The organism is Paenibacillus sp. NPDC056579, assembly GCF_042793215.1.
Lineage (GTDB): Bacteria > Bacillota > Bacilli > Paenibacillales > NBRC-103111 > Paenibacillus_S.
Map to the genome: position 1 here is coordinate 1 of NZ_JBHTVD010000009.1, position 56877 is coordinate 56877.

The 56877-nt window shown below is 52.5% G+C and carries 56 protein-coding genes (1 of these 56 only partly in view); 18 read left to right on the forward strand and 38 right to left on the reverse strand.

Annotated elements, in window-relative coordinates; all coding sequences use genetic code 11:
* Positions 1 to 414: 414 nt before the first annotated feature.
* The 6 genes from ACFQ88_RS28300 to ACFQ88_RS28325 all read right to left on the reverse strand — a co-directional run bounded on the left by ACFQ88_RS28300 (position 415) and on the right by ACFQ88_RS28325 (position 6478).
* Entirely contained in the window at positions 415 to 1287 is an 873-nt protein-coding gene (locus tag ACFQ88_RS28300; protein ID WP_239630111.1) for an inositol monophosphatase family protein, read from the reverse strand.
* 298 nt (positions 1288 to 1585) lie between these two features.
* The gene (gene fabI / locus ACFQ88_RS28305; RefSeq protein WP_239630112.1) at positions 1586 to 2356 is read right to left on the reverse strand and encodes an enoyl-ACP reductase FabI; all 771 of its coding nucleotides are present in this window, start codon (positions 2354 to 2356) and stop codon (positions 1586 to 1588) included.
* A gap of 107 nt (positions 2357 to 2463) precedes the next feature.
* Positions 2464 to 3450, reverse strand: a complete 987-nt coding sequence (uvsE, locus tag ACFQ88_RS28310; RefSeq protein WP_379459457.1) for a UV DNA damage repair endonuclease UvsE — start codon at positions 3448 to 3450, stop codon at positions 2464 to 2466.
* Positions 3451 to 3574: 124 nt separating this feature from the next.
* Positions 3575 to 3895, reverse strand: coding sequence for a hypothetical protein (locus ACFQ88_RS28315; RefSeq protein WP_239630114.1), 321 nt, complete (start codon positions 3893 to 3895; stop codon positions 3575 to 3577).
* 137 nt (positions 3896 to 4032) lie between these two features.
* A complete protein-coding gene (locus tag ACFQ88_RS28320; RefSeq protein ID WP_379459460.1) occupies positions 4033 to 5196 on the reverse strand; it encodes a D-alanine--D-alanine ligase in 1164 nt (387 codons plus the stop codon).
* Between the two features lie 259 nt (positions 5197 to 5455).
* A complete protein-coding gene (locus ACFQ88_RS28325; protein ID WP_379459462.1) occupies positions 5456 to 6478 on the reverse strand; it encodes an amidase domain-containing protein in 1023 nt (340 codons plus the stop codon).
* Positions 6479 to 6749: 271 nt separating this feature from the next.
* Here ACFQ88_RS28325 and acnA point away from each other — a divergent pair, with 271 nt between their 5' ends.
* Complete coding sequence (gene acnA, locus ACFQ88_RS28330) at positions 6750 to 9455, forward strand: aconitate hydratase AcnA (protein WP_239630117.1); 2706 nt, start codon at positions 6750 to 6752, stop codon at positions 9453 to 9455.
* 176 nt (positions 9456 to 9631) lie between these two features.
* On the opposite strand, the gene ACFQ88_RS28335 is transcribed toward acnA, so the two are convergent.
* Complete coding sequence (locus ACFQ88_RS28335) at positions 9632 to 10375, reverse strand: IclR family transcriptional regulator (protein WP_239630118.1); 744 nt, start codon at positions 10373 to 10375, stop codon at positions 9632 to 9634.
* A 311-nt stretch (positions 10376 to 10686) separates the two neighbouring features.
* On the opposite strand from ACFQ88_RS28335, the gene ACFQ88_RS28340 reads away from it, so the two are divergent.
* Positions 10687 to 11718 (forward strand): alpha/beta hydrolase, encoded by a 1032-nt coding sequence (locus tag ACFQ88_RS28340; RefSeq protein ID WP_239630119.1) that lies wholly within the window; start codon positions 10687 to 10689, stop codon positions 11716 to 11718.
* A gap of 56 nt (positions 11719 to 11774) precedes the next feature.
* Here ACFQ88_RS28340 and folE read toward each other — a convergent pair whose 3' ends face one another.
* From folE to ACFQ88_RS28380, 8 genes are all read right to left on the reverse strand, one after another.
* Entirely contained in the window at positions 11775 to 12365 is a 591-nt protein-coding gene (gene folE / locus ACFQ88_RS28345; protein ID WP_239630120.1) for a GTP cyclohydrolase I FolE, read from the reverse strand.
* Positions 12366 to 12530: 165 nt separating this feature from the next.
* Positions 12531 to 12761 (reverse strand): YneF family protein, encoded by a 231-nt coding sequence (locus tag ACFQ88_RS28350; RefSeq protein WP_239630121.1) that lies wholly within the window; start codon positions 12759 to 12761, stop codon positions 12531 to 12533.
* Between the two features lie 99 nt (positions 12762 to 12860).
* Positions 12861 to 13895 (reverse strand): HD-GYP domain-containing protein, encoded by a 1035-nt coding sequence (locus ACFQ88_RS28355; RefSeq protein ID WP_379459466.1) that lies wholly within the window; start codon positions 13893 to 13895, stop codon positions 12861 to 12863.
* A gap of 149 nt (positions 13896 to 14044) precedes the next feature.
* Positions 14045 to 14563: a methylated-DNA--[protein]-cysteine S-methyltransferase gene (locus ACFQ88_RS28360; protein ID WP_379459468.1), complete on the reverse strand. Its 519-nt coding sequence runs from the start codon at positions 14561 to 14563 to the stop codon at positions 14045 to 14047.
* Entirely contained in the window at positions 14535 to 15710 is a 1176-nt protein-coding gene (gene queG, locus ACFQ88_RS28365; RefSeq protein WP_379459470.1) for a tRNA epoxyqueuosine(34) reductase QueG, read from the reverse strand. The genes ACFQ88_RS28360 and queG overlap by 29 nt, the downstream gene beginning before the upstream one ends.
* Positions 15711 to 15761: 51 nt before the next feature.
* The gene (gene lepB, locus ACFQ88_RS28370) at positions 15762 to 16358 is read right to left on the reverse strand and encodes a signal peptidase I (RefSeq protein WP_239630125.1); all 597 of its coding nucleotides are present in this window, start codon (positions 16356 to 16358) and stop codon (positions 15762 to 15764) included.
* A 2-nt stretch (positions 16359 to 16360) separates the two neighbouring features.
* Positions 16361 to 16921 carry a DUF402 domain-containing protein gene (locus tag ACFQ88_RS28375; protein WP_379459473.1) on the reverse strand — a complete coding sequence of 187 codons (561 nt, stop codon included), beginning with the start codon at positions 16919 to 16921 and terminating at the stop codon, positions 16361 to 16363.
* A 256-nt stretch (positions 16922 to 17177) separates the two neighbouring features.
* Positions 17178 to 17600, reverse strand: a complete 423-nt coding sequence (locus ACFQ88_RS28380; RefSeq protein ID WP_239630127.1) for a GNAT family N-acetyltransferase — start codon at positions 17598 to 17600, stop codon at positions 17178 to 17180.
* Between the two features lie 319 nt (positions 17601 to 17919).
* Between ACFQ88_RS28380 and ACFQ88_RS28385 the strand changes: the two genes are divergently transcribed.
* The 4 genes from ACFQ88_RS28385 to ACFQ88_RS28400 all read left to right on the forward strand — a co-directional run bounded on the left by ACFQ88_RS28385 (position 17920) and on the right by ACFQ88_RS28400 (position 20286).
* Positions 17920 to 18927, forward strand: coding sequence for an ABC transporter substrate-binding protein (locus ACFQ88_RS28385; protein WP_379459476.1), 1008 nt, complete (start codon positions 17920 to 17922; stop codon positions 18925 to 18927).
* A gap of 134 nt (positions 18928 to 19061) precedes the next feature.
* Entirely contained in the window at positions 19062 to 19523 is a 462-nt protein-coding gene (locus ACFQ88_RS28390; RefSeq protein WP_379459478.1) for a GNAT family N-acetyltransferase, read from the forward strand.
* 71 nt (positions 19524 to 19594) lie between these two features.
* The gene (locus ACFQ88_RS28395; RefSeq protein ID WP_379459480.1) at positions 19595 to 19786 is read left to right on the forward strand and encodes a hypothetical protein; all 192 of its coding nucleotides are present in this window, start codon (positions 19595 to 19597) and stop codon (positions 19784 to 19786) included.
* Entirely contained in the window at positions 19783 to 20286 is a 504-nt protein-coding gene (locus tag ACFQ88_RS28400; RefSeq protein WP_379459482.1) for a GNAT family N-acetyltransferase, read from the forward strand. The genes ACFQ88_RS28395 and ACFQ88_RS28400 overlap by 4 nt, the downstream gene beginning before the upstream one ends.
* 1854 nt (positions 20287 to 22140) lie before the next feature.
* On the opposite strand, the gene xylA is transcribed toward ACFQ88_RS28400, so the two are convergent.
* From xylA to ACFQ88_RS28430, 6 genes are all read right to left on the reverse strand, one after another.
* A complete protein-coding gene (gene xylA / locus ACFQ88_RS28405; protein WP_379459484.1) occupies positions 22141 to 23307 on the reverse strand; it encodes a xylose isomerase in 1167 nt (388 codons plus the stop codon).
* A gap of 163 nt (positions 23308 to 23470) precedes the next feature.
* Positions 23471 to 25495, reverse strand: coding sequence for a family 10 glycosylhydrolase (locus tag ACFQ88_RS28410; RefSeq protein WP_379459486.1), 2025 nt, complete (start codon positions 25493 to 25495; stop codon positions 23471 to 23473).
* Between the two features lie 110 nt (positions 25496 to 25605).
* Positions 25606 to 27096, reverse strand: a complete 1491-nt coding sequence (locus ACFQ88_RS28415) for a sulfatase family protein (RefSeq protein WP_379459488.1) — start codon at positions 27094 to 27096, stop codon at positions 25606 to 25608.
* Between the two features lie 48 nt (positions 27097 to 27144).
* On the reverse strand, positions 27145 to 28599 hold the full coding sequence (locus ACFQ88_RS28420; protein ID WP_379459490.1) for an ABC transporter substrate-binding protein: 1455 nt from the start codon (positions 28597 to 28599) through the stop codon (positions 27145 to 27147).
* Between the two features lie 37 nt (positions 28600 to 28636).
* Positions 28637 to 29455 carry a carbohydrate ABC transporter permease gene (locus ACFQ88_RS28425; protein WP_239630135.1) on the reverse strand — a complete coding sequence of 273 codons (819 nt, stop codon included), beginning with the start codon at positions 29453 to 29455 and terminating at the stop codon, positions 28637 to 28639.
* Between the two features lie 15 nt (positions 29456 to 29470).
* On the reverse strand, positions 29471 to 30370 hold the full coding sequence (locus ACFQ88_RS28430) for a carbohydrate ABC transporter permease (RefSeq protein WP_239630136.1): 900 nt from the start codon (positions 30368 to 30370) through the stop codon (positions 29471 to 29473).
* A gap of 390 nt (positions 30371 to 30760) precedes the next feature.
* Here ACFQ88_RS28430 and ACFQ88_RS28435 point away from each other — a divergent pair, with 390 nt between their 5' ends.
* The 3 genes from ACFQ88_RS28435 (at position 30761) to ACFQ88_RS28445 (ending at position 35587) form a co-directional block, all read left to right on the forward strand.
* Positions 30761 to 32302 (forward strand): response regulator transcription factor, encoded by a 1542-nt coding sequence (locus ACFQ88_RS28435; protein WP_379459493.1) that lies wholly within the window; start codon positions 30761 to 30763, stop codon positions 32300 to 32302.
* Positions 32280 to 34097, forward strand: a complete 1818-nt coding sequence (locus ACFQ88_RS28440) for a sensor histidine kinase (protein WP_379459495.1) — start codon at positions 32280 to 32282, stop codon at positions 34095 to 34097. The genes ACFQ88_RS28435 and ACFQ88_RS28440 overlap by 23 nt, the downstream gene beginning before the upstream one ends.
* 530 nt (positions 34098 to 34627) lie before the next feature.
* The gene (locus ACFQ88_RS28445; protein ID WP_379459497.1) at positions 34628 to 35587 is read left to right on the forward strand and encodes a serine hydrolase domain-containing protein; all 960 of its coding nucleotides are present in this window, start codon (positions 34628 to 34630) and stop codon (positions 35585 to 35587) included.
* Between the two features lie 35 nt (positions 35588 to 35622).
* Here ACFQ88_RS28445 and ACFQ88_RS28450 read toward each other — a convergent pair whose 3' ends face one another.
* A complete protein-coding gene (locus ACFQ88_RS28450; RefSeq protein ID WP_239630140.1) occupies positions 35623 to 35862 on the reverse strand; it encodes a hypothetical protein in 240 nt (79 codons plus the stop codon).
* Between the two features lie 131 nt (positions 35863 to 35993).
* Here ACFQ88_RS28450 and ACFQ88_RS28455 point away from each other — a divergent pair, with 131 nt between their 5' ends.
* From ACFQ88_RS28455 to ACFQ88_RS28470, 4 genes are all read left to right on the forward strand, one after another.
* The gene (locus tag ACFQ88_RS28455; protein ID WP_239630141.1) at positions 35994 to 36170 is read left to right on the forward strand and encodes a hypothetical protein; all 177 of its coding nucleotides are present in this window, start codon (positions 35994 to 35996) and stop codon (positions 36168 to 36170) included.
* A 97-nt stretch (positions 36171 to 36267) separates the two neighbouring features.
* Positions 36268 to 36882 (forward strand): superoxide dismutase, encoded by a 615-nt coding sequence (locus tag ACFQ88_RS28460; RefSeq protein ID WP_239630142.1) that lies wholly within the window; start codon positions 36268 to 36270, stop codon positions 36880 to 36882.
* 200 nt (positions 36883 to 37082) lie between these two features.
* Positions 37083 to 38207 (forward strand): HD-GYP domain-containing protein, encoded by a 1125-nt coding sequence (locus ACFQ88_RS28465; RefSeq protein ID WP_379459500.1) that lies wholly within the window; start codon positions 37083 to 37085, stop codon positions 38205 to 38207.
* A gap of 27 nt (positions 38208 to 38234) precedes the next feature.
* Positions 38235 to 38918, forward strand: coding sequence for a Crp/Fnr family transcriptional regulator (locus tag ACFQ88_RS28470; protein WP_239630144.1), 684 nt, complete (start codon positions 38235 to 38237; stop codon positions 38916 to 38918).
* A 30-nt stretch (positions 38919 to 38948) separates the two neighbouring features.
* On the opposite strand, the gene mutY is transcribed toward ACFQ88_RS28470, so the two are convergent.
* Complete coding sequence (gene mutY / locus ACFQ88_RS28475) at positions 38949 to 40079, reverse strand: A/G-specific adenine glycosylase (RefSeq protein WP_379459503.1); 1131 nt, start codon at positions 40077 to 40079, stop codon at positions 38949 to 38951.
* A gap of 70 nt (positions 40080 to 40149) precedes the next feature.
* Here mutY and ACFQ88_RS28480 point away from each other — a divergent pair, with 70 nt between their 5' ends.
* The 3 genes from ACFQ88_RS28480 to ACFQ88_RS28490 all read left to right on the forward strand — a co-directional run bounded on the left by ACFQ88_RS28480 (position 40150) and on the right by ACFQ88_RS28490 (position 42485).
* Complete coding sequence (locus tag ACFQ88_RS28480) at positions 40150 to 41010, forward strand: helix-turn-helix domain-containing protein (protein ID WP_379459505.1); 861 nt, start codon at positions 40150 to 40152, stop codon at positions 41008 to 41010.
* Between the two features lie 109 nt (positions 41011 to 41119).
* Complete coding sequence (locus tag ACFQ88_RS28485) at positions 41120 to 41500, forward strand: c-type cytochrome (RefSeq protein WP_379459507.1); 381 nt, start codon at positions 41120 to 41122, stop codon at positions 41498 to 41500.
* A gap of 226 nt (positions 41501 to 41726) precedes the next feature.
* Positions 41727 to 42485 (forward strand): SIMPL domain-containing protein, encoded by a 759-nt coding sequence (locus ACFQ88_RS28490; RefSeq protein ID WP_239630148.1) that lies wholly within the window; start codon positions 41727 to 41729, stop codon positions 42483 to 42485.
* 87 nt (positions 42486 to 42572) lie between these two features.
* Here the strand turns inward: ACFQ88_RS28490 and ACFQ88_RS28495 are convergent, their stop codons facing one another.
* The 8 genes from ACFQ88_RS28495 to ACFQ88_RS28530 all read right to left on the reverse strand — a co-directional run bounded on the left by ACFQ88_RS28495 (position 42573) and on the right by ACFQ88_RS28530 (position 47452).
* Positions 42573 to 43091 carry a DinB family protein gene (locus tag ACFQ88_RS28495; protein ID WP_239630149.1) on the reverse strand — a complete coding sequence of 173 codons (519 nt, stop codon included), beginning with the start codon at positions 43089 to 43091 and terminating at the stop codon, positions 42573 to 42575.
* Between the two features lie 87 nt (positions 43092 to 43178).
* A complete protein-coding gene (locus ACFQ88_RS28500; RefSeq protein ID WP_239630150.1) occupies positions 43179 to 43691 on the reverse strand; it encodes an acyl-CoA thioesterase in 513 nt (170 codons plus the stop codon).
* A gap of 34 nt (positions 43692 to 43725) precedes the next feature.
* A complete protein-coding gene (gene acpS / locus ACFQ88_RS28505) occupies positions 43726 to 44121 on the reverse strand; it encodes a holo-ACP synthase (protein WP_379459510.1) in 396 nt (131 codons plus the stop codon).
* A 182-nt stretch (positions 44122 to 44303) separates the two neighbouring features.
* On the reverse strand, positions 44304 to 45113 hold the full coding sequence (nadE, locus tag ACFQ88_RS28510) for an ammonia-dependent NAD(+) synthetase (RefSeq protein WP_379459512.1): 810 nt from the start codon (positions 45111 to 45113) through the stop codon (positions 44304 to 44306).
* A gap of 197 nt (positions 45114 to 45310) precedes the next feature.
* Positions 45311 to 45745: a BrxA/BrxB family bacilliredoxin gene (locus ACFQ88_RS28515; RefSeq protein ID WP_239630153.1), complete on the reverse strand. Its 435-nt coding sequence runs from the start codon at positions 45743 to 45745 to the stop codon at positions 45311 to 45313.
* Positions 45746 to 45866: 121 nt separating this feature from the next.
* The gene (locus tag ACFQ88_RS28520) at positions 45867 to 46289 is read right to left on the reverse strand and encodes a DUF3905 domain-containing protein (RefSeq protein WP_379459514.1); all 423 of its coding nucleotides are present in this window, start codon (positions 46287 to 46289) and stop codon (positions 45867 to 45869) included.
* Positions 46290 to 46321: 32 nt separating this feature from the next.
* Complete coding sequence (locus tag ACFQ88_RS28525) at positions 46322 to 46456, reverse strand: hypothetical protein (protein ID WP_275590441.1); 135 nt, start codon at positions 46454 to 46456, stop codon at positions 46322 to 46324.
* Positions 46457 to 46504: 48 nt separating this feature from the next.
* Positions 46505 to 47452, reverse strand: a complete 948-nt coding sequence (locus ACFQ88_RS28530; RefSeq protein WP_379459516.1) for a polysaccharide deacetylase family protein — start codon at positions 47450 to 47452, stop codon at positions 46505 to 46507.
* 263 nt (positions 47453 to 47715) lie between these two features.
* Between ACFQ88_RS28530 and ACFQ88_RS28535 the strand changes: the two genes are divergently transcribed.
* The gene (locus ACFQ88_RS28535) at positions 47716 to 48972 is read left to right on the forward strand and encodes a BaiN/RdsA family NAD(P)/FAD-dependent oxidoreductase (RefSeq protein WP_379459518.1); all 1257 of its coding nucleotides are present in this window, start codon (positions 47716 to 47718) and stop codon (positions 48970 to 48972) included.
* Between the two features lie 1117 nt (positions 48973 to 50089).
* Here the strand turns inward: ACFQ88_RS28535 and ACFQ88_RS28540 are convergent.
* From ACFQ88_RS28540 to ACFQ88_RS28560, 5 genes are all read right to left on the reverse strand, one after another.
* Positions 50090 to 51655: a glycoside hydrolase family 28 protein gene (locus ACFQ88_RS28540; RefSeq protein WP_379459520.1), complete on the reverse strand. Its 1566-nt coding sequence runs from the start codon at positions 51653 to 51655 to the stop codon at positions 50090 to 50092.
* A gap of 14 nt (positions 51656 to 51669) precedes the next feature.
* Positions 51670 to 52326, reverse strand: coding sequence for a hypothetical protein (locus ACFQ88_RS28545; RefSeq protein ID WP_379460058.1), 657 nt, complete (start codon positions 52324 to 52326; stop codon positions 51670 to 51672).
* 247 nt (positions 52327 to 52573) lie between these two features.
* Positions 52574 to 53434, reverse strand: a complete 861-nt coding sequence (locus ACFQ88_RS28550; protein ID WP_379459522.1) for a copper amine oxidase N-terminal domain-containing protein — start codon at positions 53432 to 53434, stop codon at positions 52574 to 52576.
* A 483-nt stretch (positions 53435 to 53917) separates the two neighbouring features.
* Positions 53918 to 54796, reverse strand: coding sequence for a cation diffusion facilitator family transporter (locus ACFQ88_RS28555; protein ID WP_379459524.1), 879 nt, complete (start codon positions 54794 to 54796; stop codon positions 53918 to 53920).
* Positions 54797 to 55103: 307 nt separating this feature from the next.
* Positions 55104 to 55532: a hypothetical protein gene (locus ACFQ88_RS28560; RefSeq protein ID WP_239630161.1), complete on the reverse strand. Its 429-nt coding sequence runs from the start codon at positions 55530 to 55532 to the stop codon at positions 55104 to 55106.
* Between the two features lie 162 nt (positions 55533 to 55694).
* On the opposite strand from ACFQ88_RS28560, the gene ACFQ88_RS28565 reads away from it, so the two are divergent.
* Positions 55695 to 56042, forward strand: coding sequence for a DUF4870 domain-containing protein (locus ACFQ88_RS28565; protein ID WP_239630162.1), 348 nt, complete (start codon positions 55695 to 55697; stop codon positions 56040 to 56042).
* A 152-nt stretch (positions 56043 to 56194) separates the two neighbouring features.
* Here the strand turns inward: ACFQ88_RS28565 and ACFQ88_RS28570 are convergent, their stop codons facing one another.
* Positions 56195 to 56719, reverse strand: a complete 525-nt coding sequence (locus tag ACFQ88_RS28570; protein WP_379459527.1) for an NUDIX hydrolase — start codon at positions 56717 to 56719, stop codon at positions 56195 to 56197.
* Positions 56720 to 56803: 84 nt separating this feature from the next.
* Positions 56804 to 56877: the 3' end of an IclR family transcriptional regulator gene (locus tag ACFQ88_RS28575; RefSeq protein WP_379459529.1), read on the reverse strand. The gene runs 682 nt beyond the window's last position; only the last 74 of its 756 coding nucleotides appear in the window; its start codon lies off the right edge, out of view — the gene reads right to left on this strand; it ends in the stop codon at positions 56804 to 56806.

Sequence of the window (56877 nt, forward strand, 5' to 3'; positions counted from 1 at the left end):
CCTGAGCCAGGATCAAACTCTCCATTAAAGTGTCGCCGAAGCGACCGTATAACAGAGCTTGTCTTAAGCTCAAAATTCAATGCTAGCGAGAATTTTCATTCTCTATTTAACACTCACTCATTGTTCAGTTTTCAAAGGACAATTTCGTTCATTTCCTCGTTGCCCAATCAGCAGCAAGGAATTTCAATATATCATATTCTCTCAAGCAATGCAAGCTTTTTTTAAATTTCTTTATTTAAGCTTCCCTTTGCTTGCCAGCCGTCATTTGGCCGGAAGACCAATATAGCATGATCCAAAATTATTTGCAACCCTAAATTTCAACTTTTATAGTATATCCGCCTTCAATAAAAAATAACAGCCTGATAACAAAACTGCAAATGCAGTATCGTCACCAGACTGTTTCTCATAATATGACTATTCCTTCGCCTCAAAGCCGGTCGCTTGGGCAAGCGCGAGCTCCTGTTGAAACTCCGGATGAATATGGCCGTTGGAGGCTAGAACATGGCGAACTCCCAACGTATATGGATTGCCTGCAGTATCGGTTACACGACCGCCCGATTCGGTTATCAGCAGCGAGCCTGCAGCAACATCCCACGAATTCAGCCCGATCTCCCAGAACCCGCTCAGCCTTCCCGCGGCCACATAGGCCATATGCAAAGCAGCGGAGCCCGCTACGCGAATGTTGCGAACTTTGGGCGTCAACGCCTGTACGCCTTGCATATTAATAGGCAAAGCATAATTTCTGTCGGCCGGGAAGCCTGTCGCTACCAAGCACTCGGAGAGCTTGATTTCTGTAGATACACGCATGCGTCTTCCGTGCAGGTAGGCGCCTTTTCCTTTTTCCGCAACGAAAAGCTCGTCCTGGATAGGGTTGTACACTACACCTACAATGACTTCCCCTTTATGAGCAAGCGCAATGGATACGCTGAAAAACGGGAATCCGTGCACAAAATTGGTCGTTCCGTCCAGCGGATCTACAATCCATAAATACTCGGCCTCGCTGGCCTCCTCCAATGCTTTGCTGGAAGCTTCCGGTCCCGGCTCCACTCCCTCCTCACCCAGTATGGAATGATGAGGAAAGTGCGTTTGTATCAAATTGCGGATCATCGTCTCCGCACCCTTGTCCACTTCGGTAACTAGATCATGAGGGGAATACTTCATATGTAAGCTGTTGAAGTCCCCTAGCTTGCTTTGGATCCACTCTCCAGCTTTGGATGCGGTATTGATGGCCACTGCGGTAAAATTTTTGCTTCCCACAACAAAAGATGAATTGCTTTCGTTAGCCATTTCAATCAGTCCTTTTCTTCCCATAAAAAATAGTTTGGTTTCGATTACAACCAGTATAGTTAATTTACGACCCAAAAGCTACAGCGTTTCACCCAATTAATACTAGAGTTTATGACAAATCAACAAACATCAGAACGGGTCAAATCGAGCTCCGCACCCTCTATCCCGGGGATGAAAACACCCTCGTTCTCCTGAGCTGCCTATCCAGCAAAAGCACTGCCGCCTCCATATGAAAAAAGACCCTTCTGCCGTCGCAACGAAGGATCTTCTTCAAGCAAATAATATAGGGTAAGTTGAATTACACGCCTACAATATGATAGCCGTTATCAACATAAATGACTTCTCCAGTAATACCACGGGACAAATGACTCATAAGGAACATGGCGGTGTCGCCAACCTCGGCTGTTTCCGTCGTGCGTCGGAGAGGCGCTTTTTCTTCTACGGTTTTCAAGATGGAGTTGAAGTCCTTGATGCCTTTTGCCGCCAGCGTGCGGATCGGACCTGCCGAAATCGCATTGACACGAACATTGTATTGACCCAAATCGTTGGCCAAATAACGGACGCTCGCTTCCAAAGCCGCTTTGGCTACGCCCATTACGTTGTAGTTCTTCATGGCGCGTTCCGCACCGAGGTACGTCATCGTCATGATGCTGCCGCCTTCGGTCATCAACGGATACAGGCGTTGGGCAACCGCAACGAGAGAGTAAGCGCTAATATCGTGAGCCAATGCGAAACCGTCGCGCGAAGTGCCTACGAACAACCCTTCCAGCTCCTCCGTCTTAGCGAACGCAATGCTATGTACAAGCCCGTGAAGAACGCCGAAATGCTCACGAACAGCCGCAGCAAGAGTATCAATCTCCGCATCCACCGTTACGTTGCAAGGCAGTACGATAGAATTGGGAATCGTATCGGCCAGCTTGCGTACCCGTTCCTCTACGCGCTCGCTCTCATAAGTAAAGGCAAGGCGCGCACCTTGAGCGGCCAAAGATTGAGCAATCGCCCAAGCGATACTGCGATCGTTCGCAACACCCATAATTAGTATATTTTTACCGTTCAGCAGTTGAGTCATGAAATAGAAGTCCCCTCTCCGAATTAAAATGAGGCGGCTTGGCCAACCTTACTTCTTTCTCAAGTTACCCCATTTTTACCAATAATTCAAGAGAGAATATAGTAGGTTTAAAGCTCGAACGAAGCTTGATCCAGCAAGGTTACGCCCGCTTCCTCACGCACATCCTCCACCAGCTTGAATAATGCTTCATCCTTCTTTTTGGCTTCAATCATGACATCCAGCCTGGGTGTGAGAGCGGAGATCGAACGAAGAAATGGCATGAGTACACGAGCATCTATAAAGTCCGCGTGACCTCTCGGATCCTTCTCGCTTTTGGGGCTGGACACATGGATTTTGGGCGGCAGCGGTCGATCCGAGCCTTGCTCACGCTCCCCTTCCCACGTACGCAAAATGCGGGGCCACAGCTCAGGAGCACTGTCCCGGCCCTCCTCGTGATTGACCTGGTGGTGATGAATATCGAGCACCATGGGAGTGTTCACCTTTTCACAAATGTCCAGCGTCTCGAGAGCGGTGAACGTTTTATCGTCGTTTTCCAAAGTCATTCTCCGTTTGATTCGCTCCGGCAGCTGTTCGAATCGGGAGACGAACCGGTCGGCCGCCGTCTTTTTGTTGCCATAGGTGCCCCCGACATGAATATTGCATTTGGCCGATTCATCAAGGCCCATCGCCTCTAACATCGTCACATGCCGGTCCAGATCGTCCAGCGAGTTGCGCAGCACCTCGTCTCTCGGAGTACTTAACACCGTAAAATGATCAGGATGAAAGCTGAGACGCATCGCATGTTCACGGGCATAGGAACCTAACTCGGCAAAAGCCTCCGATAACACAGGCATCGGGTTCCAGCCACGAAGAGCTTCGTGACCGATCAGCGGAATCAATTTGGACGAGCACCGGTACATGATGATATCGTGTGCCCGGTTATGCTTCAGAAGCCGAAGCGTATTATGGATATTTTCCGCAGCTATACGCTCCAGCTTTCGAATTGCCGCCTCCCGGTCTTCCAGCTTCAAGAATTGGGTTGCCGTCATCGTTTTGGAGGGAGAAGCATTGGACACACTCATCGACATTGCCACATAACCGAGACGAACAATCACAGGCTTGCACACTCCTTCCTCTCATCTACCGGCTAGGTTGTCCATTTGCGCCAAGAGCTATCAGAGCGGAAATAAAAAACACCTCTTCGCCCTGCGACGAAAAGATGCTTTTGCTTCGTTAACGTTATTTATGATTTAGGCCAAAAAACATTTCATGAGCCAGCGACGTTTGCACGCGCGCTTCTTCATCCGTAAGCCTGCGGACCAGCTCCATTTCCACTTGAGTCACTTCCTCGCCCTGAAAATTGATTTCCGCGATGGATGCGACAATTTTGACTATGGCGATCGCTTTATTTTCCGGAGTATAGGCAATGACCATCTGCCCCGTCGGGAAAACCCGGAAGCCGCTTTTGACCATTTTGCCCCGGCCATATTCCAACAGCTCGTAAAGCTCCTGCTCGGATTTGAATTTGCATACAGAATTGAATTCGGTTTGAAATCCCATACGTGGTCCTCCTTCCCAAGGCTTTATCAACCTGTTTATGCTAAGCATACGTGAAGCCGCTTCACGAATCAAGTCAATGGAACGATAACGGCGTCACATACGGAATATTCGATTGGATACAACCTCGTTCTAGTCCCTTACTCTACATCAAACGTATATTGAAGCCGCTGTTTATCGGCATGGCGTTGTAAAGCTAGAGTAATCAGATCGTCAAGAAGCTCCTGATACGGCTTGCCCGTCTCTTTCCATAGCAGCGGATACATGCTGAAAGGTGTGAAGCCTGGCATCGTATTAATCTCATTAATAAAAATGCGATTGTCTTCCTTGCGCAAAAAGAAATCGACACGCGATAAGCCGGATCCGTCAACCGCTTGAAATGCACGAACCGCCAGCTCGCGAATTTGATCGGACAGCTCCTCGGAAATTTCGGCCGGAATAATCATGGAAGATTTGCCATCGATATATTTCGCTTTATAATCATAAAATTCATTGGACGATACGATTTCACCGACAACGGATGCACGTGGCTCATCATTGCCTAGCACGGCTACTTCAACCTCACGCGCGTTGATGTTCTCCTCGACTATGACTTTACGGTCATACTGGAATGCGATTTGAATGGCGGCGATGAGCTCGTCACGGTTACTTGCTTTGCTGATGCCGACGCTGGAGCCGAGGTTAGCCGGTTTGACAAAACAAGGATAGCCAATGGAAATTTCGATTTCCATCAGGAAGTAGGCTTGGTCCTTTTCCCACTGCGTCTTGGTAAAATGACGGAACACGCATTGCGGTAAGCCTTCCTGCGCGAACACCTTTTTCATCATGACCTTATCCATGCCCACGGAGGAAGCAAGTACGCCTGCGCCTACATAGGCGATGTTGGCCATCTCCAGAAGACCCTGGATCGTTCCGTCTTCGCCGAAAGTACCGTGCAGCAGAGGGAATACGACGTCCAGCGGCTTGTCTTGGGCCGAACCTGTCTTTTGAGCCGGTGCCGTTTGGGACGAGCTGATTACGGCCTTATCCCCTGCAAGCTGGGAAGCAAAAAACGGCTGAAGCGCAAACGATGATGCCGGAGCGGATAGCGCCTCATCCTGGAACGTCAGCTCGGCAACGGTTTGCGCCGGAGCCGTCAGCTGAGGGCCCGTGCGCCATTCCCCCTGCTTCGTTATGTAAAATGGCTGAATTTCGTATTTGTTCATATCGAATGCTTTAATTACGGCGAGTGCCGTCTGCAGAGAGACCTCGTGCTCTCCCGACTTCCCTCCGTAGATTAAGCCGACGCGAATTTTGTCATTCATAATAACCTCCGAATGGATATGTCATTCAATGCATAGTACTATCGCTATTCTCGTAACCTAAGAACATTCTGAGAAGAATGTTCAACTTCGTAAGCATGCGCCGCTAAGAACATTCCGTAAAGGAATGTTCAACTTCGAATGCGTGCGCTAAGAACATTCCGCGAAATGATCGATTGGAAGTATCTGCTTAGATCATTCGAGGAATGTTAAGCTTCGGATCATATGATAAGAACATTCGAAGAATGCCGAAGCTTTCAGGCTACAGCAGATCCGCAATATGCAGGAACTTGTATTTAGTGTGTTCCGTCCAGGCTACAGAGTCCCTGTAGCTCCAGTATCTGTGATAGCTGTTGGTAGTATGGGCGTTCACCAGCGGCATTCCGTTCCCATCCTTGGCCGTTACGATAGTGCTGTGCTGGTATCGTCCGTTGCCGTCCCAGTCATAGCTTATTACGTCACCCAGCTCAAGCATTTCCGCCCGTGGCACCTCCTCGGCGCGAAATCCGCCGCGGTTCGCCAGCAAGTAGTGCTGCAAGCTATGAGCCACAGCCCAGCTGAAGCTCCACTGCTCTTGGCCGTTAAAGCGGCCTTTGTACCACCAGCCGGAATCCCTTTTCCCAGTATAGTGCATTGGCGCCCCGCCTGCAAAGAGGCACTGGGATATAAAATTGCTGCAGTCCACTTCAAATTCAATGTAAGCGGGATTCGCCTTATCCCACCAGGTATCGGCGTACTGAACGGCTTTCATCCGGTCATAAGACCCTTTTCGGCCGCTTGACTCCAAGTAGGGGAGCACGCTGTAATTCAAATAAGGCACAGAGAGCGAAGGGGCGGAAGAACTGACGGTATATTCGTCCATTTCAGACAGGTCGTCGTCCGCAGCCGCTTGCTCGGATGGATACGACCGCTCGGTGGCCATGGAATCGATCTTTGCGATATACCATTTCCCATCATATTCCATGAGTTGGATACGCTCGGATTCCAGTCTCTTTTCCTCCTGCTCCCGATAACCGATGGTTCCTACGGACGTTCGCCGCAGCAGGACATCGGCGGTTACGTTCCCGGGCTGTTCGTCCGCTTGCAGGATCGTTAAGCGGGTCTCGCTTTTCACAGGATAAAACCTGCGGTCCTGATCGGAATGAGCCGTTCTCGACAGCCGCTGAATTTGGGATTGCAAATAACCATTATCGGTAACAAAAGGCAGCAGAGGCTGGACGGAATAATCCATGTCCATTTGATTTTTGTGATGAACGTAATCATAGAGCGTCGTTTTCCAAGACATGCGGGCTACCTCCATTATTATGAAATGGCTGTTAAGGGCTGCCTAGCTGAACGGGATGCAAGTTATATGAAAAAACGTAAACCAGACAGGCTTTTTCACGCATAGCAATTACTCCAATATATGAAGAAATCCAAGTAAAAATGATTGAATTTAACCTTTACGCGGGGCCTTTCAGCATGTATACTTAGTGTATGGCAATTATGAAATCCTGTTTCAATAGATGAAACATAGATGGTTTCAGCTTACAACTTCTTAAGGAGGAATGACACTCATGGCTAAAAAAGACCATTACTCGGTCCGTAAAGCGCTTGACGTAAAAGGTAAAACATACCAGTACTACAGCCTGCCAGGACTCGAGGAGCAAGGCCTCGGCAACATTTCCGCACTTCCTTTTTCCATTAAAGTGCTGCTGGAAGCAGCGGTTCGTCAATTCGACGGCAGAGCGATTACTCCAGATCATGTAAAGCAAATCGCAAACTGGGCGAAAGAGCGCGAAGAGAAAGAAATTCCTTTTATTCCTGCTCGTATCGTTCTTCAGGACTTCACCGGCGTACCGGTTGTCGTTGACTTGGCGGCAATGAGAGACACGATGAAGAAATCCGGCGGAGACCCTAAACGGATCAACCCGCTCGTTCCGGTTGACCTGGTTATCGACCACTCTGTCATGGTTGATGCTTTTGGTACCAAAGACGCTTTGGACACCAACATCAACATTGAATTCGAGCGTAACGAAGAGCGCTACCGTTTCCTTCGTTGGGCACAAACGGCATTCGACAACTTCCGTGCTGTTCCTCCTTCAACAGGTATCGTTCACCAAGTTAACTTGGAGTACCTGGCTAGCGTAGCAGCTACGAAAGTCGTTGACGGCGAAACGGAAGTATATCCTGATTCCCTCGTAGGTACTGACTCCCACACTACAATGATCAATGGTCTTGGTATCGTAGGCTGGGGCGTAGGCGGTATCGAGGCGGAAGCAGGAATGCTTGGACAACCTCTGTACTTCGTTACACCTGAAGTTATCGGCTTCAAATTGACAGGCACATTGCCTGAGGGCGCTACGGCTACCGACTTGGCTCTTACCGTTACCCAAATGCTTCGTAAAAAAGGCGTTGTAGGTAAATTCGTCGAGTTCTACGGCCCAGGTCTTAGCAACATCAGCTTGGCAGACCGTGCAACAGTTGCGAACATGGCACCTGAATACGGCGCGACGATCGGCTTCTTCCCTGTTGACTCCGAGTCCCTCAACTACTTGAGAGGCACTGGCCGTGAAGAAGATCAAATCGCTTTGGTTGAAGCTTACTATAAAGCACAAGGCATGTTCCGTACGGACGATACTCCGGACCCTGTATTTACGGACAAAATCGAGCTTGACCTTTCCTCCGTTGTACCAAGCTTGGCAGGTCCTAAGCGTCCTCAAGACCGCGTAGAGCTGACAGCTATGAAGGAATCGTTCAACTCGATCGTTCGCACGCCGATTGAAAAAGGCGGATACGGCTTGAGCGACGAAAAAATCGCTGAAACCGTTGAAGTAAAACACGCTAGCGGCGAAGTTACCAAAATGGGCACAGGCGCAGTCGTTATCGCGGCTATTACAAGCTGTACTAACACTTCCAACCCAAGCGTTATGCTCGGTGCAGGTCTCGTTGCGAAAAAAGCGGTAGCACGCGGTTTGAAAAAACCGGCTTACGTGAAAAGCAGCTTGACTCCAGGCTCCCTGGTTGTTACCGAGTACCTGAAAAACGCAAACGTGCTTGAGTCCCTCGAAGCATTGGGCTTCCACGTAGCTGGCTACGGCTGTGCAACCTGTATCGGTAACTCCGGTCCTTTGCCTGACGAAGTAAGCAAAGCGATCGCAGACAACGACATGACGGTAGCCGCTGTATTGTCCGGTAACCGTAACTTTGAAGGCCGCGTTCACGCACAAGTCAAAGCGAACTACCTGGCTTCCCCGCCGTTGGTTGTTGCCTATGCTCTTGCAGGAACAGTGAACATCGACCTGGCGAACGATCCTATCGGCTACGACCAAGCGAACCAGCCGGTTTACTTGAAAGACATCTGGCCTACTAAAGACGAGATCCAAGAAGCTATCAATACGGCTATGGGTCCTGAAATTTACCGTGAGAAATATGCGAATGTATTCCGCGCCAACGAGCGTTGGAACGCTATCGATGTTCCAGAAGGCGAGCTGTATGAGTGGGACGAGAAATCCACTTATATCGCGAACCCTCCGTTCTTCGAGAACCTGGGCGCTGGCATTTCCGATATCGCCGACATCCGCAGCGCAAGAACTTTGGCTTTGATGGGCGATTCCGTAACAACGGACCATATCTCTCCTGCAGGTAACATCAAAGTCGACAGCCCGGCAGGTAAATTCCTGATCGAGCATGGCGTGAAGAAGGAAGACTTCAACTCCTACGGTTCCCGCCGTGGTAACCATGACGTTATGATGCGCGGTACGTTCGCGAACATCCGTATTCGTAACCAAGTGGCACCTGGCACCGAGGGCGGCGTAACGACTTACCTGCCGACCGGCGAAGTCGAGTCCATCTACGATGCTTCCATGAAGTATCAAGCTCAAGGAACGAACCTTGTCGTTATCGCAGGCAAAGAATACGGTACAGGAAGCTCCCGTGACTGGGCAGCGAAAGGTACATTCTTGCTTGGCGTCAAAGCGGTTATCGCTGAGAGCTTCGAGCGTATTCACCGCTCCAACCTCGTGGGCATGGGCGTATTGCCTCTGCAATTCCACGAAGGCCAAAGCTGGAAAACGCTTGGTATCACAGGTACTGAAACGTTCGACATCTCCGGCTTGAGCAACGACGTTCAACCGGGTCAAAACGTAACGGTAACGGCTACCCGTGAAGACGGAACCAGCTTCTCCTTCGAAGTATCCGTACGTCTCGACAGCATGGTGGATGTAGACTACTACAGAAACGGCGGTATTCTGCAAACCGTATTGCGTCAAATCATGGCTTAATCTAAGCCTTGAACCAATAGATACAAAGATTCATGCAATACAAGCGAAAAGCCCCGCAAGGGGCTTTTTTGCTTGTCGAAGCAGCGCGGTTGGAGGCTGCTTCCGCAAGAAGCGCGGTGAAATGAAAAACAGGAGCTTCCGGGTCATGAGTATGACCCGACGAAGCTCCTGTTTGTTTATTTCACCATCTTGCCCATGCGGCTGGCCGCTTCCATCAGGACCGGCGCATGCTCCTTCATCTTCTCCAACGTGAGCCGGTTGGAGGGTCCGCTCACCGCAAGCGCGGCTACAAGCCGCTGCGCCCGGGTTAAGACGGGCACCGCCACCGCCGCGGCGCCGGGCTCCCGCTCCTCGACGCTCGTCGCGTAGCCGAGCGCCTTCGCCTCCGCCAGCTGCTGCAGGAAGGCGCCTTGATCGAGCCCCGCCGGCCAAGCCGGGCTCGAGAGCAGCGCCTCCTGCAGCTCCTGCTCCGCGAAGGCGACGAGGATCTTGCTCGAAGCGCCGACGTAGAGCGGCATTCTCGCTCCGATCGGAGCAACGCGGCGAATCGCCTGGTTGCTCTGCACCGCCTGCACGCGCACGCGCTCGAACCGATCGCTTACATATAAGCTGATCGTCTCGTCGAGCTGGTCGCGCAGCCGTTCCATTTCCGGCAGAAAGATCAGCGCCGGGTCATCGCTATGTGTCATATTGGCCGACAGCTCCCATATGCGGAAGCCAAGCCGGTATTTATCCGAAGCGGCGTCACGGATTACGAAGCCCTTCCCTTCCAAGGATGCAAGAAGCCGATGCACCGTGCTCTTGTGCAGCGATACACGGAACGCGATTTCCGTCAGGCTCAAATCGGACGAATCCGTAAAGCAAAGCAATATATCCAGTGCGCGTTCTACGGCGCGCACGGTTAGTTTACCATCTTCCATCGTAGGTTCCTCCGTCATATAGTTTCACCAAATGAAACTCTGTTACGTATAGTATAACTCGGTCCGGCAAAAACGTAAAGGTATTATTTCACCAAAATCTGACTGGGATACCGTCTAAAAGACCTAGCTCCGTCCTAATATTACGGACAGATTACAACAAGCTAACATTTCTCGCGAACGATTGACGCGGATGCCCGCTGCATTTTACTATAGTTATAAGAAGACCAAGCAAGTGTTACCCATCGATTTCTCCGCCTATGGAATTCGCTGTTCACCGCTTAAGTCATCTTAGTCAACAAGGAGGGATCCCGATGGAAACGAACCCCGTCACCCCAACCACTATAAGCACAACAAGTGTTGAAACCGCTGTCAAAACGCGTTCCGTAGCCAGACGCAGAATCAAAACGATCCTAATCGCTCTGCTTTCCGTCGTGCTGCTCTTTGTCAGTCTGGTTATGGCTTTCCATGCATATATCGCCTGGACGTTAGCCAGGCCTCATATCGATCCTTTACGTTCGAACCCGTCGATCGCATTCGGCGCGGCTTATCAAGATATCGAGTTCCCCAGCCTGAACGGAAGCTCTGTCTTAAGCGGCTGGTATATCCCGGCCCAACAGGCTGCTCCGGCCAAGAAAACCGTCGTCTTCTCGCACGGCTACGGCGGAAACCGCGAAGAAATCTGGGTTCCGATCTACGATTTGGCTCGCGAGCTCCACAAGCAAAACTATAATGTCCTCATGTTCGATTATGGCTTCGTACAGCCGAAGGAAAGCGTGACCGGAGGAATCCGCGAATCGCAGGAGCTGCTCGGCGCAATTAAATATGCTAAGGATCAAGGCGCGGAGCACGTATATGTATGGGGCTTCTCCATGGGAGCCGGCACCGCTTTGCAGGCCGCGCTGTTAACCGACGATATCGAGGGCATGATCCTGGACAGCACCTTCATTCTGGAGCCCGAAACGCTGTATCATAACATGAAGCAGGTCGCCAATTTGCCGAAATATCCGACGCAGCCGCTGGTCGATTTCTTCTTCCCGTTCATTAACGGCGTAAACCTGAGCCAGATTCCTTACGACAAGGTCAAGGAGACGAAGTACTCCATCCCGATCTTCTTCATTCACGGAAAGCAGGACTTGAAGGCCCCCTATGAAATGGCGCAAACCATTTACAACAACCAGCCGGCCAATTCCGGTTCCGAGCTGTGGCTGCTCCCTAATGACAGTCATGAGCTGATCTACAGAGCGCATCCGAAAACCTACTTATCTTTAACGACCGGCTTCCTGAAAAACGTCGCTGCTTCGCAGGCCTTTTTGCAAAAGGAGCCCGGAGCTGTCGTAAATTAAAAAATCCCCCTTGCCTGTTGGTCTTCAACAAGAAAGGGGGATTTTTTTGAGTTCGTTTATTGCTTCAGCAGCGACAAAAATTCGGCACGCGATGCCGGTTCCTTGCGGAAAATACCGCGAACGGCCGACGTCACCGTCTTGCTGCCCGGCTTCTTCACGCCGCGGGCGCACATGCACAAGTGCTCGCCTTCCACAACGACCATACAGCCGTGAGGCGTAAGCTCCGTTTCGATAATATCGGCGATTTCGGATGTGATCCGCTCTTGCACCTGCAGTTTGCGCGTAACGGCTTCGACCAGTCTGGCAAACTTGCTGAGACCGGCGATTTTGCCGCTCGGCACGTAGCCGATATGAATTTTGCCGAAAAACGGCGCCATATGATGCTCGCATTGGCTGTAATACACAATATCCCGCACGATGACGAGCTCCTCGTGCTTCTCGTCGAAGGCTACGCCGAGAATCTCTTTGTAGTCCGCTTCGTAGCCTGCGAATATCTCTTCGTACATCCGGGTTACCCGGGCAGGGGTATCGAGCAAACCTTCACGATCTACGTCTTCTCCGATTAATCTTAAAATCTCTTTTATGTGACCTTCGATTAATTCGCGGTTTTCGCTGACCCGGGTATTTTTGTATTCTTTGGCCGGCATGTTTTGCACCTCCTGTGAGCTTCACCAGGGGTGAAGCTTACCTTCGTAAGGATTTGCTGAACTTCACCTTGGGTGAAGTTTGCATCGTAAGGATAAACTGGGCTTTGTGAAGCAAAGCCTGCTTCGTAGGCTTCTTCATTAGCTTCACCGGAGGTGAAGCTTACTTTATTTTCTTCCCGGCTTGCGGCCGCCGAAGTTTTGGTTTTTCATCATTTGCTGAGCTTTTTGCAGCTGCTGCTTGTTCATGTTGTACCCCATCTTCTTGGCCATTTCCTGAAGCATAGCCGGGTCGCTCTGCATATTTTCAAGCTGCTTGCGCAAATAGTAGACACCTGCGAAAAATCCGCCTACCGCGCCGACAAGTAGAGTAACAATAGGGATAATATAGCTCCACATTACTACGAATTCACCTCATTAGGAAGTTATCATTGTACCATAATAGCAAATACTGCGCTTGCACACAAATACGTTTTTTCTATTTGCCTCTCCGCCCGTCTATAAAAGCACGCTGTCGATAAACACCGTCGTATGCTTGGCCAGATCGACTTCCTTTACGTTCAGCTCGCGGTCGGAGAAGTCGGATTTGACGACCCGGACGACCGGGCGACCCGGAAGTCCTCTGTGCTGCCCTACAACGACCCCCGTTTCCTTGGTCGACAGCTTTACCGAAGCACCCGTCGGATATACGGATACCGTCCGCAGGAAGTGAATCACAATCTCGCGGTCGAGCTGTGTTCCGGCAAGCGCCGTCATTTGTTCGCAAGCTTCGTGCGGCAGCATGCGCCGGCCTAATGAAAGGTCGGACAGCAGGTTGTCATACGTGTCGGCGACGGCCGTAATTTTTGCATACAGATGAATCTGATCGCCGGGTATTCTTCTCGGGATGCCTTCGCCGTCCATCCGCTCATGATGCTGGAACGCTACATGCGCTATGAGCAGGCTCAGCTCGCGTTTGTTTTTAAGCAGTTCGAAGCCCCGCCAAGTATGATGCTTGCGCAAATCGGCAGATTCGTCGTCCGTAATGGACTCGATTTTACCCACATCGTGCAGCATGGCCCCAATCGACAGCTCACGCAGCTGAGCCATCGGAAGCCCCATATGAATGCCTATCAACACGGACATCATGCATACGTTAAGCGCATGGACATACATTTGGTTATCCTGGGTGCGTATGTCGGAGAGCTGTATAAGCACCTCTTTGTTCTTCATAATCTCTTCCAGCAGGTTGTCGATACTGCCGTTAATGCTGCGGGTGTTGAAGTCTTTGCCCGAGCGGATCGATTCGAACGTTTCCCCCATGCGCTGCATGACGGCGCGCTTCGTTTCCTCCGACACGACTTCGGCTATTTCCACGTCCTCAAACTGAGGGTCTTTAATGTAGATCATCGTGACGCCGATCCGCTTCAGCGTCGTTATCATGTAAACCGTCAGCTGCACCCCTTCGGAGAGCAGCACCGCCCCGTTGCCGGAGAAAATCGTCCTTCCCAGAAACTGGCCGGGCTCGACATTATCAATGTGTACGTATCTCATAGGCTCTCTCCTAAAAGCTTCCGCCAGGACGCCATATCGCCGTAAGCCTGTAGCTTGCGATACATTCAACGCTTCCCTCGGCAAAGCTTCTCTTCTATTGCATCATTCGGCAGTTCCTGTTCCCCGGACTGCGACGAACGTCCTACTACTTATATCGGATAACCTTCGAGCCTTAATAAGCGGGTTTTCACATCCAGCCCGCCGCCATAGCCGACCATGGATCCGTCCGCTCCAATAACGCGGTGACACGGAACAATAATCGGGACGGGATTCTTATTGTTGGCTCCGCCTACGGCGCGGACCGCCTTTTCCGACTGAATGGCCCGTCCGATGTCTTTGTAGGAGCATACTTGACCGTATGGAACCTGCGTCAACGCCCGCCATACTTTGACTTGAAACGGCGTTCCCCGCAAATCAAGCGGCACATCGAAAGTCGTACGGCTTCCGTCGAAATATTGCTCCAGCTGGTTTTGTGCCTCCGTGAGCTTTGAGCCGCTCTCCTCCCATTCGGTCGTTCCGAACCATCGATCGGACCACTTTTGGAGATCAGCTTCGTTATCCGAGAACCGGCCGAATTCGATATGGCACAGTCCGCTGTCGGAAGCTGCGACAATCAACGGCCCGATAGGAGACGATACCTCAGTGTAATGGATGCTCGTGCTTGGCATAGGCTTTGTCCAGCTCCTTCCTTACGATTGCATCCTGCTCCCGTTCCTTGGCTTCGAGGATGGCCTCCAGTGCCTGCTCTCCGCCTATTCTTCCTAATGCCCAGGCAGCAGCCCCGCGAATTTCCGGCCGGTCGTCGGTCTTCAGCAACTTACGCAAGGCAGGTATGGCTTCCTTGTCTTTAAAATGCCCCAGCGCCAATATCGCATTGCGCTGAATCGGCTTTCTGCCTCTCCACGCTGCGGCGCTGGAGCCGAACTTCTCTTTGAACTCCCGGTTGCTGATATCAAGCAGCGGCATTAGCAGCGGCTTGGCCTGCTCAGGGTCTGGCCGAAGCTCCGGTTGGTGGGTCCAGTTTTTCCCTTTATTCTTGGGACAGACGATCTGGCACGTATCGCAGCCATACAGACGATTGCCGATTTTCTCCTTTATCGCATCGTCCTCGATATGGCCTTTGGTCTGCGTTATGAACGAAATACACAGCTGCGAGTTCAGCTGGCCAGGCCCTACAAGCGCTCCCGTCGGGCAAGCGTCAATACATATCGTGCAGTCGCCGCAGCTTTCCGTGACAGGCGAATCCGGGGGCAGGGGCAAATTCGTAATCATGTCCCCAAGGTACACCCAGGAGCCGAATTCCGGCGTAATAATGGAGCAGTTTTTGCCGCTCCAGCCGATCCCCGCTCTCTCCGCTACGGCACGGTCCACGAGCGCTCCCGTATCCACCATGCTCTCCAGTCTCGCATCGGGAACGCGCTCCCGTATCCATGCTTCCAGCCGCTGCAGCCGATTGCGCAGCACGCGGTGGTAGTCTTCGCCCCATGCGGACCGGGACAGCATTCCGCGGTAAGCTCCCGGCTCGGAGCGCGGCACATAAGGAAGCTTCGACGGATAAGCTATCGCAATAGAGATAATGGAGCGCGGCGCCTCCAGACTAAGCGCAGGATCCGTCCGCTTGTCCAAATCCGGATCCTCAAAGCCCGATTCAAAGCCCTGCTCGCGGTGACGCAGCAAAATATCCTTCAGCTCGGTGAAAGGATCGGCGCTCGCAATTCCTATTTTATCGATACCGAGCTCTGCGGCTGCCGCCTTCATGTCCGCTTTCAGCTGGTGCCAGTTCATGTTGCTCCCGTCTTTCGCTTCTGTCGGCATTTGTTCTCACCTCACGATCCATCGGGACCGTTTAAACTATCGTCCCTTTTCTTACAATGATCCCCATTTGGCTACCGGCCATACGATGCATTCCGCGAGTCCTTCTACGGAACTCAGCGAAACGGCGCCAAAGCTGCGGCTATCGTAGCTTGCATTCCGGTGACGGTTGTCCCCCATCACAAAGATATGACCCGGTTCCACAATATACGGATCGAACCGGCCGTCCTCAATGAGGGAATCCGTATAGCTCTCTTCATTCGAGCTGCCGTTCACGTACAGCTTGCCCTGCCGTATAAACACTTCGTCCCCAGCAATGGCGACGACGCGTTTGACCAAATATAAGTGCTCTGAGCCTTCACCCTCCGGCTCCTTGATCACGACGATATCCCCCCGCTCGGGCTCCCTCGTCCAAAAAGCCGCTTTATTAATAAACAGCCATTCGCCTTCTTCAATAGTTGGTCGCATTGATGCACCCTTTACAGGGGACAGATGAAATCCGTATTGATGGATCAACAGAATAAGGAATAATGCAACGACGATAGATTTCATCCAATCCCATAGTTCCGCCATAAAATCCGTCGCCTGATCCACCGGAGCCCCTTGCCCCGCCAAGTCGCGATCCGGTTTTTTCTGAGGGAAAAAAACCATGCTTATGCCTCCGCCCCTTCACCTTTCCACTTCTGCCACTGCCGGTAATATTCATGCACCCATTCGTCATGGAACGGTGCCTGGCCCTGCTGGATGCGAAGAAGCAAGTCCTGAAGGCCTTGTTTGACCTTGCCGTCAACGATGGATGAGTAATGGTAGCAGATTTTATGCCTCTCATACTCTTCCTGATCGACAATATGAACGGCGCCTCCCGGCATTCGGATCACATCCAGGTCATAATCGATATACGTTATGACGTTTCCGTTCACATAAGGCGGAGATGCCACGTTGCAATAATACCGCACTCCGGAGTCCTCGAGCAGCGCCACTACATTAAACCATTGCTTCGGAATAAAAAACGAAATGCCCGGGATGCGGCTGACCCATTCCTTCCCGTCCGCTTCGATAATCTTGGTCTGGCTGTTGATTAGAACCATCATCGATTCGGCTTTGTGCGATTCATGCAGAAGCGATTCGGGCACCATCCCGTTTTCCTGCCAGGTACGGTGTAAATGTCCGTCATGCTTGAAGCTTTTTATAATGTAGGAAGAAAACGTCGCCATGAGGTCCAAACCCTTCTATATTAACGTACGTTCGCCGATGCCTTCATAAGAAAATCACCGGATTATCGCCTTAAATCGTCTTTTGTCTAGCATAAACTTATGTCCGGCCGCTTTCAAGAGGATTCCCGTCATACAGCGAATAAATCCACGAAAATACACCGAATCCGGCGGCAGAAAAAACAAAAAAGCACAGCCTGTGCAGCGCATGCGGGCTATGCCTTGGTAATGCTATTCAATGCTTGTTAGCAGCGGATGCTTATCCGTTGACAATGCTCAGGCGGTGCGTCGTCCGCGAGAAATCCGTTGCTTGATACCCTGCCGATTCATATACCGGAATGACCGTCTCATTGTGTACATCTACCGTTACCATAATCTTGCGAACTTTCCGTTGAACGAAACGTTGTCTCATCCCTTCGATCAATGCCTTGCCAATGCCCCTGCGCTGAAACTCCTGACCTACTGCGATACGGTAATAATAGCCGTTGTGGTTATCGATTGTGCCTACGATAATACCCACCAGCTGGTCTTCCTCGATGGCGACAAGCACCAATTCGCTGTCCCACGAAAGCTGTCTTGCGAAGGCTTCCATGGTTTCGTCATAACAGGCCTCTGTCAAAACCTGCTTGAACAAGTTGGTAACGGAAACGTAATCGGACAATTGAAAGGAACGAACAAGCATCTCTGAACTCTCCCCGCCGCTTGGTATAGTTAATATATAAAATACGACAAATCTCGCAATATTCCTTCTAAATTTCGAAAAAAACACAAAAAAACTTCATAATATTTTAAAATTCTACTGAAAGCGCTATTTTTTAAGCGTTTTCACGAACGTTCGTTCACTCTAGGTCAGGCACGAGCTTCAGCTCCGCCCAGCGGTCGGTGTCATAAGCTCCGGACATTTCGTGATCTTTTTTCCCCTATTGACAGAATAGGAAGAAATGAGTAAAATTCACTGAGAATGATTTTCATTATTAGATATATAAGGGGAGATATCTCAGATGTTTGTCAAACGGATTCGTTGGACCAAACCATCCATTCTTTTAAGTGCTGTTCTTAGTATTGGCTTGATTGTATCCGGTTGCGGCCAGGCACCGGCTAAAGATAATGCGGGCAGCAACGGCGGTTCCCAGCCGACGTCCCAGCCAGAGAAAGCGGCAGCCTCCGCTTCTTATTCGGTGCAGCACGCTATGGGAGAAACCAAGCTTCCCGGCAAGCCGTCCAAGGTTGTTGTACTGACGAACGAGGGTACGGAAGTGCTGCTGTCACTCGGCATCAAGCCTGTCGGAGCGGTTAAATCGTGGTCCGGGACTACTTTTTACGATCATATTAAAAAGGACCTTGAAGGAGTCGAAGTAGTAGGCGACGAGAATCAGCCGAATCTGGAGGCTATCGCCAAGCTGAAGCCGGATCTGATCATCGGTAACAAGCTGCGCCAAGAAAAAGTATACGCTCAGCTGTCCGCTATCGCTCCAACCGTTTTTTCCGAGAAAATCAATGCCGACTGGCAAAAGAACTTCAAGCTGTATGCCGAAGCATTGGGCAAGAAGACCGAAGGCGATCAGCTGCTCGCCAAGCTTGACCAACGCATCGCCGAGTTCAAAACCAAAGCAGGCGACAAGCTGAACATGAAAGTATCCCTCGTTCGCTTCATTCCGGGCAAAACGCGTATCTACTATAATGATACGTTCGCCGGATTCATGCTCAAAAAGATCGGCTTCCAGCGTCCGCAAGCGCAAAACAAAGAGACGTTCGCCGATGAAGTAAACAAAGAGCGCATTCCGGATATGGAAGGCGACATCCTGTTCTACTACACTTGGGACAACGACAAGAAGGAAGCGAGCAGCGTCGAGAAGGAATGGACCAACGATCCGCTCTGGAAAAACCTTAATGTCGTGAAGCAGAGCAATGTTCATAAAGTAAGCGACGATACATGGAATTCATCCGGAAGCATTATTTCCGCAAATCTTATGATGGACGATTTGGAAAAAATCGTTTTGAAAAAATAAGTTTTTGAGAGAGGGCCTTGCGCCCTCTTTTTTATTTGTCGGCACGACGCGAGCTGTCTCTTTACGCACCTTCGGCGAACATGATGTATAATAAAGAACATATCTACTAGCGTGAAGCAAGGAGAAACGGACACATGAGCACTTTGACTTTACAAATTACGGAACCGAAAAATAAAGATTTGCTCGATCTGATCGCCAAGCTGGACGACTACCTGTATTCGATCTATCCGGCTGAAGAGGTGTTCGTCGTCGATTTGGACGAGCCTAAGGTGCAAGACATCGTCTTTGTCGTCGCCTATCTGGACGGAAAGGCTGCCGGATGCGGCGCTTATCGTCCTCTGGACTCTCACTCCGCAGAGCTGAAACGCATTTTCGTCGATCCGGCGTACCGGAACCGAAGGATTGCGTCCAGGGTAATGACGTTCCTTGAGCAGGATGCGAAGCAGGCGGGCTTCACTGCTATGCTCCTCGAAACCGGGCCGATGCAGCAGGAATCGATAGAGCTGTACAAAAAATTCGGTTACGAGCTTATTGACCGGTTCGGAGAATATATAGATTGTCCGAGCAGCATTTGTATGCGAAAACATCTCGTCTAATTTCAGCATAATCACCACGAGGAGAATTATGACAACTAATTTGCCATTTGACGGAGCCGATGGAATGACTGATGCGCTTGGAACTGGTGAACCGTGTGGAGCAGGTGAAGTCGATGGAGTCGGCGGGCAGTGTGGAACTGGTGGAGCCGAGGGAATCGGTGAAGCACTTGGAACTGGTGGAACCGAGGGCGTCGGTGGAGCGCCAGGTGGAGCCGATGACCAGGCTGCTGCATCCTTTGAAAGGATGCCATACGAAGGCATGACCATACGCTCCATGGGCCACGACGACGTAGCGGCCGTGCACGAGCTGATGACGGATGTCGTCTCCCGCCTCCCTTCCAGCTCGCTGTTCGCTACGGATGATGTAGCGTACTTGCATAGCCTGCTGAATCGCGGAGGCGAGATCTACGGAGCCTTTGACAACGGGCGGCTGGTCGCCTACACCGTGCTTGCCATCCCTGGAACGGCTGCAGGCAATTTGGGCCGCGAATTCGGAGTTCCGGATTCGGAGCTCGACCGGGTCGGAGTGCTCGATGCGACGATCGTTCATGAATCGGTGCGGGGCCGGGGGCTGCAGCGATTCTTCCACGAGCTGCGCGAGCAGCGGGCCCGAACGCGCGGACTGGTGTGTTTGTACTCCACCGTCCATCCCGACAACCTCGCCAGCCGCCGAAATTTGGAGGCTGCCGGCTTTGCTCTTCAGTTCACCCGCCCTATGTACGGCGGGCACCCGAGGCATTGCTACGCCAAGAGGCTGGAATAGCCGCGTCCGGCGCTCACGGCTTCTTGACGGGCAGCAGGCACTACCGCTCTGTTGCAGCTTGGAGCAGTATCCTTAGGGTCAAGCGGACGGTATAGGTGTGCGTAGACGCAGTAGACATAAGGCGGAGTCGTAAGAGCAGGAGCGCCAATTAAAGGAGCAACCTGACGGAGCAGGATCCTTGCCCGTCAGGTTCTTTGCGTTCAGTCAACCAGCTCCTGTGCAGAATCGTGTGCTGGGGGAGCCTACACCCATCTATACTGCAGTTGCTGCCGCCGCTGCCGCTTAGGATTGTGCGAAGCCGGGGAGGCTTCGGACCGTACGTCCGCTATTTCCTCATTTTGATGCCAAAATGAGGGGCGATCGGACACCAGATCCGTTATTCACCCTATTTTCAGCGAAAATCGGCTGAATTTGGGCGAATAACGGATTTCCTGTCCGATAGGTCGCCAAAAAAGCGCGTTTAGAGCAAATAGCGGATCCTGTGTCCGATCGGTGCTTGGATGCGGATTTGCTATGCTATTGCAGAGCCTTTCAATGCTTTGGCGACGCAGTCTTGCATTTGCGATCGTGCAGAGTCTTACAGCACTCTGGCGGTGCCTCTTGCTGCGCAGTTGTGACGCTTTTGCCACGCTCTTACAACACGCTTGTTGCTACACGCTTCCACAGCTTCTACTATGATCGTTCACCGCTACTACAACGCTCTTCCACTGCTTCTGCAATAACTCTTGCTACTACGCTCCTCCACCGTCTCTACAACGACTCATTCACAGCTACTACAACGCTCTTCCACTGCGTTTGCAACAACTCTTGCTACTACGTTTTCCCGCCGTCTCTACTACAACTCATTCACCGCTACAACGCTCTTCCACTGCCTTCTGCAACAACTCTTGCTACTACATTCCTCCACCGCTTCTACTACGACTCAGCCACTGCTTCTGCAACGCTCTTCCACCGCTTCTGCAACACTCTTGCTACTACGCTTCTCCTCCGTCTCTACTACAACTCATTCACCGCTACCCAACGCTCTTCCACTACTTCTGCAACAACTCTTGCTATTACGCTTCTCCGCCGCTTCTACTACGACTCGTTCGCCGCTACTACAACGCTCTTCCACTGCTTCTGCAATAACTCTTGCTACTACGCTCCTCCACCGTCTCTACTACAACTCATTCACCGCTATACAACGCTCTTCCACTGCTTCTGCAACTACTCTTGCTACTACGCTTCTCCACCGTCTCTACTACGACTCATTCACCGCTTCTACAACGCTCTTCCACTGCTTCTGCAACAACTCTTGCTACTACGCTTCTCCACCGTCTCTACTACGACTCATTCACCGCTTCTGCAACGCTCTTCCACTGCTTCTGCAACAACTCTTGCTACTACGCTCCTCCACCGTCTCTACTTCAACTCATTCACCGCAGCTCTTCCACTGCTTCTGCAACACTCTTGCTACTACGCTCCTCCACCGTCTCTACTACGACTCGTTCACCGCTACTACAACGCTCTTCCACTGCCTTCTGCAACAACTCTTGCTACTACGCTCCTCCACCGCTTCTGCTACGACTCATTCACTACTTCTGCAACGTACTTCCAATACTTCTGCAACATCTCTTGCTACTACGCTCCTCCACCGCTTCTGCTACGACTCATCCACTGCTTCTGCAACGTACTTCCACTGCTTCTGCAATAACTCTTGCTACTACGTCCTCCCCTGCTTCTGCTACGTCCTTGAATAATGTTACAACCCTCCTGCCATGCTCCTGCAACGCAAGACCTGCCTTGACCCAAACCACAGCCCGCCTGCAACAAAAAACACCGGAAAAGCACGAAGCTTTTCCGGTGTCATAATGTTTAGCGCACGCCGAGCAGAACTTCCATCGTCAGCTGATCCAGCTTCTCGTAGTTCACGCCTTCCGCGCCGATGGTAGCACGATCCACTTCATAGCCGCGAAGCGCCTTCAGGCTCTCTGCGGAGAACTTGATGTCGAAGCCAGGCAGATCAAGCTTCTTGCCGTTGATTTCCTGAAGCAGCGCTTGAATCTCTTTGTCTTCGTTAAACTGCCGTACTTTCTCTTTCAGGATCAAGTACGTTCTCATGTTGCCTTTGGCAAACTCGATGACCCCGTTGCGGTCTTCCGTACGCAGCGCGTGAGCATCGAAATGCAGCATGCCTTGGTACTTATAGTCTTCAAGCAGCTTGACGAGGAAGAACGCTTCTTTGACTCCGTCGGAGCCAAAGCGCAAATCCTGGTCGAAGCGGCCCATCTTCTGGTCGTTCAGGTCGATATGGAACAGCTTGCCGGCATCCAGCGCTTGTGCTACCGCATGGTAGAAGTTCAAGCCCGCCATCCGCTCATGGGCAACCTCAGGGTTAACGCCTACCAGCTCCGGATGATCCAGCGTGGAAATCAGACCGAGCATCGCTCCTGTCGTAGGCATATAGATGTCAGCGCGCGGCTCGTTAGGCTTTGCTTCGAGTGCGAACTTGTAGCCTAAATTTTGCGAGATGCTGTACTCGCACAAGTAGTTGATCGCTTCGCGGTACCGCTTGGTAGCTTCCACCGCATCCTTGCCTGCATCCACCTCGGAGCCTTCACGGCCGCCCCAGAGGACGAATGTTTGCGCTCCGAGCTCGGCTCCCAGATCCATCGCCTGGATCGTCTTCTGGATCGCGTAGGCGCGTACACGCGGATCGTTCGATGTGAAGCCGCCGTCCTTGAAGATCGGATCCGTGAACAAGCTAACGGTGGCCATAGGCACCTTCAAACCGGTCTCATCCAGCGCACGCCGGAATTCGCTTACGATACGGTCTCTTTCCGCAGTCGTCGCATCGATCGGCACCAGATCGTTATCGTGGAAGTTGACGCCGTAGGCTCCGGCTTCCGCAAGCATATGCACCGCTTCAACAGGGCTGAACCCTTCACGCACAGGCAGGCCGAACGGGTCGCGGCCAGAGTTGCCGACGGTCCATAAGCCGAATGTAAAACGGTCTTCTTTAGTAGGAATAAATTTACTCATAAGTGCACCTCCGAGTATACTTTGTTTATTCAGTAAACTATGTATCTGGAAATAGTGTACCACTGATCGGACGAAATGAAAAGACGGTTCGGGTCATTTTATAAAAAGAAAAAAGCCGACCGGATGAAAACCGGTCAGCCATGCCAAACAAGCCGAACATACACTAGCTTAATTCAATAATGGAATGAATGTGCACCTTCGGCACAACGAAAGAGATTCCGCGGTCTGTCGAGCTTACGGATAAAGGAATATTACCGGGCTGCAGGATAGCGCTGGACACTGCTTTATCATTAATTTTCACTTCGATATCATGCACCGGCGTAATTTGCTCAATCGGGTTGTAATAGGCGGTGCTCTTCTCCCCGGCATGGATGCTTTGGAAATTGATCAGGTGCAAATATTTGCGTCCTTCCTTCTCCATCATGTTCGCTTCTACATGCGTAGGCGCAGCTACTTCGTAAAGTTTGTACGCGTCATACTGATCGAGCAAATTGTTTACGATACGGCGTACCCAGAAGTGATTGGAATGCCAGTACGAACGGAATACCGGCGCGGCGATATAGAGCGCAATGCCTTTGCCGTATTCATTGACGCTGATCCCCGGGAAGTCGCTAATGTTGCCTGCCGGAGGCATCGGATGGCGGAACGCACGGTTCACCGCAGGCACGGTCAACGGCCATTGAACATAGCTCAACGTCTTTGCCGTTGTCGCCATTGCCTTGACGAACTCCGCTTCGACCAGCTGCGGAATCCGCGCTATCCCTTCCCACAGCGCTTCGTTCTCGGTCAAGTACGCGAACGAATACGGTGTCCGCTCCAGATACTTCACGCCGAGCACGTCGGCTAGCAGGAAGTTTTTCTTCTGCTTGTCGTAAGTAGCCGCGCCTTCCGCCAGCAGCAGGCCGCCGTTGCGGACGAACTGCTTCAGCCGCTCCGCCGATTGCTCCGACAGCTTGACCGTATCAGGCAGAACGACGGCACGGTAGCCGCTTAAATCGGGAAAGTTATCATTGTAATAAATATCGAATTGATGATGGCCTTCGATTAACATTTTGGCGGCGCCGAATGTAGCGGCATCATCCTTGTCGTAATACCAGTTGCTCGTATTGTCCGCGATCAAAGCGATATGCTTCACGCTGTTAGCACGAGTGCAGAAGGGCTCCCGCTCCTCGACGAATCCGAACGCCTCGCCGATAATGTCGTATACGCCGCTTTGCAGCGTCCCGTCCGGCAGCATTTGATCGCCGATGTTAATGATGCCGCCGTTCGCCATAATCGTCGCGAACTCATATTTGAGCTGCTCCGCCGTTTTGCAGGACATGAGCCCCCAGCCTTCCGTAAAACGGACGGTCATGACCTGTACCGGAACGTCCAGCGTCCGTACATGGCGCGCGCGGATCGAGTGATTGTGGAACGACCCGGTCGCTGACGGCTGGGATTCCCACAGCCCGTAATCGCTGGTCGCATTGATCGAATCCGGCTCGCCCATACGCCAAGCGCCGTTGCAGTTCATCAGCACGTGCGGGCGGATGCTTTTCACGGTATCATGAATTTCCTGCATGCAGCGGGCGGCCGAGTCGATACCGAACTGAATCACCAGCTCGCGGTTCGTCTCGAGCAGCTCCGGCGTCAGAGCCAGCCCGTGCTCCTCGGCGAACTTCTTTTTGCAGTACGTGCAGAAGCAGTAATGATTATGCAAATACGGAATGTCGAGCAGATAACCGTCCATATCGTATTTCTCGGTTATTTCCTTAATTTGCGGAATGACCAGCTCTTCCCGGTAAGGGCTGTTAATGCACGGCAGCTCCCATACGGTCCCTTCGGCTCCGCGAACCTTCCCGTGTTCATCCACCTGGTACCAGTCCGGATTGTTGACTACGGCGTGCGCATCGGTGCCGAGCGAATAATAGGCAATGACCTTGATCCCGTTCTTGTGCGCCTCTTCCAGCACTTCGCCGAAGAAATCCACCTTCAGCCCGCTATGCTTGTGTCCGACCGTATTATCGTAAAAGGCGTTGCCGAAATGGCACTTCGTAAACACGCCGATAACGTTCGCTTTCGCTTTGACGAACTGGGCGACGAACGACTTGGCATCGAAGTTTTTAACGGCATCGCGCGGAAATTCCGGCATGTGAAAATCAACATGGACCTGACGGGTGTAATCCCAAAACCAGCTGTCCCTTTTCATGAATCATCTCTCCCATTCCTTGAACGTTCTCCAAATCAAAGAACCCGGCAGCATGCGGTTGCAGCCAAACCGGGAACCTTTAGTACCATATTATGATTGCTTGTACGAAATTAGGACAATCCCAAACGGACGGCCTGCTCCTCCGGCGCCTTCAGCTCTTCCAGCTTCCGCCGCAGCGCCTGCTGCATTTCCTCCAGCTTCTCCGGCATGTCGCCGGCCAGGTTGATCCGTTCGCCGGGGTCCGCTTTCTTGAAGCTGAGCCACGTCGGCTCCGGCCACGATTCGCAGTCCGTTTCCCGCTTGCCGTCCCGGTATGGACCCAGATCGTAAGGAATGAAACGGGCCGTGCTGTGGCCGTACCAATTCAACGGCTTGTTCGAATCTACAGGCGATTGATGCAGAATCCAGTCGCCGTCCGTAATGGTGACGCTTTTGCCGAACATGCCGCACACCGCATATTCGCGGGTCTTCGCTTCGGCATCCTGCAGCACCGGGAGCAGATCGACGCCGTGCCGATCCGGCGGACATGGGCGGCCTACCGCACTCAGCACCGTCGGATAAATATCGACGAGCTGTACGAGCTGGCTGCGCCGCTCCCCATGCCCGTATTGCGGATGGGCGATGATGAACGGGATATGACCGCAAGCATCGTGCTGATGCGTCTGCAGCTTGCCGATCCGGCCATGATCTCCGTTGTAGGTGCCGTGGTCGCTCGTGAAAATAATCATGGTGTCATCCCACAGCCGAAGCTCGTCCATTTTGTCTAGCAGCTTGCCGAGCCACTTGTCCGTAAGCACGACCTGCGCCGCATAGCGGGCTTGAACGTGCAGCAGCTCCTCCGGTGTATAATGCCGGTCCCACTTGTCATAAGGGACCATCGAACTCCATTTCCCCACGTCGTAGCCCCGCGGGTCGAACAGCTTGACCAGCTCCTCCGGCGGGTCCCACGGCTCATGCGGGTCGAAGCAGTCGATGTGGAGGTAAAAGTTGCTGTGATTCTTGTTCGCTTCGAGCCACTCCGCCGCCTTGGTGAACACCTGCGCGCAAAATTGGTCGCTCTCCGACCGGCGCGTTAAATGCACGTTGCGGAAGTGGCGCTCCGCTTTGTGATGGATATCGTCCGGACACGGGAACGGAACCGGGTCCGTCTTCCACGCATCGGCCTCATGGCCGCGGACAAACTCGAAGCCGCTGTAGCCCATATGATAGTTGCCGGCCCCCTGCTCCCACAGATGGAAGTGGTCGGTAACAAGGTAGCTGACCGGGCGGCCCTGCGACAGCTGCCACGTTAGCGACACGTTCGGTGCCCCCGATATTTGCCGCGGCAGATCGAGATCGTCGTCCTCGAGCGGTCCCCAGCCCCGTTCGAGAAATTCGTGGCGGCCGATATAAATGTCGCGGCGTGCCGGCATACATGGCGTAGAGCCGCACCATGCCTGATCGAACACCGTCCCCCTTGACGCTAGCCTGTCCATATTGGGGGTAGGAACAACCCAGTCGGGCTGCTCCTTGCTGACTACCTGGTTGAGCGGGCGTCCGTGATGGTAAGGACCGCAATGGTCATAGCGCAGCGTATCGCAGACGATGACAATGCAATTCATCGGATGATTCTCCTCCAAGCTTTGCGCAGTTTTCTATCAAATTGCGCATTATTTTTTACTGCCGTAATCGTTATCCTTAGACCAGTTGTTCGTCTTCATGACTTCGTTGATGCCGTTTTTGAGCGTCTTTTGCAATTCCTTCGTGTACATGTCGAGCGTTACCGAATTTTCCAAATACAGCTGCCCGATGCGAGCCAAATCTTCATTCAGCTTCTTATTAATGTGGGCGGCGTAAAAGTTGACGAGAATCCGTTCGCCGACGAACTGGAACCCTTTCAGATTATCCGGCAGCTGGATGTCGGCAAGCGTCGTGGCGGTATACATTTTGTTGCCCATAATGGTCGCTACCTCAGGAGACGACAAATATTTCAGGAAGTCGAGGGATGCGTCCAGCTTCTCTCCCGTCACCTTCTTCGGAATCGTGAACACCATGTCCGGATAGCCGCCCAGCTCGACGTTTTTCTCGGATGCATTCGGATTGTCCTGCTTGGTCAAATAAGGAAGCGCGAACGTTCCGTATTCGAATTTTCTCGCCTTGGAGTCCTGGATCGTCTTCAGCTCGAAGTTGCCGGCCATCACCATCGCCACATCGCCGCGCAGGAACATTTCCTTGGCCGTATCGCCATTGGTGCCGTTAAAGCCTTTGGCCCAATATTGCGACCAATCCTTCACAATCGGCAGCACCGCATTCCAATCCGGAGACTCCAGGTTGATAACGCCTTGATCTACGGCCGCAGCGATTTCGTTAAGCTCCAGCTGACGGTTCTTGTTCACGTCGAAGTTTTTAACCTTCTCCGCCGCTATCTGGTTCGTCATCATGTTGACGACCCACAGCAAATGGTTGTCGCCCGGCTTCGAGTTAGCGAAGGCGAATGGCGTCACGCCGCCCGCTTTCAGCTTCTTCTGAACGTCAATGAATTCCGTCCATGTTTTCGGAACCTGCAGGCCGAATTTTTTGAACACATCCTGGTTGTAAAAGACGCGGATCGAGAGCGTTTGCAAAGCAACGCCGGACAGCTTGCCGGAAATCGGATTTTTCATCTCGTTCAAAATGGTCGGAGTGAATGTATCCTTCCATACTTTGTTATCGGTATATGGATTCGGCTTGTCGTACTCAGGTGTCATATCTACGAGCAGGTCCTTATTCAGGTCCTCGTGGGTCCATGTGTAACGGCTGGGCACGATTTCCGGAGCGGTCCCTCCGATCAATCCGGTGGTAAGCCATGTGCGGAACGCATCGCCGTCGTTAGGCGCGTAATCGAGCTTGATTTTGACATCAGGCCTTTTCTTCGAATAGCCGTCGACGATTTCCTGCCATACCGCTTTCGTCTCCTCCTGCTTCGGCGTCTCTACGGCGAACGTCAGATTGACCGTCTTGCCGCCGGCTCCTCCCGCTTCCTTCTTGTCGTCTTTAGCGGAGCTGCAGCCCGCCAGCACGACGGACAAAGCCATCATGGCGGACAAGCTTGTGTAAGCCCATCTTTTTTTGCTGTTAACCATCATTGATAACACCCCTTTTATAAAATAAAGCTATATATTACTAGCCCTTTACCGCGCCGGACGTAATTCCGGAAATAAACGGCTTGGTGGCTACAAGAAACAAAGCAAGCAAGGGCAAAGATGAAATAATATAGCCCGCCAGCTTGACGCTGACCCCTTGATCCATATTGCCCGTAACGGTGCTGAGCGCGAGAATGACCGGTTTGACGTCGTCGCCCGTCGTTGCAACAAGCGGCCAAATATAGTTGTTCCAGCCTGCGAGAAAATTAATAATAGAAACCGTCGAAATGACAGGCAGCGACAACGGAAGCACGATGCGGGTAAAAATTTGCATTTCGCCAGCGCCTTCCGTATCGGCGGCTTCCAGCAGGCTTTTCGGAATCCCTTCGAAAAACGTCTTCATCAAATAGGTCGCCATAGCCGCGCCGAACGCGATGGGCGGGAAAATTTGCCCCTGGTACGTATTCAGCATGCCCAGCTTTTGCACAAGCAGAAACTGCGGAATGAGAATCAAAAAGCCCGGAACCATCATAAGCGACAGAATGAGCATGAACAGAATGCTTTTGCCCGGATAAGAAAATCTCGTGAACGAATATCCCGCCATCGATGAAATCACAATAACTCCGATGACGATGCAGACCGAAATGAACACGGTGTTGCCGATAAAAGGGCCGATCTGCTTAAAAGCCGTAACATAGTTGTCCAGATGCAGCGGGTACGCCATCCCCCAGAAATTGTTGATCATTTGCTCTGTGTATTTAAGGGAGCTGACGATCAGCATATAAAACGGAAACAGCGTCAATCCCAGCAGCACAGCCAGTGTGCCGAAATGCGGCACGGCCGCCAGCTTGTTTTTCATGCGTATCCCCCCCCTTTAGTCAATCGTCTCCGTGTTTTTAATAAAGCGGTTGTTGGCCCATGTAAGCAGCAGCAAAAAGAAGAACAACACAAGACCGATGGCCGAAGCATAGCCCATTTTGCTGTAAGAGAAGCCTTGCAGGTACAAATACAGCGCTGGAGTCATGGTCGATTGCCCCGGTCCGCCGTTCGTCAGCACGAGAATGTTCTCGAAGCTCTGAATTTGCTGAATGATCGTCAGTACCATCACCAGCTTCAATTGGCTGCGCACCAGCGGGAATTCCAAGTGAATGAACCGCTGCCATACCGTCATGCCGTCCAGCTTGGCCACCTCGAACAGCTCGTTCGATATCGCCATCAGCCCCGCCAAGTAGATCAGGAAGGTGATCCCGCCGATCCAAGGGAAATTGACGAAAATCACGGACCATAAAGCGGTTTTGCTCTCCCCGAGCCAGGCATGCGTCCACGATTCGAGGCCGACGAGCTCAAGAAATTCGTTCAACACCCCGTAGTCTCCGGCAAAAATCCACTGCCAAGTCAAGTAGATGACGATGCTCGGAATGACGAGCGGAATGACGAACCAAAGCTTGAACGCGTTTTGCAGCTTTTGGTGCTTGACGTGAAAGACGAGCACGGCCGCGAGCAGCGGCACCGTCAGCTGGATGATCACGCCGGTGACCGTGAAGGTCAGCATGTTTTTCAAGGAAACGTAGAAGGCCGGGTCCTGAAACAAATCGATAAAGTTGCGTAAGCCGATAAACTGCTTGACGTTGGCTCCGTTCCAATCGTAAAACGACATGATCAATGCGTCAAAGAATGGAACGTATTTGAACGTGGCCAGAACGGCGAACACAGGAAGCAGGAAAGCGTAGCCTTTCCAATGCTTGCGACAAAAACGTGATGCGGCTGCAGCCATCTGTCTACCTCCCGTAGTATGATTGGTGAGTTGCGTTTGCGATACGTTTACTTTACGTGAAACCGTTTTACATTCACAGGAGACATTTTTTTTACTTCAGGGGGGTCATTTTTTGATGGTGTCTCGGGAGGGTCTTTCGCAGGCTCGCATCCGGGAAACATATGCTATACTAAAATTCCGGTGAACTACAATCCCGATGCGGATGAAATAATGCTAGGCCTCACGTCATCGAAAATAGCGAAAACGCTCTCTTGATGCTTTTGAGCCCGCTCGTATGGATTTCACCAAGACATCTCAATATCGTTCGAAGCCATCTTCCGGGACCGCGGCGTTTGGGGCAGCAGCTGCCGGATACACCGTTTCCGGACGAAGGTATGGAGGACCTACAATATGAACGTACTTATCGTCGACGACCAGAGACTTTCCCGTGCAGGCATTATCGGAATGATCGACTGGGACCGGCTCGGACTGAAGCTGGCCGGGGAATGTGCGAACGGCCGTGAAGCGCTGGAGCTGATCGGGGACGCTGAAGCCGATATCGTCATAACGGACGTCAGAATGCCTGTAATGAACGGGCTGGAGCTGATTGAAAGGGCAAAGGAGCTGTACACGGGTGTCGCTTTCGTCGTCATTAGCGGCTACGACGATTATGTGTATGTGCGCAAATCCATCCAGCTTACCGTAGCGGACTATTTGCTCAAACCGGTCGACGCGCAGGAGCTTAATGAGCTGCTGGAGCGGCTGATCGGCCAGTGTGCCGAGGCGAAGCGCAAAGAGGCGGAGGAGCTGCAAAAACGGCGCGAGCAGTTTTTTTATTTCCTGCTGGAAGGCGCCTACGACAACGACAGCGAGCATATGGCGGCGGAATTTTCCGATATCCGGTTCTCCGATGCCTGTGACCGCTATGCCGTCGTTGTGTTTGAAAGCGATCTCGATAAAAACAGCGTATACCGTCACATCGATCCCTTATCCAACCGATATGCCGTATGCATCGTACGAACCCGCGGCGTGTACATGCTGGTTGCGGCCGGGGCGGTATTGACGGCGGAAGAGCTCTCCTCTTCGCTGCAAAGCCTGATGGGCGGCGACTCCTTGTTCCGGCTCGCCAGTGTCGGTAAGGTCGTCGAGGGGATCGGCGCGCTGCGCGAATCGATCGGCCAGGCGTTCGACACGTACTCGATGCAGGCGAGCCTGCGCTTGCCGGAGCATCCGGCGGACAAGCCGGTCACGTACGAGCGGTACGAGCCGATAGCCGCGCCGCTGACCGCCTCCTGGGAGCAGGACTGGGTGTTCCAGCTTCGCCAGGGCAACCGCAGCGCCGCGCTGCGCAAGCTGGCCGAGCTGCTGCAAGCAAACGAGGGCTCTTCTGCTCACCCCGACGTGCAGGAAAGCTCGTACCAGTACGTGCTGCTGCGGGGCGCACGTGAGCTGTACGAGCAAGGAATGATCAGCGAGCCCGATTACGTGGAGGCATGCCGTCTCGCCAAGACGCTGCCTCACATTATGGGGCTCGACGGGAAGCGGGCCGCGGTGACCGATTTCTTCCGCCGGCGGCTGCAGGCTCCCGAGGCCGTGCCGTCACAGGAGACTAGGCACGCGGTCGAAAAGGCGAAGGCCTATATCGACGCGCATTATTGCGAGACGATCAACTTATCGGATTTGGCTCAAAGCAGCTATATGAGCCCAGGCTATTTCAGCTCCTTGTTTCGGCAGTATACGGGCCGCAACTTTCTGGAGTACATCACCCATTTGCGGATCGAGCACGCCAAATCGATGATCGAAGCGGATCCGGAGCAAAAAATCAGCGACATCGCGATGCAGTGCGGCTATCAGGACCTGAAATATTTTCGCAAGCTGTTCAAGCGCCATACCGGGGCTACCCCTTTGAAATATAAGGAGGATGCCGTCGTTGCTCAAAAAGATCGTCCATGATGTCCGAAGCAGCATCCGGATCAAGCTGCTGCTCTCCTACATCGCCATCATCCTCATCCCGCTGCTGTTGATCGGCAGCATTTTGTACGTCTCGATGCTCGCTATTACGGAACGACAGACGCTAGACAACCGGGCGCTCGAAATGAAGCTGGTCACGCAAAACCTGCAAGCGTATTCGGATCAGCTCGAGCTGTACTCGCGGGTCATTTATACGGGAGAGGTTCAGCAGCTGCTGAATGCCGGGCCTCCCTCCGATCCGATCGCCTTCACCCGCTGGAGGAGCGCCCTCTTCCAGGAATTCGAGGAATGGTACGGCTACATGAACATTAAGGCGTATATTCAAAACGTCACCATCGTTCATGCCGACGGCAGCCAAATATCCAAGGAGCCTTTGTACCGTCCCGAGCTTTCCTTTGCTCAAGAGAGCTGGTACCGGGAGGCGATCGAGCGCAAAGGAGAAGTCGTCATCGCCGGACCGTTCATTCGTCCCGACGTGCTTCCCGGCTCCTCACCCTCTCCTTACACGTTCTCCCTGGTGCGGAAAATTAACAACAGCACCGGCAGCGCCGATCTGGGAGGCATTGTCGTCGATATTAACGTGATGGACGTCGCGCGTCTGCTGAACAGCCTGAATCTGACGCAAATTACGATTCTCAACGGCTCCGACCAAATCATTTACAGCAAGGACACGGGGCGGATCGGCCAAGTCTGGAGCTACGGCAAGCAAATTCGCCCCGATCAGCCTGGATGGCTCGATATCGACGGCGAGCGGATGTTCGTGAATTCCGCCTATTCTCCCGCTACCGGCTGGAGATTCGTCAGCCTCGACCCGCTCCGCAGCCTGACCGCCAATTCCGTCGCGTTCCGCAATATGACCGTCGGCGTCGGTCTGGTCGCCATGCTGATCGCCTCCGTCATCTCCTCGTTTATTGCCGGACGGATAACGAGACCGCTGCGGACGCTGCAAAAAAACATGAAGCAGGTGCAGGGAGGCAACTTCGGCATCCGGCTCGATGTGACCAGCTTCGACGAGGTCGGGCAGCTGACCAAAAGCTTCAATCAGATGACCGATCAGATCGAATCGCTGGTCAATGACGTCTACAAGTCGGAGATCATCCGCAAGGAAGCGCAGCTTAAAGCGCTCCATTCGCAGATCAATCCGCATTTTCTGTACAACACGCTCGACTCCATGAACGCTATCGCGGTGCTGGAGAAGGTGCCGCTGTTATCCCGCATGTCCAAAATGCTCGCGGACATGTTCCGCTACAGCATTTCGCAGGGCGAGCAGGTCGTCGCCCTGCGCGACGAGCTGAACCAGGTGAAGCGCTATGTCGAGATTCAGCGCATCCGGTACGACAACAAGTTCAGCCTCCGGCTGGAAATTCCTGAGCACCTGCTCGCCTACCGCATTCCGAAGCTGACGCTTCAGCCCATCGTCGAAAATGCGATCTATCACGGTCTGGAGATGATCCCGGACGAAGGCGTCATCTCGATCACGATGTACGAGACGGCCGGCAGTACGATCATCGAGGTGTTCGACAACGGAAGCGGAATACCGCCGGACCGGCTGGGCCTGATCCGCAGCGGACTGCAGGCGAAGATCGACTATGCCGATCATCTTGGGCTAGCGAACGTGCAGGAGCGTATTCAGCTGCACTTCGGCAGCGAATACGGCATCTCGATCGAGAGCGCGCCGGGGTACGGCACGACGATCGTCTACCGGCTGCCGCCGGGTGCTTCCGGCACGAAGCGGGCGGCCGCCGCGGAGCCTGATGCGCCGTCGAGTCCTTCGTGACGCGGGAAGCCGTGGCGCACCGAAAGCCACAGCCGCCTGCTAGCTCGGTTTACTGGGCACTGGCGGCGCAGCAGAACCCCCAAAGCCGTCTTCCGAAATCAAGCTTCTGCTTGGTTTAGTGGGGACGGCTTTTTTATAACCGCACATTAATCAGCTTCAGTTGGAATCGATCGCAGAGCCTCTGACCTCAATCCTACACTTCATCAATAATTTACAAGGTTAACCGTTGTTGGTGACGGCAATCCCCCATGCATGCAGACATCTTCCGCTGTATAACACGCTTTGTCCCTTATTTGCCCCTTGGATGAGAACGCATTCTACCTTTTACCAAAAAACTCAGAATAGTAGAGAAATCAGGAGAAATAGCAAGATGGTCATTTTCTGAAAACGGATTTAATTCCATATTTTACAAATCAACTCCGTCTTCTCCCTTTCCGGAAAAACGTCTTAAATCGCCTTTGACACCCGATCATATGTTCGATATTCTCTATGAGCAAACCCATTTTATGAGTATAGGGAGTGTAGATTCCATGCCATTTCCGATTTGCTTGAACGATGCTTTTACCCCTGTGATTTCCTATCTGGATCAAATCCGCAGCCAGTCCGATGCGTCCGCTGCCGCACTGGCCGTCATACACAATGACACTATCGTTTGCGAATGGTATAAAGGAGCCCATCACAAAAAAGCCGGCGCCAGACTTCTCGACGCCGATTCGATGTTCAACATTTATTCGATACGGAAAAGCTATGTCGGCCTTGCGCTGGCGATGGCCATATATGAAAGCGGCATTGCCGATATGGAGACGCGTCTGTCCGATATCATTCAAGACGTCCCGCGGGAGGATTTGGGAGAATTGACCGTCCGGCATTTGGCCACAAAACGAGGACCGAAATTCGTCGGCGAGCAGCGATTGGAGCGGGAAGAGCTAATCAACAAAGTCACGCAGGCAGCGACAGGTCTCACTATCGCACAGCTGCTCACCGGTAAGGTATTCGAGCCGTTGGAGCTGACGGGCACGGAATGGGCGACCTCGCCGAAGGAGACGATGGTATGCGACTTTACCGCAAGAGACGGCTACGCCTCGGTCCGGATCGAGTCCAATGAAGGGCATGAGCGGAATTTGTACGCTACTGTACGGGACTTGGCCTGCTGGGGTCAGTTGCATCTCCGCAAAGGAAACGTCCGTGGCAAGCAGGTGCTGCCGCCGGAGCTATTCGATATCGCTCCCGAAATTGCCGCAACATCCGGAACAAGCAAGCCTGTGCTGGGATGGACTTTCGAAAACGGTTATTACCACGTAACCGGCTATACAGGCTGTCACATCGTCGTTTTACCGGAGTATGACGCCGTCGGCATAAGGATGCTCAACGATTGGAACCTTCCGGGCACATATCATAAAGATACATACACGAGCGAAATATACAGCTTCCACGAAACGCTTATCGCCTCTCTCGAGAAAGCACGTCAGTATTCGGTACCTTCGGTCTGACCTGCACGGAGCTTCGACCGAGGGGACAACCCGCTTCACACGCTATCTTCTCTTCCTCTGGCAGGCGAGACGGACCCGATATAGCCAACGGCGAGCATAAAGAAAAATAGGACGAAAAAACGCTCATACACCACATAATCGAGCGCAATTCTCACATACCGGTCGAAAGGGACGACTTCCGGCTGCAGCACCTGCACGATCCAGATCATATTCAGCACCACAATCCCAAGCAGAGCCAGTCCTTGCAAATATTCCATCAGGTTCAGCCTTTTCATGTTTCAGCCCCTCTTCCATAAGTGTAATCAGAAAATAGACGGCGCTTTAACCGCTGCCCCCTCGCATAAATTACCGGTTGGCGAGAAATGCTAATGCGGGAAAATAACCACAATGCGAAAGGAGGAGCGGAATGCAAAGCGATAATGTCCGCCGGATTCACGAGCTCAACGACTTGAAGACCTCCGCCTGGACGGAAGAAGAGCTTCATTATCATCAACGTGTAATGAGTGATTTGTCCCCGTGGCTTAATGCTCAAGGCAGCGCTATGTTAAGCCAAATTATCCAGGAAATTCAAAAACGGGACTAGCCAACACTTTTTATACATACATGTTGATTTTATATCGAAAATAGAGGATAATAAAACATGGAATACGAAACTACATACTATTAGGAGGTATTTACGAATGGCACATCAATTACCAGCACTGCCTTATGCCAACAATGCTTTGGAACCTCACATCGACGAAACAACTATGATGATCCACCACGATCGTCACCACAACACATACGTAACGAACCTGAATGGCGCTTTGGAAGGTCACCCAGAGCTTCAAGCGAAAAGCATTGAAGAGCTGATCGCTGACCTGAACAGCGTACCGGAAGCTATCCGTACAGCGGTTCGCAACAACGGCGGCGGCCACGCTAACCACTCCCTGTTCTGGGAAGTTATCGGACCTAACGGCGGCGGCGCTCCAACAGGTAAATTGGCTGATGCCATCAACAACGAGCTTGGCGGCTTCGACAAATTCAAAGAAGACTTCGCTAAAGCAGGTACTACCCGTTTCGGTAGCGGCTGGGCTTGGCTGTCCGTAACTCCTCAAGGCAAATTGGTTGTAAGCAGCACGCCTAACCAAGACAGCCCAATCATGGAAGGCAACACGCCAATCCTTGGTATGGACGTTTGGGAGCACGCTTACTACTTGAAATATCAAAACAAACGCCCTGACTACATCTCCGCTTTCTGGAACGTTGTTAACTGGGCTGAAGTTGGCAAACGTTACGAAGCAGCAGCAAAATAATGTCACCAACTTCGGAGAGGAGCCTTTGATGAGGCTCCTCTCTTTTTTTATTAGCGATGTTAATATTTCATAGCAATTTTCAAATGAATGTGAAATAATGTATAAGAATACCATTCCTTAGGGCCGCACGAGGCTGTACTACTGCGCCTTGCCCCCAAGGTACTACAACCAGCTGAATACAAAAGGTGGAATCAAGGTCGATGAGATTACTCCCAATCTCAATGGTGCAGCCCGGTATGAGACTCGGTAAGCCCATTGTGTCCGAAGAAGGACATACGATGTTGAGCTATTACTCGGAGCTTTCCCTGCCTGATATTCGCAAACTAAAGCTAATGGGACACCATCAGCTCTATATTGAAGACTACCGTACAGAGGACATCGCTGTAGCCGATGCATTAAGGGAAGAAACCTCCGACGCCGTCCGAGTTCTATTAACCCCCGCCTTTCAGCGGCTTCAGCAGTCCGGCGACTGGAACAGCGGAGATATGCGCTCCTTGTCCGATGCCGCACTCCGGTGCATGGAGCTGATTCTGGACGATTTGCAGGAACAGCGCACGCAGTCGCCGGGCGACGATTCGATCATGCTCATGCATCTGAACAAGAGCAGCTTCTCCCTTGTGGAGCAGCTGTGCCAAAATGCTTTGAACGTTTGCACGTATGCAACAAGGGTCGGTATTATTGAGGGGTACTCTCTTGAGGATCTGTACGGGTTAGGCCTAGGAGCCATGCTGCACGATATCGGCAACACGCAAGTCTCTCCCAAGCTGCTTCTGAAGACAGGCCCTCTCACACCGCTCGAATATGAACAAATTCAAAAGCATACGGAATACGGCTACAAAATCGTCAAGGACGCGCCCGGTATTCCGCCTATTGCCGCCCACTGCGTTTTGCAGCATCACGAGAAAATCAACGGCAGCGGCTATCCCGCAGGCTTGACGGAAGCCGGTATACACCCTTTTGCCCAGTGGGTAGGCTTGCTGGACGCTTATGACGCGATGACGCATCCCAGGCCTTACCGTCCCGCTTTTCGTCCCGATCACGCTTTGGAAAACTTGTTCACCCGGGCTGGCACGCTGTATGACCGGAACAAAGTGGAATCGTTCTGCGGCCGAGTCGTGATTTATCCGGTTGGTCTGGCCGTCCGTCTTGGGACCGGGCAAATCGGCATTGTTTCCCGGCATAACCCCGCTGTTAAACACAGGCCGGTCGTCCGCGTGCTGACCAATGAACTGGGACAAGATCTGAAGCACCCGGTGGATATCGATTTATCCCTCGAGCCTCACATCAAGATTTACCGCATCGGTGAAGATGCTTTGGTACATTAAGTTTTCGGAAGTGAGATGAATGATGACATGCAAAGTATTATCGGACTGTTGCAGGAAGTCCCATTATTTCAGGACTTATCCATAAGCGAGCTCGAATCGATTGCGCCTCTTTTCGTGGAGCGGAAGTTCAAGAAGAACACCGTGCTGTTCCATGAGGGAGACTCAGGCAACGAATTTTTCATTATTGAATCCGGCCTGGTCAAAATCTATCGCATCGATTATACGAAGGAAGTTATTTTATCCCTATTCCGTGAAGGGGATTATTTCGGGGAAATGTCCTTGATTCAAAACGGTATGACCCGTTCCGCTACCGTAGAAACGTTGGCCCCTACAACGATGTATACATTATCCCGGTCCGATTTCATTGAATTTATGGTCAAATCGCCGAGACTCAGTCTGAAGCTGCTGGAAGTAACTATGGAGCGGCTGCGTAAAGCGAACGAGCAAATTTACGACTTGACCTTCCTGGATGTGCGCACCCGTACGATCAAGGTGATTTCGCGCTTGGCGGAGGAGCATGGGGTTACGAAGCATGGAGGGCTCATGATCGATATGAAGCTGACCCACCAGCAGCTCGCCAACATGGCCGGAACCGTAAGGGAATCCGTAACCAAGGTGCTTCAGGAGCTTCAGGAGGATCAGGTCATATCCATCGACAAGAAAATGATATTCATTAAGAATATGGAAGAGCTGAAGAAGCGTATCATTTAACCGTACCGCATCGTGCAGATGCGGTCTTTTTTATGAGACCGGCTGCTGCGCAAAGTAGCGGTTTAGTAATTTCAAGAACACATTAGGAAACGCATACTGCCCCATCGAGTCCCGATCGACCCACTGATAATGCGACGGCAGCAGCAAGCCGGCTCCGAGAGGCAGAACCGACGGCTCCAGCCTGCATGCGATCACCTGCATGTCCCAATGGATGTGACTGAACGTATGCTCGGCGTGCGCAAACCAGCTTCGGACACTAACGCCGATCGTTTCCTCAGCCAAATGCTCGGTTAATACCGATACGGTATCGGGTACGGCACCCTCCTGCGGATAAGCAAACGGCGCTTCCGTATGCGGCAGCTCCCACATTCTGGCGAGCAGCCCTTCCTGAGGGCGCTGCCGGATGAGCACCTTCCCTGCGTTCGGACCTTCTCCTTCTATTAAAGCGGCGAGCCGGTATTCCGGACGCGGGGGCTTGGCCTTCTTTTTGACAGGCAGCTGCTCTTCCATTCCCGCTTCCCTGGCGGAGCAATGCTCCATGACCGGACAGGTTAAGCAATGAGGGGAACGGGGCGTACACACCATCGCGCCAAGCTCCATCAAGCCTTGATTAAAATCCCCGGCCGCTCCCTCTGGAATGAGCTCCTTGGCGAGCTTCTCCATTTTCACTCTCGTACCGGCCTTCATAATGTCATCTTCAATCAGAAAATATCGTGACAGCACCCGCATCACATTGCCGTCTACCGCCGGCTCCGGCTTGTTGTAGGCGATGCTCAGCACCGCACCCGCCGTATAGGGGCCGACTCCTTTTAACGTCGATATTTCCTCCAGCGTATCGGGCACGACGCCCGCATACCGCTCCTGTACTTCCCGAACCGCTCCCTGCAGATTGCGGGCTCTCGAATAATAGCCAAGCCCCTCCCACAGCTTCAGCACGTCTTCCTCGGGCGCATTCGCCAGCGCCTCCATCGTAGGAAACCGCTCCGTAAACCGGTGAAAATACGGAATGACGGTCTCGACCCGCGTTTGCTGCAGCATCACTTCCGAAATCCATATATGATAAGGGTCCCGGCTTCGGCGCCAAGGCAGGTCACGCCGGTGCTTGCGGTACCATGACAACAATTCCGCGGAAAAATATTGTTTTCTTTCTTTTGTTTCCATAAGGTCTCCTTTTGTTGCTAAACGGTATGGTATAATGATGGCACTTGAATCCATCGGAGGAGTGAGGCGCATGTTGACCCCCGGTGAACTGGCGGCACGACTGAACAAACTGGTCATTTCGATCTTGCTCGTAGGCCATCAAAAATGCAGCCCCCAGTGGCACCAGCTGCCCAGAACGATACGTCACAACTCGATCTGGCTCATTATTAAAGGCAAAGGCACGTTTACGATCAACGGGACGCACTATCCGGCGGAGCCGGGCAAATTTTTTTGCTTCAGCCCCGGCATGGTCGTAGAACGGCAAACCGATCCCGAGCAGCCGCTCGAATACTACTTCCTCCGTTTTCATTATACGGAAACTTACGAGGAGAAGGAACAGTGGATTTATCACAGCTCTTCCGAGACCGCATTTCCGCTGGAAGGCATGTACACGGTAAACAATACGCCGCAGCTTATTTATTTGTTCGAGCAGCTGGACATCTTGTGGAAGCGCAGAGGCCATATGACCGCCATGAGGCGGAAAATATTGCTTCTCGAGTTTTTCCTCACGCTGATCCAGGATTTTCGCGCGCAAAAAATAGCCGGCGATACGACAGCCGCCATCGAGCTGACGCAGGATCATATGATCGGCCATTATCAGGAGCCGTTGACATTGGAAGGTCTGGCGCAAATGGCGGGGTTGAGCGTGAGCCATTATTCTCGGTTGTTCAAAAAATATATCGGATACAGCCCCATCGATTATTTGACGCATCTTAGGGTAGACCGGGCGAAGGAGCTGCTCGTGCTGTCCGACTACCGGCTGAAGCTGATCGCCAACAGTGTCGGGTATACGGACGAGTTTTATTTCAGCCGCATTTTCAAGAAAGTGACCGGCGTTTCTCCGCGGGATTACGCCAAAAAACACCGTTTCGCTCCTTTTATGGATCACTAGAGCGACTCGTCCGCCGGCAGCCTTTGCTCGCTTGGGGCAAGTTTGACTTCCCTTGGCGAAAGGTGTACGCTACCCATAAAAAGGATGCTGCGGTTAGGGGGAACCACGGATGAGTTTACTATCAAAAGGGGTCGGGCTGGCTGCTGCCAGCCTGTTAATCGTTGGAGCACTCGCTGGATGCGGAGCGCCCAAGCAGGGGTCGGAGCCTTTCGGCGGAGGGAAAACGGCCACCGGACAGGCCGAGGCGATGGCCGGCGCATCGGAGCAGGTCCAATCGGTGTATAAGCAAAGCTGTATGTCCTGTCACGGCAATAGCCTGGAAGGCAAAGTAGGTCCATCGACGAACCTTCAGAAGGTCGGCGGAAGAATGACCAAGGAGCAGATCGCCAAGCAAATTACGAACGGCGGCAACGGTATGCCCGGCTTTGGCGGCAAGCTGAAGCAGGAGGATGTCGATGCGCTGGCTTCCTGGCTGGCAGAGAAGAAATAGCCGTTATTTAACGGGACTAATCATAAGAGCAGGTTAAGCATCCGCATGGCGATACTTCATCGTCAGGACGGGTGTTTTTTCGTGTGCCGGCGTAATGTTTCTTCTCGTTTTAAGCCATATAAATTTTTTTGTTAAAAATATCATTCTATCGAGTAACCCTGCAACATTTGTTCAAACGGCTGCGTTTCTAACAATGAACCAACAATTTGGTAACAGGGGGAATTTCATGAAATCGACTGTAGCTAACAAATTGATTATCGGTGTCGCCGCCGTTGCTCTGTTAACGGGTCTGACTTACTTCACGTCCGTCAAGCCAGGGGTAACTCCGGTCTATGCGGAGCAGGCCGCGCCGGCGTACAAGAATTCGATTTCCGTCAGTGGTCAAGGGGAAATCAAAGTGACTCCCGATGTGGCTTACATCAATCTCGGCGTCATGACCAAAGCCGCTACAGCTAACGAGGCTCAGACGAAGAATGCGGAAAGCTTCGCGAGCCTGACCTCCATGCTGTACGATACGTACAAGCTGGACAAAGCAGATGTGAAAACATCAGGCTTCCAGGTGCAGCCCGTCTACAACTATTCGGAGAAGGAAGCGAAAATTACCGGCTATACCGCTACGCAAATGGTGCAAGTTACGTACCGCGACATTGAAAAAGTAGGCTCCTTCCTGGATGCGGCATCCACAGCCGGCGCGAATCAAATCAACGGCGTTCAGTTCGATACGGAAAAGCGACAGGACTATGAAATTCAAGCGATTGATTCCGCTATGAAGAATGCCGAAGCCAAAGCCAAAGCCATTGCCAAAACGGCAGGCAAAGAGCTGAAAGGCATCATGAATGTGGCTCAAGGCGGCACATCGGCCATTCCGGTGCAGAGGGAGTACAGCCCTATGATGATGAAAGCGGACGCTGCAGGAGCTTCCACCAGCATTGCCCCAGGCGAGCTGACTATCACCACCAGCTTGACGGTACAATACGAGTTTTAATGCGGCACTAAAAGAAAAGGAATCTTCTGCGTCCGTCCGATTTTGGACTTATGGGCCAGAGATTCCTTTTTTTACTATGTGCATTCTTTATTTCAATCCGTATCGCTCTTGTAGCACTTTGAGATGATGAAGCTCATGGCCGGAAATCACGCAAGCCAAGGCTCGTGCTGTAAATGGACTGCTGCTCGCCACCCCTTGTCTCCTCCACGCTTCCTCGGATAGCCCCTTCACCAGCGTTAACGTTGCGCGGCGAACGACGGTCAAATCTTCAAGAAGAAACGGCAGGGAGCATTGGTCGAACGAGGCTCCGCTAATATAAATATCCTGATCGAAGCCGGGCAATTCCGTCGTGTCCCCCCGCGCTATCCGCAGCAATCGGTATGCCATGATACGCTCGGTATCGGTGATATGGCCGATGACCTCTTTGATGCTCCATTTACCGGGCGCGTAACGATAGGCGGCCTCCTCCTCGGACAAACCGCTGAGCAATGCCAACGCCGCATCCAGTTGATCATCAAGAAGCTGAATCAAATTCCCTTCGGGAACTAGCTGAATATAAGTCCCGTAATATGGGGCGTACTCATGTTGTTCCGGTCTTTGCAGCATGGATAAACCCACCTTTCGCTTCCGCTGTAGTTTGCTTTTGGCCAACACATCAATCAGACCTATCCTAGTAGCCTGTCGCTCTTTTCGTTATTCCCAAGGGAAGGTGACCGTCAAATGGTCCGAGAACTCCTTGCTCTCTTCTCTGCGGCGTCGCCGCATTTCCGCTCTTTTGTTACCGGTCTCGTTCAATCGGCGCTCTTCCTCGGTTTCCGGGATTACCATAGGAACGCGAACAGGCTTTTTATTATCGTCCAGCGCTACAAAAGTCAGGAACGAGGTAGCCGCGATCGTGCGCTCGGCTGTCTTGAGATCCTCGGTGATGACTTTCACGAACACCTCCATGGAGCTTTTGCCCGTCCACGTTACGAACGATTCCAGACAAACGGAATCCGTCGGGCGGATCGGCGACAAAAAGTCGACGGAGTCGGTAGATGCCGTAACGACGGAGCGGCGGCAATGCTTGGACGCGGAGATCGAGGCGATGTCGTCGATATAGGCCATCAGCTTGCCCCCGAACAAGGTGTTGTGATTGTTGACATCCGTAGGAAAAATCCGGGATGTCTTGTATACTCTGGATTCCTTTACAAAACGTTGTTCCACAACGGTTCCTCCCTAATAAGCTCGTATGTATGTATTAGCCGTTCCGATTCTCCACGATGACATAGGCCATGGCCGACGTTTCGGAATGCGTGATGCTCAAGTGAATGACCGTTTGCTCCGGATTCAGGCCGAGGCGCGAAAAGGCTTCCTTCGCCACACGGCAGACCGGTTTGCCGCAATCGTCGGGAATGACCTCGATATCCTGCAGCGATAGCTGCTTGCCGATCCCGCAACCGAGCGCCTTGCTCACCGCCTCTTTGGCGGCGAAACGGCCTGCTGTGTATTCGGCCAGCCTGCCCCGCCGCTTCTCGGCGAGCTCCCGCTCCGCCGGCGTAAGCACGCGCTGCAAAAACCGCTCTCCCGCAGCGCCCTCCAGTATCCCTTTCACTCTGGCAATCTCGAGCAAATCCGTTCCAATACCTATAATCATCTTGTACACGCCTTCCCGGTCTTAATGCAACTCTCAGCTCATCGTACCGAATCGCCGGAACGAAAGCAAGAAGCTGCTGACCGCTGCAGGCCGGCGCCTCCTCTGCTGCGAGAGATTCAAAACAGACCGGGCCTCCGCCCGGTCTGATCCTTTTAACTTGCACAACGTCCTATCCGACGGGTTTAAATTCCCGGAATCGGAGCGCGCTTATGCTCGGTCTTCATATACTGCTTCTCCAGCTTTTCCTTGGCTACAGGATCGATATCCTTGCCTTCCAAATAAGAGCTGTTATCTCCATAAGTGATGCCCAGCTCGTTCTCGTCCGTCTGGCCTTCCCACAAGCCGGCGGTCGGAGCTTTATCGAGCACGCTTTGCGGTACTCCCAGCGTAGCGGCAAGCGAACGTACTTGACGCTTGTTCAACGAGCTAAGCGGAGTGATGTCTACCGCACCGTCGCCATATTTGGTGAAGAAGCCTGTGATCGCTTCGGAAGCGTGATCGGTTCCGACGACAAGCAAATTGAGTTCGAACGCCAAAGCGTATTGCATAACCATGCGCGTTCTCGCCTTTACGTTGCCTTTGCCGCCGCGGCTCAAATGGCGGTGCTCGCCGATCGACTTCAAGCCGTGCTCCGCTTCGAGGGCGATTTCATTCACTGCTTCCTCGATGTTGGTCTCTATTCTGTATTTAAGCTGAAACGCTTCCGCCACGGCATAGCTGTCCGAAATGTCGACTTGCTCGCCATACGGCTGAAACACGCCCAGCGTTTTGTATTCTTTACCTTGCTCCTCCGTCAATTCATCGGTCGCCTTCTTGCACAGACCTGTGACAACAGCGCTGTCGATGCCGCCGCTGATAGCAATCAGTAGGCCGCTAACTCCGGATTTGAGCACATAGTCCTTAAGAAAATCGACACGCTTGCGGATTTCTTCATCTACGTTGATTTCCGGCTTCACGCCGAGCTTCGCGATAATTTCCTGCTGCAGGCTCATGGTTCAACACCTCTCCTACTCTTTATTTCCTCTAGTATAGTCCACTGATGTCAGAATGCAAGACAAAATGCTCCAGTTTACACCAGTTTCCTTCGCTTTAGACTCATTGCCCTTACCATGGTTATACAAAAAAAGCGGCCGGCTATCCTTGGATAGTCCAGCCGCTTAAAGCTATGCTTCATGCTGAAGCATAAACCTTATTTGCAATATTGCTCGAACGCGCCGATCAAATCGCCGGCGATCATTTCCGCCGAACGGTCTTCGATCTGGTGACGCTGAATGAAATGAACCAGCTCGCCGTCCTTGAACAGAGCAATCGAAGGAGAAGATGGAGGATACGGCGCCAAATACTCGCGAGCTTTGGCGGTAGCTTCTTTGTCTTGTCCCGCGAATACGGTGAACAGGTTATCCGGCTTCACTTCGTTTTGCAGCGCTCTGGCAACGCCTGGCCGGCATTGGCCCGCAGCACAGCCGCAAACGGAGTTGATGACCAGCAAAGTTGTACCTTTAGCTGTTGGAAGGCTCGCCTCCACTTCCTCCGGCGTGCGAAGCTCGGATATACCGATACGAGTCAAATCGTCTCGCATAGGTTGAACCATATCTTTCATGTATGACTCAAATGACATGGACATGTACTTTCACTCCTTTTACCTACATAAGGGTTTACAAACTATCATATGTTTTATTATACATCGGTAAGGAATGAAAGCAAAGTACCTGTTTTCCCTTTTATGCAACTGCTTGAATGTGGCTTCAGGACGGATTTCCTTCTTCCGGACGGTCGTCTTCCTGATCGCTTAGCTGGCCGTTGTAAGCCTGATAGGCCACATTTTTGTCCGCATGCATGAAATTGCCAGTTTGCGGTGCGATGCCCTTTTCGAAATAATCCTTGTTTTCGGGTGAGTGGAACCCGACGTCCTTGAACGGATGGACCCATTCGTCGCCAGACATGACGGCCGGATCCGTGTTTTTCGACCAGTTTTCCAAAGGAGAGTTGGCAGACTCATAGTCGTGATCGCCGATCACAACTCCCTGCGAATTAACAAACGGATCTCTAGGGCCTCTGCCTTCCAAAAACTGCGGCAAAAAGTTGATTTCAAACGGATCCAGCTCACTGTTGTCTTTGGACAGGGCGGCAGCCGGGCCGGCTTTGTCTCCGTTGTCTTTATCAGCCATTTATGATCGCTCCTTCCTTGCAATGTTGTATCCTATACCGACGGACGGTTAGGGCCGTCCAATTTTTTGTCGTATCCGGCAGCATCCGAATTGTTGTCGGCTTGCCGTTTATTTTGCGTGGATTGCATCTCCTGTTCCTTCGAGCCTGTTGTTTTCTTCGTTTTCATCGTTATCGCTCCCTTCCCCGTTATTATGCGTACCCGCATGAAATTAACTCAAAGCTTCAAAAATTGGAACTTGAACGACTCCTTATGAAGCCTATCGAAACGGTATCCCTGATCCTTCAAGTACTCTATAACTTCCGGAAGCGCTTCAACCGTCGTTGTTTTCCGGTCCATATCATGCATCAGGACGATAATCTTGTCCTTTCCCTCGCTGTTGCTCTTTACCGCCTGGACAATATCTTCTTTGGGCTGTACAGCCGCGGCGGCGTCTGTCGAGCTCACATTCCAGTCAAAGTATGAATATCCATTATTCGACATTTCCCGGGCAATAGCTTTCATCACGCTTCGACCGCCTGTCTTCCAGCTTAACCGATTATTCGACCCTCCGGGAAACCGGATGATATCCGGACTTACTCCCACCTCCGCCTTCAGAAAACGGTTCAGCTTCTCCATATCGGCTTTAAACGCCTGCACGGAAGCATAAATTCGCGAGTAATCGTGGGAAAAGGTATGGTTGCCGATCGCATGGCCTTTTTCTGCAATAAGCTTTAGCTGCTTGATATTCTCCTCCGATGTTTTGCCTGTAACGAAAAAAGTCGCGGGCACCGCGTATTTACTTAAAATATGTAAAATGGACTCCGTGCTTCGCGAAGGGCCGTCGTCAAATGTCAAATACGCTACTTTGCCCTGCCGGATTGTGTACTGCCGCGTGATCCGTTTTGAATCGAAGCTTGGCTGGCTGTAGCCGAAGCGGTGATTCAAAGAAAACTGGGACGTAACCCGCTCTTCCTCCGCTTCTGCCTCTTTCTCGACACTGGCACCCCGATTCTTCATGGCTGCTGCCTGGTGCCCCCCTACGCCTGCTGCGTTCAAAGCCGCCGAACGTTCAAGCTTCCACTGATCTGACGCGGCACTAAAGCAAATAATGCCTACTGCAGATACAATCACCGCACCGCCGGCAATAAGCGGCCAGCGCTTGGTTCTCCCCTCCTTGCCCATGCTCTCGCCCCCAACGCCATAGTAAAAATTATTATGGCTTTCATCTGGATAGAGAACCCCATGGTAATACTGGGTAAAGTGGGGTATCTATGCAATTCGACATCCGGCAACACAAGCAGCTGTCGAGCCGATCGTTCCGCTTATTGCAGCAGTATAAGTATTCGACCGAAAAAACGAGCAGACCTTGCCGTCTTTGCTTTGTCAGGGAAAAAGCGTACAATAAATGTTAATTCCACTACTCATTCAAGGAGCTTTGAACGACTATGTCTTATGATGTTATCGTCATCGGGGGAGGACCGTCCGGCCTTATGTCTTGTATTGCCGCGGCTTCCCACGGTGGCAAAGTGCTTCTCATAGATAAAGGAGATAAGCTGGGGCGCAAGCTCGGCATCTCAGGAGGCGGCCGCTGCAACGTAACGAATGCCAAAGAGCTGGACGAGCTGATCCGGCATATTCCCGGCAACGGGAGGTTTCTGTACAGTGCCTTCGCGAATTTCAGCAACAAGGACATCATCGCTTTCTTTGAAGGACTGGGTATCCGGCTTAAGGAGGAAGACCGCGGCCGCATGTTTCCCGTCTCCGACAAAGCGAAGACCGTGGTCGATGCGCTTGTCGGCAAAGTCCGCAGCCTTGGCGTCGACATTCGCGTCAACAGCCCGGTAGCCCGAGTACTGTACCGGGATGACCGCGTTGCTGGCGTCGAGCTAAGGGATGGCCGCCGCATCGATGCGGCTGCGGTCATTATCGCTACGGGAGGCAAGTCCGTGCCGCATACCGGCTCCACCGGCGACGGTTACGCATGGGCGGAAAGCGCGGGTCATACGATAACGGAGCTGTATCCGACCGAAGTGCCTATTACGTCGAAGGAGCCGTTTATCCGCAGCAAGGAGCTGCAAGGGCTGTCACTGCGCGATATTACGCTATCGGTCTGGAACCCGAAGGGGAAAAAGCTGATCGAGCATGAAGGCGATATGATCTTCACTCATTTCGGCATATCGGGTCCGGCTGTCCTGCGATGCAGCCAATTCGTAGTCAAAGCACTGAAGCAATCCGGCGCTCCGACCATCCGCATGACGATCGATCTGTTCCCGGAGCAAAGCGCCGATGAGGTGTATCAATATACGTTATCCTTGGGGAAGGCCGATCCCAAAAAGCAGGTGAAAAACGTCCTAAAGACCGCCGTTTCCGAACGGCTCCTCCCGATCGTTCTCGATAAAGCGGGGGTGTCGGGCGATATTACGTACGACAACATTCCTAAGCAGCCTTGGATGGAGCTCGCCAAGCTGCTCAAGGCTTTTCCGATCGAGGTTAACGGCACGCTGTCCATTGAGGAAGCTTTCGTTACCGGAGGCGGTGTGAACCTGAAGGAAATCGATCCGAAAACGATGCAGTCCAAGCTGATGCCCGGCTTGTTCTTTTGCGGGGAAATCCTTGATGTTCACGGATACACCGGGGGCTATAACATCACAGCGGCGTTCACCTCCGGCTATACGGCAGGGATGAACGCAGCGGAGATGTAGCCGGTTCGCTAAGCTCCGGCGGAGGCTTGAGTTTTCGACAAGCAAAACGCGCGAAAAAAGGCGCATCCCCATTGAATGCGGGATTGCGACGCGGCGGTAGCGGGGCGGCAGGTGCGTTGCGGCAGCGGCTGCGACGGCGACTGCGACGGCGACTGCGATTGCGGCTGCGACTGCGGTAGCGGTAGCGGCAGCGGTAGCGACAGCGGTAGCGACTGCGGCTGCGACAGCAGCAGCGACAGCAGCAGCGAAGCGGCAGCGGCAGCAGCAGTGCGACAGCGACAGCAGCTGCAACTGCGGCTGCGACAGCAGCAGCGACAGCGCGACTGCGGCTGCGACTGCGGGACAGCGGCAGCGCGACGGCGGGGCGGGAGGCTTGGACGAGCCGCCTCTCGCCCACCCTAACGGACCGTGGTTCCGTTATTGTTTCAAAATTGCTGCTTTTCCGATAGCTATCGGACCGTGGTTCCGTTATTTGGCCCAATCAGGCCCTCCAACGTGCCAAAAAATACAAATAACGGATCCTGAGTCCGATCCATGCCCGAAAAAGCACAAATTGAGGGCAATAACGGATCTCCTGTCCGATCCGTTCGTTTACCAACATCATCACACGCCGCCACTCTCCTCTTCCCAATACTCGCCAATCCTCATTTGTTACTCCACCACCAGTGTCACTCTAGCCCGCAATCACAACTCCTACCACCAATGTCACTCCACTCACTTGCTACTCCTACACAACTATCACTCCAGCTCTCATTTGTTACTCCTACCGCCGATGTCACTTTTATCCCTCACTTGTTACTCTTACCTGCACTATCATTCCAGCTCACTCATCTGTTGCCCCTACCGCCCAACGTTACTCCAGCTCTCAATTTGCTACTCCTACCGCCGCCACTATCACCCTGACTCTCACTCGTTACTCCAACTTGTTTTCATATCGGATCAACAATCCTGGCCTGCCTACAGTACACTTGTCGCAGCAAACCCGAACGAAACTCCTGTAGATAACGAAGCTTATCATCAAGTCACCCCGACAAAAAAAACACACCCCATCACAACCTATGGGGTGTGCCCTGCTATAACCTGCTGCGCCCGGCTTTAGCTTCTTTTACAACTACAACTACTTCGGCATCCGGTTCGCCGCCGAATAAAACTCGGGGCTCGTCCCGTCGGCGAATCGAACCGCCGTCTTCGCCTTGGAAAAATCGTTGCCGACCACGAACATCCCGTCGGCATCAACACGCTCCAGCGCCAGGAAAGCATCCGTTCCTTCCTCAGCCTTGCAGCCTTGCACGGCAAGGCCTTGCACGTCCTTCAGCTCCACTGCGCTGACTCCAGCCGGGGCTGCCTTGCCTCGGAGTCCTTTTATCGCCAGCTGCTCGATATGCTCGCCATATAGGGCGTTCGACCAATGATCGTTAGGCTCGCCGTCCCAGACGACCTCGACGCCGTCGAGCGACACGTTCTTCGCATGGCGGCAAAATACCGCCGGGATATGGTGGGCAAACACGCCGCGCGCCGACGGCTGCGTATCGAACAGGCCGCCCGGATACCCGCTCTTGCGCCGCATCGTATGACGAAGCCCGCGGATCGAAATATTTTCGACGACGCTCTCTTCCGAGCCTTCGATATAAACGCCGCCCTCGGCTTCCGTCAATATATGCTCGTAGCGGATATTGCGGATTTTGCCCGGAGGCTGCTCCGAGCCGTTACGCCGCTCGGCCGTGATGAAGATCGGCTCGCCCTTGCCCCACCAGCGAAGCTCACGAGACGGCTCCTCCGCATTGCTGAACAGTCTTGTTTCGATGATGATGTTCGAAAAGAGGATGTTTTCCACCGTCGCGCCGTCACGGACCCAAATGCCGAGACCGCGGTTGGAGTTGCGGATGACGCAGTTTTGCACGACGATATTACGAATATCCGCATGGGTTTCCGTGCCGATTTTGACAGCGGAATCATGTGTTACCAGAGTACAATTCGTCACGGTAATGTTTTCGCAGGAGCCGTATCGCTCTGCACCCTGCTTCGTCGTTTTGACAACGATACAGTCGTCGCCGGTCTCGATATGGCAGTCCGAAATATGCACGTCCTTGCAGCAATCCGGGTCAATCCCGTCATTATTCGGCCCTCGCTGCTGGCCCAATATTTTAATGCCGTTAATGTTAACACGGCTGCAGCCTGTCATATGAAGCCCCCACGACGATGCGCGATACAGAGTGACATCCCGGAACAGCACATCCGTACAGCCCTCGAAATCGATTAGCTTTGGTCTGAATCCCCCAAGCGGAAGCAGCACATGGTCGCTCACGCCATCCTCGGGTTCCAGGAAGTGCTCACCCCGCCCGTCGATTGTACCGAGACCCGTGATCGAAACCTTCTGAGCATGACGCGCGCAGATCAGGGCGCTTTTCCCCTGTCCTTCGCTGAGAAAAGCCTCACGGTCCCCAGCAGTCGGCGGGGCAACAAAATCCCGCTCCTCCATGCTGCTTACGATGCGTGCCGACGCCGCTAAGTGCAGATCGACGTTGGAGCGAAGCAGCACCGTTCCGGATAAATAGCTGCCATGAGGGACGACCACTCGCCCGCCGCCTTGCTGCGCGCAGTAGTCTATCGCCGCTTGAATGCTTGCCGTGTCTTTGGTTTCGCCGTCCCCTACGGCGCCAAAATCGCGAATATTCACATTCATTCCATCATCTCTCCCTATAGTCGTTCGTTATGCTCATCGCCGCAATAATGCTCGAATACAAGCTCGATGTGCTTGAAATACAAATGTCCGTCCTCCCAAGGCTGGAAGTGCAGGTCCATGCGCGAATCGTTCCAATTCTCCGGTGTGCCGGACGTTGTGAGCTTTCGAGGCACTGCCGGCTCCTCGATAACTTTCGGAAACTCCTGATAGCCGAACAGCAAATTTTCGTGCATGGCGATAATCTCGTACTTATCACCAAGAAACGCCCGCTCCTCCTGAAGCTGATAATGGTAATAAATGTAGCTCGCCATCATCTCCGGCTTCAAATGAGCAATGCGCCCCGCTCTGCGTTCCACCGGCGCTTTCCGGATCCAATGCTCCCGGCTGACCGGCTCGTTGAAGTGAAACACATCGACCATCGGAATCCACTGCCTTTTGTCCGCATGCCCCGGCCAATCCTCCAACAACGGCGCCAAATCGCCGAACATTTCATCCGGATGGATTGCACCGTCCATACATTCGTAGTACAGAAAAAGCTCCCGATTCCACCGGAAGCAGGCGATCGTCATGAGCTTCCCTTCCTCCACGAGCCTTCGGGCTGCTTGTCCGCTGGTCATCGTCTTTAAGCCCGTTTCTTCCTGCCCTTCCCTCAGCTGAGAGCGATAGATCATTCTCAACACTGTAATCCGCCTCATTTCTCAAAGTCACTTGCTTTATTGATACTATCTTTTTCATTTGTACGCAATTGGATTTTTATGCACGGCTATCCGAACCGCCAGTAATCGGGATGCGCGGCCTAGCATTTTATTGCACAAAGTTAGACTTTATTAAAGACAGCCCCACCGGAAAAACAAAAAAGCCAGAGGAGCCGTCTCTATCGGCGGACTCTCTGACTTTTAACATCCTTTTTACAGCAAACTATTCTTCATTAATGATAACGGAGGAGGTTTCTGGCTCCCAGTTTACCGCAGCTTTCAAAGCTTCACTTACAAAACGTACAGGCACTACCGTGCTGCCGTCGGCAATTGCAGCCGGTACTTCAAGCGTTACTTCTTTTCCGTCCACATAGGCCGTCGTGCTGCCGATATACAATTTCACAGAGATGCCGTCGCGCGTAACGGTAACGGAACGCTCTTCCTCATTCCATGCAACATCCGCTTTCAAAGCCTCGGAGATGGCGCGGAACGGAACCAAAGTATTGCCGTCGCGGATAAAAGGTGCGACTTCAAAGGAAGGCTCTTCCCCGTTCACGTACAGCTTGACTCCCTTTTTGCCCAATTTGTCGTACAGCTTGCCGAGCTTTTTATAGGAATTGATATTTTTGATGTTGGCTTTGATCGCATCCTTCTGAACATAGACCGCATCGGTCACGCTGCCTTGCTGCTCAAGCAAATCCGCTACGGCGGACAGCGCCTCGTCCTTCTCCTTAATCGCTTCCAGCTCCGCCTTTTGCTCGGCCGTTAGCCTTCCATCGTATTTGGTCAACAGCAAATCGGCAATAACCGCACCCGCAGGCTTGTCCTTCACGTTCTCAATAGCGTTCAAAAGTCCTTTATATCCTTGATGCCCTGTACTGCCGTATGTATTGTCTGTTACAGTGTCTTGAGAAGTCTTCTCAACGTTTTTATTCGCTTTGGTGTCCACAGAAGCTTCCACTTTCACTGCCGCTTCCGCTTTTTTCTCTGCACCGTTACCGTTATCCGATTTGGCCAGCGCCGCTCCTGCAAAAAGACTTGTTGCCAATACTCCGGATGCCGTTGCTAATAAAACTTTGTTCATTAATGATCCCTCCAGGATGCAATTTGTAGTGCTGCTAGTTATATTCGGCGCCGGCTGCATTTTTTTTGAGGGTGACTTCTGCTTTTAACCATAAAAATTTTATTCTTCTCAGCAGTTCATGCCGTTAAAACCCGATAAAACCTATGAAAACCACCTATGAAAAACGGGCCATCGTGAACCATTTCTTTGAAGCCCGGAGGGCCAGTAACAGGTGGCAACCGCTCCGGCTCCATAAAAGTGAGTTCAACAATAAAAAAACGGTGTAGATTCCTCACCGATTGGGAAGGAGCCTACGCCGTTTCTTTGGGTATTGCCGTTATCCGATTTTATGAGGAAATTCCATGCCCCGTTCTCCGCAGCTGTCCATAGCTTCGCTAACGAACGTCCCCCGCACTACTATGCTGCCTTCCGGCAATGGCAGACGGCACATTAAGCTTTACGTTTCATCTCACCAATAAACCACCGTTTCCGAATGGATGCACACTAACGGCTGCCGGTGTAAGGCTCAACATGTACATGCACATTTTCGATATGATGCTTGGTATGCATGCGCCGCTCGATCTCGTCGCTAATATCGTGGCTTTGCTCCACGCTAAGCTCTGCGCTCACTTCGACCACCACATCCAGCAGCACGCTGCTGCCGTGTACCCGGGCGCGAATATCTTTAATTCTCTTGACTCCGGGCGTATCCCCGACCGTCTGCTGGAACGTCTTCAGCTTCTGCTCGTCGAAGCCGTCCGTCAGCGCATGAGTCGATTCCGAAAAAATATCCCACGCCGTTTTGCAAATAACGATGCCTACGGCAAATGCAGCGACCGCGTCCAGGATAGGCAGTCCCAACCGCGAACCGAAAATACCTACCGCGGCACCGATGCTGACCAAAGCATCCGAGCGGTTATCGTGGGCGGCCGCCATCAGCGATTGGCTGTTGATACGCCGTGCCAGACGGCTGTTGTATAAGTAAACGCCCCACATGCAGGCGGCGCACAGAAGCGCAATCCATGCGGCCAGCATATCCGGGGCATGTCTCTCGCCGGACATCAAGCTCTGGGCAGCCTGGATAATGACCTGAATCCCCGCCGCGAACATAATGAACGAAGCGACCAGCGATGCGATGGTTTCTGCCCTCATATGACCGTAAGGATGGTCCTGATCCGGCGGCTTCCTGGCTATGCGCAAGCCTATGAGCACGGCAAGCGATACTATTATGTCGGTCGTATTGTTAATACCGTCTGCGGTTAACGCTTCTGAACCCGTGAAATAGCCCATGCTGATTTTGAAAGCAGACAATATGATATAAGCGATGATACTGACCCATGCGCCTTTTTCGCCCTGCTTCAGATTATCGTATGTGTCTACCACTCGGCTCTCCTCCAAATCCATGTATCAACATGCATGATTTCAAATCGAACCTCATCATAACAAACGAACCTCGTGTGGGTCTAGAGAAACAGTGTTTTCCTCGCAACGAAAAATAGGGACGGAACAACATTGTTTTACAAGGCAAATCTTTTTCTCCCGGTCAAAAAAAGTGGCTGCCGGTCCACATCGGCTTCATCGAAGCAAACAGCTGCCGCAGCGGAGGAATTAGGGTAAAAAGAAACAGCGGTCCCGCATGCCTGCGGTTCACCGCTGCCCTGTCCTGTCACCAGCCGGCCGCTTGCAACGGTTATAACCGTACGCCGGCGTCAAAATGATTGTAATCGTCATCCGACGGATCGAATACTTCGGCTCCGTTACCGAAGTCGGATTCCCCCGCTCCCACTCCGGGAATCGAAGCGGAGCTGGTTGCGTATTGCTCATTCCAATCCTCATTCACCACATGGGCGGGAATGGCAATAAAGTCTGCTTCATTGTAAGCCATAGCGTACGTATCGCTCTCTGTTGCGAGTCCCGGAATTTCCTTCAGCAGCCCTCCGTGGGCTTGGGCAATTTCAAGTGCGGACGTCAAATCGTTGCGTTCCACCTTGATATGCAGGGTAGGGCGCTTCATTTCGCTATGCATACCGGTCGGATAGCCCAGCTCCTCTAGCATGTCCATGGCAAGCCTAGCCGATTGTTCATTCTCGAATTCAAAAAAGATCGGTGCACCGGTCATGCGGATTCGTTCCTTTCGTTGTATAATGAAATGGTCTGCTCTATAATTCCCAGGGTTTCGCCATATTATTCCTGTCCCAAAAAGGAAGACATACGGTCCGAAGACTGCGCATACACTGGTTACAGCTAAACCAAGGTCCGGGAAGGAAAGGGGTGAATAAAAATGACCCAAACCGACGACGGGCGCAATCCCGTCCAGGCTACAGAAGCCGACGTCAACGAAAATAAATGGATTGCCGCAGCCTCATACATACTATTTTTCCTTCCGCTCATTGCCGCCAAGCAATCCAGGTTCGCCATGTATCATGCGAATCAGGGCCTTATCCTGCTTCTTCTCGGAATTGTATGCAACATCGTTCTCGGCCTCATTCCGTTTATCGGCTGGATTTTACTGCCTATCGCCAATCTGGCGACGCTGGCGCTGGCGATTATCGGCATTATACAAGCCGTAAACGGCCAAATGAAGCCTTTGCCAGTAATCGGCACGATATCGATTATCAAAGTGCCTTAGCCACTCCATCGGCGGCCGGTACTCGAAGCTGTCCTGACGGGTTCTTCATGAACCGCGAGGACGGCTTTTTTCTATGCCACGAGAAATAACCCGTGTTTAATAAATCGGCCGATTCGGCCGGTTCATCGAACACGGGTCCAGTGCCGCTGTTTTCATGGTTGCGCGTCCATTCCTCCGCTTGCGGAGACCGCGTACAGAGCCTCTAAAGGCAGCGGCGTACAGCTAATGAGCTGCCCGTTGCGAAAAACGCAGCGGTATTCGCTGCATGGAGCCTGAGCTAGCATCGGCGGCAAAAAATGCCTTACATGCTTCGCCACGCCCTGATTGTCCGGATGAACAATCCATTCTACAGGCCTCCAGGCCAGAATCCCTTCCTCCGTCTCGGCCGGCGTCTCATAAGCGGAGGCATACTTTGCCGGCAGCTCCGCCGTATAAACATACATGCCGTTCGTAGGCTTCCCGTCGACCTCCCAGGTCACAATCCCTCCGTACCGGGCTTCCGTAAGCGCAATGCCGGTCTCCTCGTACACTTCCCGCAGCACGCTGTCATACGGCGTTTCCCCAGACTCCAGCTTGCCGCCTACGCCGTTCCACATGCCGAGCAGAGGCGCTTTATGACGGTTCAGCATCAGCAGCTGCGAGCCTTTACGAATAAAGCATAAATTGTACTTCAGCATCCGCTGTCGCCTCTTTCCTTCACCCTCATAATGATTTACAATCCGAATCATTAACGGTATACGACTCGGCCGCGGCCTCAAGCTCTACTGGCCTCCATAAGCCAGCTTTCCGGCCAGCAGAGAGGCTAGTCCGGTCGCCGCCTGCTTCTTCCGCTCCC

Excerpts from the sequence above, each read along its gene's own strand:
- ACFQ88_RS28480 (WP_379459505.1), top strand. The coding sequence starts at position 40,150 with ATGTTGACCCCCGGTGAACTGGCGGCACGACTGAACAAACTGGTCATT.
- ACFQ88_RS28515 (WP_239630153.1), bottom strand. The coding sequence starts at position 45,745 with ATGTCCATGTCATTTGAGTCATACATGAAAGATATGGTTCAACCTATG.
- ACFQ88_RS28530 (WP_379459516.1), bottom strand. The coding sequence starts at position 47,452 with ATGGGCAAGGAGGGGAGAACCAAGCGCTGGCCGCTTATTGCCGGCGGT.
- ACFQ88_RS28385 (WP_379459476.1), top strand. The coding sequence starts at position 17,920 with ATGTTTGTCAAACGGATTCGTTGGACCAAACCATCCATTCTTTTAAGT.
- ACFQ88_RS28375 (WP_379459473.1), bottom strand. The coding sequence starts at position 16,921 with ATGGCGACGTTTTCTTCCTACATTATAAAAAGCTTCAAGCATGACGGA.
- queG (WP_379459470.1), bottom strand. The coding sequence starts at position 15,710 with ATGCCGACAGAAGCGAAAGACGGGAGCAACATGAACTGGCACCAGCTG.
- ACFQ88_RS28360 (WP_379459468.1), bottom strand. The coding sequence starts at position 14,563 with ATGCCAAGCACGAGCATCCATTACACTGAGGTATCGTCTCCTATCGGG.
- ACFQ88_RS28470 (WP_239630144.1), top strand. The coding sequence starts at position 38,235 with ATGCAAAGTATTATCGGACTGTTGCAGGAAGTCCCATTATTTCAGGAC.
- ACFQ88_RS28335 (WP_239630118.1), bottom strand. The coding sequence starts at position 10,375 with ATGGAAGATGGTAAACTAACCGTGCGCGCCGTAGAACGCGCACTGGAT.
- ACFQ88_RS28395 (WP_379459480.1), top strand. The coding sequence starts at position 19,595 with ATGCGCTTGGAACTGGTGAACCGTGTGGAGCAGGTGAAGTCGATGGAG.
- ACFQ88_RS28560 (WP_239630161.1), bottom strand. The coding sequence starts at position 55,532 with ATGACCGGTGCACCGATCTTTTTTGAATTCGAGAATGAACAATCGGCT.
- ACFQ88_RS28315 (WP_239630114.1), bottom strand. The coding sequence starts at position 3,895 with ATGGGATTTCAAACCGAATTCAATTCTGTATGCAAATTCAAATCCGAG.
- ACFQ88_RS28565 (WP_239630162.1), top strand. The coding sequence starts at position 55,695 with ATGACCCAAACCGACGACGGGCGCAATCCCGTCCAGGCTACAGAAGCC.
- ACFQ88_RS28425 (WP_239630135.1), bottom strand. The coding sequence starts at position 29,455 with ATGAAAAACAAGCTGGCGGCCGTGCCGCATTTCGGCACACTGGCTGTG.
- ACFQ88_RS28460 (WP_239630142.1), top strand. The coding sequence starts at position 36,268 with ATGGCACATCAATTACCAGCACTGCCTTATGCCAACAATGCTTTGGAA.
- xylA (WP_379459484.1), bottom strand. The coding sequence starts at position 23,307 with ATGAGTAAATTTATTCCTACTAAAGAAGACCGTTTTACATTCGGCTTA.
- ACFQ88_RS28340 (WP_239630119.1), top strand. The coding sequence starts at position 10,687 with ATGGAAACGAACCCCGTCACCCCAACCACTATAAGCACAACAAGTGTT.
- ACFQ88_RS28300 (WP_239630111.1), bottom strand. The coding sequence starts at position 1,287 with ATGGCTAACGAAAGCAATTCATCTTTTGTTGTGGGAAGCAAAAATTTT.
- ACFQ88_RS28540 (WP_379459520.1), bottom strand. The coding sequence starts at position 51,655 with ATGAATGTGAATATTCGCGATTTTGGCGCCGTAGGGGACGGCGAAACC.
- ACFQ88_RS28400 (WP_379459482.1), top strand. The coding sequence starts at position 19,783 with ATGACCATACGCTCCATGGGCCACGACGACGTAGCGGCCGTGCACGAG.
- ACFQ88_RS28445 (WP_379459497.1), top strand. The coding sequence starts at position 34,628 with ATGCCATTTCCGATTTGCTTGAACGATGCTTTTACCCCTGTGATTTCC.
- ACFQ88_RS28570 (WP_379459527.1), bottom strand. The coding sequence starts at position 56,719 with ATGCTGAAGTACAATTTATGCTTTATTCGTAAAGGCTCGCAGCTGCTG.
- nadE (WP_379459512.1), bottom strand. The coding sequence starts at position 45,113 with ATGAGCCTGCAGCAGGAAATTATCGCGAAGCTCGGCGTGAAGCCGGAA.
- ACFQ88_RS28415 (WP_379459488.1), bottom strand. The coding sequence starts at position 27,096 with ATGAATTGCATTGTCATCGTCTGCGATACGCTGCGCTATGACCATTGC.
- fabI (WP_239630112.1), bottom strand. The coding sequence starts at position 2,356 with ATGACTCAACTGCTGAACGGTAAAAATATACTAATTATGGGTGTTGCG.
- ACFQ88_RS28355 (WP_379459466.1), bottom strand. The coding sequence starts at position 13,895 with ATGAGATACGTACACATTGATAATGTCGAGCCCGGCCAGTTTCTGGGA.
- ACFQ88_RS28325 (WP_379459462.1), bottom strand. The coding sequence starts at position 6,478 with ATGTCTTGGAAAACGACGCTCTATGATTACGTTCATCACAAAAATCAA.
- ACFQ88_RS28545 (WP_379460058.1), bottom strand. The coding sequence starts at position 52,326 with ATGATCTATCGCTCTCAGCTGAGGGAAGGGCAGGAAGAAACGGGCTTA.
- ACFQ88_RS28430 (WP_239630136.1), bottom strand. The coding sequence starts at position 30,370 with ATGGCTGCAGCCGCATCACGTTTTTGTCGCAAGCATTGGAAAGGCTAC.
- ACFQ88_RS28495 (WP_239630149.1), bottom strand. The coding sequence starts at position 43,091 with ATGCTGCAAAGACCGGAACAACATGAGTACGCCCCATATTACGGGACT.
- acpS (WP_379459510.1), bottom strand. The coding sequence starts at position 44,121 with ATGATTATAGGTATTGGAACGGATTTGCTCGAGATTGCCAGAGTGAAA.
- ACFQ88_RS28410 (WP_379459486.1), bottom strand. The coding sequence starts at position 25,495 with ATGAAAAGGGACAGCTGGTTTTGGGATTACACCCGTCAGGTCCATGTT.
- ACFQ88_RS28320 (WP_379459460.1), bottom strand. The coding sequence starts at position 5,196 with ATGAATGACAAAATTCGCGTCGGCTTAATCTACGGAGGGAAGTCGGGA.
- ACFQ88_RS28485 (WP_379459507.1), top strand. The coding sequence starts at position 41,120 with ATGAGTTTACTATCAAAAGGGGTCGGGCTGGCTGCTGCCAGCCTGTTA.
- mutY (WP_379459503.1), bottom strand. The coding sequence starts at position 40,079 with ATGGAAACAAAAGAAAGAAAACAATATTTTTCCGCGGAATTGTTGTCA.
- ACFQ88_RS28420 (WP_379459490.1), bottom strand. The coding sequence starts at position 28,599 with ATGATGGTTAACAGCAAAAAAAGATGGGCTTACACAAGCTTGTCCGCC.
- ACFQ88_RS28380 (WP_239630127.1), bottom strand. The coding sequence starts at position 17,600 with ATGCTTGTTCGTTCCTTTCAATTGTCCGATTACGTTTCCGTTACCAAC.
- lepB (WP_239630125.1), bottom strand. The coding sequence starts at position 16,358 with ATGGTTTTTTTCCCTCAGAAAAAACCGGATCGCGACTTGGCGGGGCAA.
- ACFQ88_RS28535 (WP_379459518.1), top strand. The coding sequence starts at position 47,716 with ATGTCTTATGATGTTATCGTCATCGGGGGAGGACCGTCCGGCCTTATG.
- ACFQ88_RS28390 (WP_379459478.1), top strand. The coding sequence starts at position 19,062 with ATGAGCACTTTGACTTTACAAATTACGGAACCGAAAAATAAAGATTTG.
- ACFQ88_RS28465 (WP_379459500.1), top strand. The coding sequence starts at position 37,083 with ATGAGATTACTCCCAATCTCAATGGTGCAGCCCGGTATGAGACTCGGT.
- acnA (WP_239630117.1), top strand. The coding sequence starts at position 6,750 with ATGGCTAAAAAAGACCATTACTCGGTCCGTAAAGCGCTTGACGTAAAA.
- ACFQ88_RS28550 (WP_379459522.1), bottom strand. The coding sequence starts at position 53,434 with ATGAACAAAGTTTTATTAGCAACGGCATCCGGAGTATTGGCAACAAGT.
- ACFQ88_RS28435 (WP_379459493.1), top strand. The coding sequence starts at position 30,761 with ATGAACGTACTTATCGTCGACGACCAGAGACTTTCCCGTGCAGGCATT.
- ACFQ88_RS28450 (WP_239630140.1), bottom strand. The coding sequence starts at position 35,862 with ATGAAAAGGCTGAACCTGATGGAATATTTGCAAGGACTGGCTCTGCTT.
- ACFQ88_RS28520 (WP_379459514.1), bottom strand. The coding sequence starts at position 46,289 with ATGGCTGATAAAGACAACGGAGACAAAGCCGGCCCGGCTGCCGCCCTG.
- ACFQ88_RS28525 (WP_275590441.1), bottom strand. The coding sequence starts at position 46,456 with ATGAAAACGAAGAAAACAACAGGCTCGAAGGAACAGGAGATGCAATCC.
- folE (WP_239630120.1), bottom strand. The coding sequence starts at position 12,365 with ATGCCGGCCAAAGAATACAAAAATACCCGGGTCAGCGAAAACCGCGAA.
- ACFQ88_RS28455 (WP_239630141.1), top strand. The coding sequence starts at position 35,994 with ATGCAAAGCGATAATGTCCGCCGGATTCACGAGCTCAACGACTTGAAG.
- ACFQ88_RS28350 (WP_239630121.1), bottom strand. The coding sequence starts at position 12,761 with ATGTGGAGCTATATTATCCCTATTGTTACTCTACTTGTCGGCGCGGTA.
- ACFQ88_RS28490 (WP_239630148.1), top strand. The coding sequence starts at position 41,727 with ATGAAATCGACTGTAGCTAACAAATTGATTATCGGTGTCGCCGCCGTT.